At 59.0% G+C, this 57671-nt stretch carries 49 protein-coding genes (1 of these 49 cut by a window edge); 12 read left to right on the plus strand and 37 right to left on the minus strand.

Annotated features, from left to right (window positions below; translation table 11 throughout):
- Positions 1 to 119 carry the 5' portion of a DUF3617 domain-containing protein gene (locus ACZ0AZ_RS08755; RefSeq protein WP_129997997.1) on the minus strand. 400 nt of this gene lie to the left of the window's left edge, so the window shows 119 of its 519 coding nt (coding positions 1-119); its start codon is at positions 117 to 119; the stop codon falls past the left edge of the window.
- 131 nt (positions 120 to 250) lie between these two features.
- Here ACZ0AZ_RS08755 and cls point away from each other — a divergent pair, with 131 nt between their 5' ends.
- Positions 251 to 1690, plus strand: a complete 1440-nt coding sequence (gene cls / locus ACZ0AZ_RS08760) for a cardiolipin synthase (RefSeq protein WP_129997998.1) — start codon at positions 251 to 253, stop codon at positions 1688 to 1690.
- Between the two features lie 10 nt (positions 1691 to 1700).
- On the opposite strand, the gene cfaB is transcribed toward cls, so the two are convergent.
- From cfaB to hflK (ACZ0AZ_RS08785), 5 genes are all read right to left on the minus strand, one after another.
- Positions 1701 to 2888 (minus strand): C17 cyclopropane fatty acid synthase CfaB, encoded by a 1188-nt coding sequence (cfaB, locus tag ACZ0AZ_RS08765; RefSeq protein WP_463537220.1) that lies wholly within the window; start codon positions 2886 to 2888, stop codon positions 1701 to 1703.
- A 176-nt stretch (positions 2889 to 3064) separates the two neighbouring features.
- The gene (locus ACZ0AZ_RS08770; RefSeq protein ID WP_463537221.1) at positions 3065 to 4975 is read right to left on the minus strand and encodes a cation-translocating P-type ATPase; all 1911 of its coding nucleotides are present in this window, start codon (positions 4973 to 4975) and stop codon (positions 3065 to 3067) included.
- Positions 4972 to 6021 carry a protease modulator HflK gene (gene hflK / locus ACZ0AZ_RS08775; protein WP_463537222.1) on the minus strand — a complete coding sequence of 350 codons (1050 nt, stop codon included), beginning with the start codon at positions 6019 to 6021 and terminating at the stop codon, positions 4972 to 4974. The genes ACZ0AZ_RS08770 and hflK (ACZ0AZ_RS08775) overlap by 4 nt, the downstream gene beginning before the upstream one ends.
- The gene (gene hflC, locus ACZ0AZ_RS08780) at positions 6018 to 7061 is read right to left on the minus strand and encodes a protease modulator HflC (protein ID WP_463537223.1); all 1044 of its coding nucleotides are present in this window, start codon (positions 7059 to 7061) and stop codon (positions 6018 to 6020) included. The genes hflK (ACZ0AZ_RS08775) and hflC overlap by 4 nt, the downstream gene beginning before the upstream one ends.
- Complete coding sequence (gene hflK, locus ACZ0AZ_RS08785; RefSeq protein ID WP_463537224.1) at positions 7058 to 9016, minus strand: protease modulator HflK; 1959 nt, start codon at positions 9014 to 9016, stop codon at positions 7058 to 7060. Before hflK (ACZ0AZ_RS08785) ends, hflC begins: the two co-directional genes overlap by 4 nt.
- Positions 9017 to 9218: 202 nt before the next feature.
- Between hflK (ACZ0AZ_RS08785) and lpdA the strand changes: the two genes are divergently transcribed.
- Positions 9219 to 10619, plus strand: a complete 1401-nt coding sequence (gene lpdA / locus ACZ0AZ_RS08790) for a dihydrolipoyl dehydrogenase (RefSeq protein ID WP_463537225.1) — start codon at positions 9219 to 9221, stop codon at positions 10617 to 10619.
- Between the two features lie 100 nt (positions 10620 to 10719).
- On the opposite strand, the gene ACZ0AZ_RS08795 is transcribed toward lpdA, so the two are convergent.
- The gene (locus tag ACZ0AZ_RS08795; protein WP_122612807.1) at positions 10720 to 11193 is read right to left on the minus strand and encodes an Lrp/AsnC family transcriptional regulator; all 474 of its coding nucleotides are present in this window, start codon (positions 11191 to 11193) and stop codon (positions 10720 to 10722) included.
- A 144-nt stretch (positions 11194 to 11337) separates the two neighbouring features.
- Between ACZ0AZ_RS08795 and ACZ0AZ_RS08800 the strand changes: the two genes are divergently transcribed.
- Positions 11338 to 11967: a LysE family translocator gene (locus ACZ0AZ_RS08800; RefSeq protein WP_039757229.1), complete on the plus strand. Its 630-nt coding sequence runs from the start codon at positions 11338 to 11340 to the stop codon at positions 11965 to 11967.
- On the opposite strand, the gene ACZ0AZ_RS08805 is transcribed toward ACZ0AZ_RS08800, so the two are convergent.
- The 6 genes from ACZ0AZ_RS08805 to ACZ0AZ_RS08830 all read right to left on the minus strand — a co-directional run bounded on the left by ACZ0AZ_RS08805 (position 11964) and on the right by ACZ0AZ_RS08830 (position 20250).
- Complete coding sequence (locus ACZ0AZ_RS08805; RefSeq protein WP_463537226.1) at positions 11964 to 14099, minus strand: hypothetical protein; 2136 nt, start codon at positions 14097 to 14099, stop codon at positions 11964 to 11966. The two genes, ACZ0AZ_RS08800 and ACZ0AZ_RS08805, sit on opposite strands and share 4 nt — an antisense overlap.
- Entirely contained in the window at positions 14086 to 15270 is a 1185-nt protein-coding gene (locus ACZ0AZ_RS08810; protein ID WP_463537227.1) for a DUF3142 domain-containing protein, read from the minus strand. Before ACZ0AZ_RS08810 ends, ACZ0AZ_RS08805 begins: the two co-directional genes overlap by 14 nt.
- Before the next feature lie 135 nt (positions 15271 to 15405).
- Positions 15406 to 16233 carry a class I SAM-dependent methyltransferase gene (locus ACZ0AZ_RS08815; protein WP_039757225.1) on the minus strand — a complete coding sequence of 276 codons (828 nt, stop codon included), beginning with the start codon at positions 16231 to 16233 and terminating at the stop codon, positions 15406 to 15408.
- Positions 16227 to 17381 (minus strand): acyltransferase family protein, encoded by a 1155-nt coding sequence (locus ACZ0AZ_RS08820; RefSeq protein WP_129998009.1) that lies wholly within the window; start codon positions 17379 to 17381, stop codon positions 16227 to 16229. The genes ACZ0AZ_RS08815 and ACZ0AZ_RS08820 overlap by 7 nt, the downstream gene beginning before the upstream one ends.
- Positions 17378 to 18679, minus strand: a complete 1302-nt coding sequence (locus ACZ0AZ_RS08825) for a glycosyltransferase (protein WP_463537228.1) — start codon at positions 18677 to 18679, stop codon at positions 17378 to 17380. The genes ACZ0AZ_RS08820 and ACZ0AZ_RS08825 overlap by 4 nt, the downstream gene beginning before the upstream one ends.
- Positions 18673 to 20250, minus strand: coding sequence for a glycosyltransferase (locus tag ACZ0AZ_RS08830; protein WP_463537229.1), 1578 nt, complete (start codon positions 20248 to 20250; stop codon positions 18673 to 18675). Before ACZ0AZ_RS08830 ends, ACZ0AZ_RS08825 begins: the two co-directional genes overlap by 7 nt.
- A gap of 525 nt (positions 20251 to 20775) precedes the next feature.
- Here ACZ0AZ_RS08830 and ACZ0AZ_RS08835 point away from each other — a divergent pair.
- Entirely contained in the window at positions 20776 to 22212 is a 1437-nt protein-coding gene (locus ACZ0AZ_RS08835; RefSeq protein WP_129998011.1) for a glycosyltransferase family 4 protein, read from the plus strand.
- Here the strand turns inward: ACZ0AZ_RS08835 and ACZ0AZ_RS08840 are convergent.
- The 18 genes from ACZ0AZ_RS08840 to mnmG form a co-directional block, all read right to left on the minus strand.
- Positions 22195 to 22821, minus strand: a complete 627-nt coding sequence (locus tag ACZ0AZ_RS08840) for a glutathione S-transferase family protein (RefSeq protein ID WP_039757221.1) — start codon at positions 22819 to 22821, stop codon at positions 22195 to 22197. The two genes, ACZ0AZ_RS08835 and ACZ0AZ_RS08840, sit on opposite strands and share 18 nt — an antisense overlap.
- A 104-nt stretch (positions 22822 to 22925) precedes the next feature.
- Entirely contained in the window at positions 22926 to 23852 is a 927-nt protein-coding gene (locus tag ACZ0AZ_RS08845) for a LysR family transcriptional regulator (RefSeq protein ID WP_463537230.1), read from the minus strand.
- A 75-nt stretch (positions 23853 to 23927) separates the two neighbouring features.
- On the minus strand, positions 23928 to 25760 hold the full coding sequence (glmS, locus tag ACZ0AZ_RS08850) for a glutamine--fructose-6-phosphate transaminase (isomerizing) (protein ID WP_129998013.1): 1833 nt from the start codon (positions 25758 to 25760) through the stop codon (positions 23928 to 23930).
- Positions 25761 to 25762: 2 nt separating this feature from the next.
- Positions 25763 to 26539, minus strand: coding sequence for a DeoR/GlpR family DNA-binding transcription regulator (locus ACZ0AZ_RS08855; protein WP_129998014.1), 777 nt, complete (start codon positions 26537 to 26539; stop codon positions 25763 to 25765).
- A gap of 209 nt (positions 26540 to 26748) precedes the next feature.
- A complete protein-coding gene (gene glmU / locus ACZ0AZ_RS08860; protein ID WP_129998015.1) occupies positions 26749 to 28116 on the minus strand; it encodes a bifunctional UDP-N-acetylglucosamine diphosphorylase/glucosamine-1-phosphate N-acetyltransferase GlmU in 1368 nt (455 codons plus the stop codon).
- Between the two features lie 118 nt (positions 28117 to 28234).
- Entirely contained in the window at positions 28235 to 28660 is a 426-nt protein-coding gene (locus ACZ0AZ_RS08865; protein ID WP_016772407.1) for a F0F1 ATP synthase subunit epsilon, read from the minus strand.
- A gap of 45 nt (positions 28661 to 28705) precedes the next feature.
- Complete coding sequence (gene atpD, locus ACZ0AZ_RS08870; protein WP_039757213.1) at positions 28706 to 30085, minus strand: F0F1 ATP synthase subunit beta; 1380 nt, start codon at positions 30083 to 30085, stop codon at positions 28706 to 28708.
- Between the two features lie 27 nt (positions 30086 to 30112).
- A complete protein-coding gene (gene atpG / locus ACZ0AZ_RS08875; RefSeq protein ID WP_007911960.1) occupies positions 30113 to 30973 on the minus strand; it encodes a F0F1 ATP synthase subunit gamma in 861 nt (286 codons plus the stop codon).
- Between the two features lie 50 nt (positions 30974 to 31023).
- Positions 31024 to 32568 (minus strand): F0F1 ATP synthase subunit alpha, encoded by a 1545-nt coding sequence (atpA, locus tag ACZ0AZ_RS08880; RefSeq protein ID WP_016772405.1) that lies wholly within the window; start codon positions 32566 to 32568, stop codon positions 31024 to 31026.
- A gap of 21 nt (positions 32569 to 32589) precedes the next feature.
- A complete protein-coding gene (locus tag ACZ0AZ_RS08885) occupies positions 32590 to 33126 on the minus strand; it encodes a F0F1 ATP synthase subunit delta (protein WP_016772404.1) in 537 nt (178 codons plus the stop codon).
- 12 nt (positions 33127 to 33138) lie between these two features.
- On the minus strand, positions 33139 to 33609 hold the full coding sequence (locus ACZ0AZ_RS08890) for a F0F1 ATP synthase subunit B (RefSeq protein WP_016772403.1): 471 nt from the start codon (positions 33607 to 33609) through the stop codon (positions 33139 to 33141).
- A gap of 58 nt (positions 33610 to 33667) precedes the next feature.
- Positions 33668 to 33925: a F0F1 ATP synthase subunit C gene (atpE, locus tag ACZ0AZ_RS08895; protein ID WP_003097235.1), complete on the minus strand. Its 258-nt coding sequence runs from the start codon at positions 33923 to 33925 to the stop codon at positions 33668 to 33670.
- A gap of 133 nt (positions 33926 to 34058) precedes the next feature.
- On the minus strand, positions 34059 to 34928 hold the full coding sequence (gene atpB, locus ACZ0AZ_RS08900) for a F0F1 ATP synthase subunit A (RefSeq protein ID WP_016772402.1): 870 nt from the start codon (positions 34926 to 34928) through the stop codon (positions 34059 to 34061).
- A gap of 16 nt (positions 34929 to 34944) precedes the next feature.
- Positions 34945 to 35352, minus strand: coding sequence for a F0F1 ATP synthase subunit I (locus ACZ0AZ_RS08905; protein WP_008064605.1), 408 nt, complete (start codon positions 35350 to 35352; stop codon positions 34945 to 34947).
- A 148-nt stretch (positions 35353 to 35500) separates the two neighbouring features.
- A complete protein-coding gene (locus ACZ0AZ_RS08910; RefSeq protein WP_007960777.1) occupies positions 35501 to 36373 on the minus strand; it encodes a ParB/RepB/Spo0J family partition protein in 873 nt (290 codons plus the stop codon).
- Positions 36374 to 36382: 9 nt separating this feature from the next.
- Complete coding sequence (locus ACZ0AZ_RS08915) at positions 36383 to 37180, minus strand: ParA family protein (protein ID WP_016772400.1); 798 nt, start codon at positions 37178 to 37180, stop codon at positions 36383 to 36385.
- Between the two features lie 18 nt (positions 37181 to 37198).
- A complete protein-coding gene (rsmG, locus tag ACZ0AZ_RS08920; RefSeq protein ID WP_463537231.1) occupies positions 37199 to 37843 on the minus strand; it encodes a 16S rRNA (guanine(527)-N(7))-methyltransferase RsmG in 645 nt (214 codons plus the stop codon).
- On the minus strand, positions 37840 to 39738 hold the full coding sequence (mnmG, locus tag ACZ0AZ_RS08925) for a tRNA uridine-5-carboxymethylaminomethyl(34) synthesis enzyme MnmG (RefSeq protein WP_463537232.1): 1899 nt from the start codon (positions 39736 to 39738) through the stop codon (positions 37840 to 37842). Before mnmG ends, rsmG begins: the two co-directional genes overlap by 4 nt.
- Before the next feature lie 570 nt (positions 39739 to 40308).
- Between mnmG and ACZ0AZ_RS08930 the strand changes: the two genes are divergently transcribed.
- The 3 genes from ACZ0AZ_RS08930 (at position 40309) to ACZ0AZ_RS08940 (ending at position 44316) form a co-directional block, all read left to right on the plus strand.
- The gene (locus ACZ0AZ_RS08930) at positions 40309 to 40815 is read left to right on the plus strand and encodes a sigma-70 family RNA polymerase sigma factor (protein WP_463537233.1); all 507 of its coding nucleotides are present in this window, start codon (positions 40309 to 40311) and stop codon (positions 40813 to 40815) included.
- Positions 40815 to 41762, plus strand: a complete 948-nt coding sequence (locus ACZ0AZ_RS08935; RefSeq protein WP_463537234.1) for a FecR domain-containing protein — start codon at positions 40815 to 40817, stop codon at positions 41760 to 41762. Before ACZ0AZ_RS08930 ends, ACZ0AZ_RS08935 begins: the two co-directional genes overlap by 1 nt.
- A gap of 118 nt (positions 41763 to 41880) precedes the next feature.
- The gene (locus tag ACZ0AZ_RS08940; RefSeq protein ID WP_129998019.1) at positions 41881 to 44316 is read left to right on the plus strand and encodes a TonB-dependent siderophore receptor; all 2436 of its coding nucleotides are present in this window, start codon (positions 41881 to 41883) and stop codon (positions 44314 to 44316) included.
- A 40-nt stretch (positions 44317 to 44356) separates the two neighbouring features.
- On the opposite strand, the gene mnmE is transcribed toward ACZ0AZ_RS08940, so the two are convergent.
- The 5 genes from mnmE to rpmH all read right to left on the minus strand — a co-directional run bounded on the left by mnmE (position 44357) and on the right by rpmH (position 48281).
- Positions 44357 to 45724: a tRNA uridine-5-carboxymethylaminomethyl(34) synthesis GTPase MnmE gene (mnmE, locus tag ACZ0AZ_RS08945; RefSeq protein WP_463537235.1), complete on the minus strand. Its 1368-nt coding sequence runs from the start codon at positions 45722 to 45724 to the stop codon at positions 44357 to 44359.
- A gap of 81 nt (positions 45725 to 45805) precedes the next feature.
- A complete protein-coding gene (gene yidC / locus ACZ0AZ_RS08950; protein ID WP_129998021.1) occupies positions 45806 to 47488 on the minus strand; it encodes a membrane protein insertase YidC in 1683 nt (560 codons plus the stop codon).
- Between the two features lie 2 nt (positions 47489 to 47490).
- On the minus strand, positions 47491 to 47736 hold the full coding sequence (gene yidD, locus ACZ0AZ_RS08955) for a membrane protein insertion efficiency factor YidD (protein ID WP_027901580.1): 246 nt from the start codon (positions 47734 to 47736) through the stop codon (positions 47491 to 47493).
- Entirely contained in the window at positions 47729 to 48130 is a 402-nt protein-coding gene (gene rnpA, locus ACZ0AZ_RS08960) for a ribonuclease P protein component (RefSeq protein WP_039757776.1), read from the minus strand. Before rnpA ends, yidD begins: the two co-directional genes overlap by 8 nt.
- Positions 48131 to 48146: 16 nt before the next feature.
- Positions 48147 to 48281, minus strand: coding sequence for a 50S ribosomal protein L34 (rpmH, locus tag ACZ0AZ_RS08965; RefSeq protein ID WP_003213577.1), 135 nt, complete (start codon positions 48279 to 48281; stop codon positions 48147 to 48149).
- Positions 48282 to 48847: 566 nt separating this feature from the next.
- Here rpmH and dnaA point away from each other — a divergent pair.
- The 4 genes from dnaA to gyrB are packed head-to-tail and all read left to right on the plus strand — an operon-like array spanning position 48848 to position 55055.
- Positions 48848 to 50371, plus strand: a complete 1524-nt coding sequence (gene dnaA / locus ACZ0AZ_RS08970) for a chromosomal replication initiator protein DnaA (protein WP_310402825.1) — start codon at positions 48848 to 48850, stop codon at positions 50369 to 50371.
- A gap of 39 nt (positions 50372 to 50410) precedes the next feature.
- On the plus strand, positions 50411 to 51514 hold the full coding sequence (gene dnaN, locus ACZ0AZ_RS08975; protein ID WP_016772390.1) for a DNA polymerase III subunit beta: 1104 nt from the start codon (positions 50411 to 50413) through the stop codon (positions 51512 to 51514).
- Between the two features lie 14 nt (positions 51515 to 51528).
- Complete coding sequence (gene recF, locus ACZ0AZ_RS08980; protein ID WP_016772389.1) at positions 51529 to 52632, plus strand: DNA replication/repair protein RecF; 1104 nt, start codon at positions 51529 to 51531, stop codon at positions 52630 to 52632.
- Positions 52633 to 52637: 5 nt separating this feature from the next.
- Positions 52638 to 55055, plus strand: coding sequence for a DNA topoisomerase (ATP-hydrolyzing) subunit B (gyrB, locus tag ACZ0AZ_RS08985; protein WP_024014948.1), 2418 nt, complete (start codon positions 52638 to 52640; stop codon positions 55053 to 55055).
- A 101-nt stretch (positions 55056 to 55156) separates the two neighbouring features.
- On the opposite strand, the gene ACZ0AZ_RS08990 is transcribed toward gyrB, so the two are convergent.
- Entirely contained in the window at positions 55157 to 55876 is a 720-nt protein-coding gene (locus tag ACZ0AZ_RS08990) for a response regulator transcription factor (RefSeq protein WP_415760978.1), read from the minus strand.
- Between the two features lie 165 nt (positions 55877 to 56041).
- On the opposite strand from ACZ0AZ_RS08990, the gene ACZ0AZ_RS08995 reads away from it, so the two are divergent.
- Positions 56042 to 57577 carry a sensor histidine kinase gene (locus ACZ0AZ_RS08995; RefSeq protein ID WP_129998025.1) on the plus strand — a complete coding sequence of 512 codons (1536 nt, stop codon included), beginning with the start codon at positions 56042 to 56044 and terminating at the stop codon, positions 57575 to 57577.
- The last annotated feature ends 94 nt before the right edge of the window (positions 57578 to 57671 follow it).

Genomic DNA, 57671 nt, shown 5'->3' on the forward strand with positions numbered 1-57671 from the left:
TCGACCTTCAGATTGCTCGAAGACATTTCCCACAACCCCGGCTGCAGCATTTGTGCCTGTGCAACCACCGGCAAAGCCAAACCCATGCCCAGCGCCAAACCCAGCAGACGAACGTTCATCGAGAAACTCCTGATCAGTTGTGGCCGTTAGACGCCGGCCGGTTGCGTCGGTTCATGCACCGATTAAATAGAGACATTCGCCGCAGAACATGGTCTGTTAAGCATTGCATTTCGCGGAGCAAGGCTGCCCCATGGATTTTTTCGGACCGCACATTTTCGGTTACCTGATCGCCCTGTTGCACACACTCGGGTCGATCGCGGCGATCCATGCGGTGCTCACCGTGCGCACCGCGCAAGGCTCGATCGCCTGGGCATTGTCGCTGATCTTCATTCCTTACCTCACGCTTATTCCGTATCTGGTCTTTGGTCGCAGCACCTTCGATGGCTACATCAAGGCCCGCCGCCAGGCAAACGAGCAGATGCGCCTGGCCATCTCCGAACTGAACTGGCGCCCGTGGGTGGAAGAAGCCCTCGCCGCTCGCGCTTCGAGTGCCTACGCCTCACTGCGCGCGATGCCTAAACTGGGGCGCATGCCGTGCCTGGCGAACAACGAAGTGCAACTGCTGGTGAACGGCACCGCGACCTTCGATGCGATTTTCCAGGCGATCGCACAAGCGAAGGAAGCCGTGCTGATCCAGTTTTTCATCATCCACGACGATCGGCTCGGCCAGCGCTTGCGTGACTTGCTGTTGAAGAAGGCCGCCGAAGGCGTTTCCGTTCACTTACTCTACGACCGCATTGGCAGCCACGCCCTGCCCCATCATTACGTGCAAGCGCTGCGTGATGCCGGCGTCGAGGTCAAAGCCTTCGCCACACGCAGCGGCTGGCTCAACCGCTTTCAGGTCAACTTCCGCAACCACCGAAAAATCGTCGTGGTCGATGGCGTAGTCGGGTTTGTCGGCGGGCATAACGTCGGCGATGAATACATGGGTGAGAAGCCGCCATTGGCGCCGTGGCGTGACACCCACGTCAAAGTACGCGGGCCGGTGGTGGCCTGCATGCAGGAATCGTTTGCCGAAGACTGGTTCTGGGCTGCTCGAACATTGCCACCGTTGATCCTCCCGGATGCGTATCCGGAGGATGGCGTGCTTTGCCAATTGCTCGCCAGCGGTCCGGCGGATGCCTACGAAACCTGCTCGCTGTTTTTCGTCGAAGCCATTCATGCGGCAACGCAGCGGGTATGGATCACCAGCCCTTACTTCGTCCCGGACGAAGCGGTGTTCGCGGCATTGAGGCTGGCGGTGCTACGCGGGGTCGATGTTCGACTGCTGTTGCCGTCGCGGCCTGATCACCGCATCGTCTATGCCGCGTCCAGCCTGTATGCCTTTGAGGCGGTGCGTGCCGGCGTTCGGGTGTTCCGCTATCGACCGGGTTTTCTGCACCAGAAAGTGGTATTGATCGACAGCGAGATCAGCGCCATCGGCAGCGCCAATCTGGACAATCGCTCGTTCCGCCTGAATTTCGAAGTGATGTTGTTGACCGTTGACAGCGAGTTCGCCGCCTCCGTGGAACGCATGCTCAACGAGGATTTCGCCCAAGCCGATGAAGTGGCTAAAGAAGAAAGCCGGGAGATCCACCGCCTGCAACAGGTCGGCATGCGGATCGCCCGGCTGATTTCGCCGATACTCTGAGCGCCCCGTTTCAGGGGTGGTAGATGTCGTCGCGGGTCCACGGCAGTTCGTGGCTGCCATCCGCATGCGCTTTTACGGCGAGGATCTGATGCAGATTGATCCAGCCCCGCGCGAACGCATATGCGCAACCAGCCAGGTACAGGCGCCAGATACGTAACGCTTGCTCGGGTACCAGCTTCGCCGCGGCTTCGAGGTTGTCTTCCAGTCGCTCGCTCCAGTGATCAAGCGTGCGCGCGTAATGCAGGCGCAGGCTTTCGACATCGACGATTTCCAGCCCGGCTTCACTGATCTCGGCTGAGATCATCGACAGATGCGGCAACTCGCCGTTGGGGAAAACGTATTTTTCGATGAAGTCGCCAGCACCGCGTCCCACCGGACGGCCATCGGTGTGCTTGGCGGTGATCCCATGGTTCATCACCAGCCCGCCCTCCTTCACCGCGCCGAACAACGTCGCGCAATACTCGGCGAGATTGGCGTGGCCGACGTGTTCGAACATGCCGACGCTGACAACCTTGTCGAAGCGAGCGTCCTGCGGCAGATCGCGATAGTCGAGCAACTGCAGCTCGACCTGGTCTTCCAGCCCTTCGGCCTTGACCCGCTCCTGCGCCAGCGCCAATTGCTCCTTGCTCAAAGTAATACCGAAAACTTTCACACCGAATTCTCGCGCCGCGTACCGCGCCAGACCGCCCCAACCACAGCCGACATCCAGCAGATACTCGCCCGGCTGCAAACGCAGCTTGCGGCAGAGATGGCGGAATTTGGCTTGCTGCGCCTGCTCGAGGGTTTCGCTGCCGGTTTCGAAATAGGCACAGGAATACACCATGTCGCTGTCCAGCCACAGCTGGTAGAACGCATTCGACAGGTCGTAGTGGTAGGAAATGGCTTTGGCGTCAGTGTCTTTGTCGTGATGCGCACGCACTGGCTGGCTGCCTTCTTCCTCGTCGAGCAGCGCACTGCTCAATTCGTCGCAAACCCGGATGACCTCGCTGATCGAGCCCTCCAGTTCCAGCTTGCCTTCGACGAACGCCGCACCCAGCGCATCCAGGCTTGGGTGGGTAAATTGAGTGACCATCTGCGGGTCCTTGACGACGATGGTCACGCTGGGCGCCGGGCCCAGATTGAACTCATGGCCGTCCCAGAGTCGCAGGCGAAGCGGTAGCTGCAGGTTCTGCAAGGCCGGTGGAAGTTGCGCGAGCATGGAAAATCCCCCTTGTTTCAGACGTCTGATCTGAGGGTAGACCAACCTGAAAAAATAGCAGGCTATCGATTCGATTAGCCGTGTCTATCGTTACCAGCGCCTCGGCTGAACAGCAGATACCACGCGCCTTACGATAAATGACTGCCTGTTCAGCCCGCGGTTCGATGAATTTTCTTTCATTTCGCCTGAGCGTCGAGCTTGAGCAATGGCTCCTGAAAACGCAGCAAACGTCCGGCGTTGCCCAACACCAACAGGGTACTCAGGTTATGCAGCAGCGCTGCGATCATCGCCCCTGCGGCGCCAAGCCAACCGAAAGCCGCGAAGACCACGATGGCCAGCGTCCAGCCGAGACCGATGATTACATTGACCTGCAAGGTGCGCCGGCACTGACGGCTCAAGCGCACACAGGTACCGAGGCGACGCAGATCGCTGCCGATCAGGACAATGTCTGCCGACGCCAATGCAATGTCAGCGCCGCCAGCGCCCATCGCCACGCCGACGACCCCGGCCTTGAGCGCGAGTGAATCGTTGATGCCATCGCCAACCACCATCGGCCGGAAGCCGTGATCGATTTCCTTGAGCACTCGGTTTAGTTTGTCTTCCGGTAGCGCTTGCGCCTGGACTTCATTCAGCCCGACTTCCTGCGCCAGGCTTCGGGCGACACTCTGACGATCACCCGTCAGCAGCAGCTGCCGTCCCAGACCCAGTTCGCGCAATTCGTTCAAGGCAATGCGTGCTTCCGGTTTGACGCTGTCGGCGAGCAACAGCCAGGCGAGGAACTTGCCGTTCAAAGCCAAGCCGGCGATCGGGCCATCATGTTCGGGAACACGGGCTGTAGTGATGCCCAGTTGCGCGAACAACTCTGGACGACCGAGCGCAGCTTCGCCCTTCCCTGTCATCGCCACTACACCCAACCCTTGGCGCTCATGGATATCAGTTAGAGGCCAATAGGTCTCTTGATCGGCCATCCCCGCAAGTGCCCGGCTCACCGGATGACCGCTTGCCGCGCCAAGACTGGCGGCCAGTGTCTGCGCTTCGGCGGTGTCCGCGTTCAGGCTGTCGATCGCCTGCAAGCGCAACGTGCCGTAAGTCAGCGTGCCGGTCTTGTCGACCACCAGCGAGGTCAGATCGGCAAGCTCTTCAAGAAATGCCGAGCTGCGAATCAGAATCCCATGGCGCGCAGCAACGGCGACACCGGCAATTGCCGTGGCCGGCGCCGAGAGCACCAATGCACACGGACACGCTGCCACCAACACCGCGAGCATCGCCTGTGCATCGTTGGTGGCGAACCAGGTCACCGCTGCCAGCAGCAAGACCAGCACCATGTAACTGCCGGCATAGCGTTCGAGCAATCGCGTGATCGGCGGTTTCGAACGCTCGGCGTTCTGCATCAAAGCGATGACTTTGCCCAAAGTGGATTCGTCGCCGGTGCGAGTGACTTCGACACGCAGCAATCCATCGAGGTTGATCGCGCCGCCGAACACCAGCATGCCGACGCCCGCTTCCACCGGTACCGACTCACCGGTAATCGACGCCGTATCGAGACTCGCTTGGCCGGATAACACACGACCGTCCGCCGGCACCCGATCACCGGCCCGCACCTCGACAACATCGCCCGCGCTGAGCATGCCGTTGTCCACTTCGATGATCGAACCGTCCGCTTGAAGCTTGCGCGCATGGCTGCGGGTCAACTGGCCAAGCGCGTTGATTGCTTCCTGGGAACCGATGACGCTGCGCTCTTCAAGCACATGGCCGAAGATCATGATGATCGGCAACAACGCCGCGGTGAGCAGATCACCAGTCGCCCAGGCACCGAGCATGGCCAGCGCGATCAACTGATCGGTGATGCCGTGCAGGCTTGGATAACGCAGGCTGTACCACGCCGAACGCATCACCGGAACCGCTACCAATAGAGAGGCAAAACCGAGCAATAACTGACTCACGCCAATCTGCTCAGGGACTGTCCAGCGCCAGAGCAAACCCAGGCCCAGCAGTCCGAGCGCAAGCATCGCCAGGGTCAACTGACGCGCGGCGCGACGTTGTTCGGCCGAAGACAAGAGACTTGGAGCAACAGTGTTCGCGGTCATTGACTGGCTCCTTGAATGATCAACCGGGAATCGTCTTTCGGGTTCACGCTAGTGACCGAGCCGGCCTGACCGAGAATTTTCGGCATGCGCTCGCGATACAGACGCAGGAGCATTTGCGGATCGGCAGACGTGGCCAGACTTGAGACGGTAGCAGTATCGGCCGAGGATTTCGCGAGGCGCTCGCTCGCCTGCGCGTGAGCCACCTGCAGCGTGCGATCAGCCTGTTCGTTGGCAGATTGCGTAAGCTTTTCCGCCTCGGTTCGCGCATTGGCCACGGCTTTATCGGCCTGCTGACTGGCGGTGAGGACCGCATTGAAGGCACTGACCGCGGGCTCCGGCAGACTCGATTGCACATCGACCCGTGACACCTCGATACCGATGCCCTGACCGCTCGCCTTCAGCTCGGCGAGACGCGCGTTGATGCCTTGCACCAGATCACCGCGCAATCGCTCGCGCCGCTCGGCCGCCTGATTGTCGGCGCCCACCAATTCCGGGCGAGCGACCAGAATAGTGTCGAGATCTCGCGCGGCGGTCAGGGCCACGGCGCTACGCGTTACCAACCGATCGAGTGCCGGCAGTACATGTTCGCCCTGTAACACGAACGCATAGGGATCGGAGACTTGGTAAAACACTCGCACGTCCAATTGCACTACGCCGGCGTCACCGGTCAATAAATAACCAGACCCAGCGAGTGCATCGCTCAATGGCGTGGCGAAGGACGCTACCCGGTCTGCCTTCAGCGCCTCGTCACTGCGCAACAGATTTCCTACTCGACGCTCGATCACCCGATCCGCCGCCGGCAACAGAACCACCTGCTCAAACGGCTGCGGCCACGCCCATAACAGTCCGGCATTCTGAACGCGGTCCAGCGCACCGAAGTGCAGTACTACTGCGCGGTTTTGCGGATCAATCTGCCGGACATTCGAGACCCCCCATGCTAATGCGGCCAAAACAGTGATCACGTACAAGGCGATGAAGGTCAGACGACCGGCCTGAATCCACGGACTGTTCAACGCATGTGTTCCACGTGGAACTTCTTCGCTCATGGTTGCGATCCGGCTTTGTTGTCGAGCGCCGGTGGGCCGTCGACCAACACACGGAACGGCGCAGCATCGGTGCGCAGAATCAGTTTGGTTTCCGGTGTGACAATGGTGCCGAGGGTATCGAGCGAGCGCAGCAGGTTGTAAAGCTGCGGCGCGCTGGCGTAGGCGCGACCATAAATCTGCGCAGCCTCAACCCGTGACTGCGCTTCAATGTCAGCGGCTTTCACCGTTGCATCAGCCTGGACTATTCGCGCATCGCGCTCGGCGGCGGAGCGAATTTGCGCCGCTTCGCGTTTGCCAATGGCTGTACGTTCCGTAGCAATGGTTTCACGCTCGGCGCGCATGCGATCGACCGTTGCAATGAGCGTGACCGAGGGCAAAGTCAGCCGCTCGATACCCACCTGCACCACACGCACGCCATAAGTGGCGAGCAACTGTTGGTCGATCTGCTGACGCAACTGCGCTTCAAAATCACCGATGCGCACTTGTTTGGCATCAGTGTTGACCAGATTGGCCAGATCGAAACTGCTGGCCGTGGTCTCCAGTGCCGAGCCGACAAAGGTGCGAATCTGCCGCGCCGCCTCGTCCGGCTGATTCTGCACGGCACGCATGAAGCGCTGCACGTGTTCAGGATCACCCTGCACCTGCCACGCGACGTAGGCCTGAACGATGATGCGCAAACCGTCCTTGGTGCCTACGTCCTGCAAACCACTTGAGGTGGTACGTAGACGCAAGTCCACCGGAATCGCTGCTTCGAACGGCGCAGGCCAGCGCCAGCTCAATCCGGGATCGAGCAAGACCCTCGACGGATTACCGAAACGGGTGATGACTGTGGCTTCACCGGAGCGCACTTGCACCAGACTCGCGGCGGCAATGGCAAACGCCACCAGCAACGCAGCCCAAGCCATACGCCGCCATGGAAATGGACCGGCCTCTTGCGGATCGCCGTGATGATGGTGATGACCATGATGATGGTGATGCCCGCCGTGGCCATGGTCGTGGCCGCTGTGGTCGTGAACGTCATGAACAGGCGACTGGCTCAATGGGTGGCTCCTGGTTGAGCGGTGGTACGGGCGGGCGACGGATCAGCCGGCAGCGTGAAAGTGCGCAGATCGATGGTTGGCGCATTTGCGCTGCCGCCGAGTCGATGATCGAGCACCAGCAACCTGGCTTTCCTCAAGCCCTGACTGAGCTGGCTGAAATATTGCTCGAGCACGAAGGCCTGGCCAGCACTGGCGAAGGCTTTTTGCTCGGCGCTGAATTTAAGGTCTGCCGTTTGCGCAGCGGCGTTGATTTCCCGCGCATTGGCCGTTGCCTGATCCCGCGCCGTACTCGCCTGCAACTGCGCCTCGTTAGTGGCCTGCGCAGCCGCCCCGCGTTCGCGAGCGATCAACGCCCGCGCGCCGATCTGCGCCGCTTGCACACTGTGATAGGCATTCGCCGCGCCGGCCGGTGGATGAATCGCTTCGACGACTGTGGCGAGGATCTCCACGCCGCTGTTCAATCTGTTCAGATCACTTTGCACTGCGCGACCGATTTCCTCGGCCAGCCCTGCCCTGTCGTCGCCGAGCAGTCCGTCGAGAGTGCGCGAGGCAAAATCGTGAACCAGAATGCGGCTGGCGGTGCTGCGAATCAGCGTCGGTACATCGGCGCTGTTATAAGTCGCGGCGAGTGCCGCCTCGTCGTTCAAACCGATGCGATAGACGAAGCGCACGTCCATGTTGACGATTTGCAGGCCCTGCTGCGTGCCCCGGCTGCTGGCGATGACCTGGGACTTGTCATTAACGTGGCTGGCGTCCCACAAACGGTTGGCGGTCAGCGGCGCTGGGCCTTCAGCGGAGTCGGACGGCACGGTGATTGGCTTGTCGTTGACACTGGTCGCCAGTTCATGGACCACGCCGTTTTCAACGGAGATCACACGCCCCAATGGCCAAGGCAACCCGCTATGCAAACCCGGGCCGAAAACCTGTACCGGTTTACCGAAGCGCTCATAGATGCCGCGACCTTGCAGGGGAATTTCATGTACCCCTGTCAGCAGCCAACCGCTAAGGGCGACCACTGCCAACACCGGCAACAACGCCCGGCGCATGTAACTGAACGCCCAGATCTGGCGCAGATCAATGCCGAAACGGTTGTGCATTTCATGCTGTAACGCCAGCCACGGCTGCGGCGGCCAGCGCAGCATATCGGCGATAAAACTGCGCGCCAGCAGGGTCGGTTCGAGTTGTTCGCGGCGCGGGCTGAAGACCGACAGCGCCGCGCGCAACAACAGTTCAAGGGCAACCAGCATCGGCAAGATTGCGCTGAGCACTGCAACGCGAATCGGCCAGACGGCGTGCTCGCTGGCAAACAACAGACACAGTGCACCGATCAACAGGGTGATGATCACCACGCGGGTCAGTTGCGCCAGCGCAGCCGCTTCTGGCCACTGCGCTGGCGGCTCCTGCGCCAGTTGCCGCTCCAGCACCAGCAAGGCGAAGGCCAGCAACAACGTCAATGCTGCACCAACGTTTGCCGACAGGCCCAAGGCCGCCGCAGGTAAAGCGAGACTCCACACTTGCTCGGTGCTGAGCAGAACCAGCAATGCCCAGCCAGCGAGCCACAATGCCGGCGCGCCGATTTGTCCTAGCAAATACCGGCCGCGCAGACTCAATCGCTCCAGCAGCCTCTCGTACCAACCTTCGGCAGCGACGCCCTCCTCCACCCCCGGTTGCGCAGTTGGCGGATGCATCACCCGCGCGCGCCATTGCGCCACCCACCAGGCCGATTGCAGCCCGGCAACCAGCACCAGCAACGCTGCGCTCTGATTGACCAACAACGGCAACCACACGGATTGCGGCGCAAATAAGCCGATGAAAAACGCCAACAGCCAGCCCAGCCCGGCCAACCCGCCGAGTCCGCAAGCCAGCCAACGCAACCTGCGTCCCTGCTCGCCAGCTTGCTGAAAGCGCGGCAGGCCGGCTACTGGCGTAGCGTCCAACTCAAGATCGACTTGCATATCACCCCGGCTAAATTGGTCTTAGCGTTACGATATAACGGAAACTGTGAAATATTCGTACACATTTACCGCTATTCAAAAACGCCGCAGCTGTCGCTTGCCTGAAGCCTTGACCGAAATGTCCGGCAAAGCTCATATTACGTACATAATTTTTATCGCGACTAATCTTGGCTATCCCCAACGAGCAATGTGGAGCAAGCGCATGAGCAACTATGACGTAGTAATTCTGGGCGGCGGCCCCGGCGGTTATAACGCAGCGATCCGCGCCGGCCAGCTTGGCCTCAAAGCCGCTTGCGTCGAAGGACGTGCGACCCTCGGCGGCACCTGCCTCAACGTTGGTTGCATGCCGTCCAAAGCCTTGTTGCACGCCTCAGAGCTGTACGCCGCTGCAGTGGGCACCGAGTTCGCCAATCTCGGCATTGAGGTCAAACCAACACTGAACCTCGCGCAGATGATGAAGCAGAAGGACGAAAGCGTTGCTGGCCTGACCAAGGGCATTGAATTTCTGTTTCGCAAAAACAAAGTCGACTGGATCAAGGGCTGGGGCCACATCGACGGCCCCGGCAAAGTCTCGGTGACTGACGAACAGGGCAACAAGACCGAGCTCACCGCCAAGGACATCATCATTGCCACCGGCTCCGAACCCACTCCCCTGCCCGGCGTCGAGATCGACAACCAGCGCATCCTCGATTCCACTGGCGCGTTGTCGCTGAGTGAAGTGCCCAAGCACCTGGTAGTGATTGGCGCCGGGGTGATCGGCCTGGAGCTGGGTTCGGTGTGGCGGCGACTCGGCGCGCAGGTCACCGTGGTCGAATACCTTGATCGCATCTGCCCCGGCGTCGATGGCGAGGCCGGCAAGACCTTGCAGCGCGCGCTGAGCAAGCAAGGCATCGCCTTCAAATTGAGCTCCAAGGTCACCAGCGCCACCAGTTCAGCTACAGGCGTGCAGCTGAGCGTCGAGCCTGCCGCCGGTGGCACCGCTGAGCTGATCGAAGCCGACTATGTGCTGGTGGCTATCGGGCGCCGGCCATACACCCAGGGCCTAGGGCTGGAGAACGTCGGCCTGAGTACCGACAAGCGCGGCATGCTCGCCAACCAGCAACATCGCACCGAAGCCGCCGGGGTCTGGGTGATCGGCGACGTCACGTCCGGGCCGATGCTCGCGCACAAGGCTGAAGACGAGGCCATGGCCTGCGTCGAGCAGATCCACGGCAAGGCTGGCGAGGTCAATTACGCGCTGATCCCCAACGTCATCTACACCCAACCGGAACTGGCCAGCGTCGGCCAGACCGAAGAACAGCTCAAGGCCGAGGGCCGTGCCTACAAGGTCGGCAAGTTTCCCTTCACCGCCAACAGCCGGGCGAAGATCAATCACGAAACAGAAGGCTTTGCCAAAGTCCTCGCCGACGAGCGCACGGACGAAGTGCTCGGCGTGCATCTGGTCGGGCCGAGCGTGAGCGAGATGATCGGCGAGTTTTGTGTGGCGATGGAGTTCAGCGCCTCGGCCGAGGACATTGCCCTTACCTGCCATCCGCACCCGACGCGTTCGGAAGCGTTGCGTCAGGCAGCGATGAATGTCGAGGGGATGGCGACGCAGATGTAGTTTCCAAACCTTGCCGCCGTCTTCGCGAGCAGGCTTGCTCCCACTTTGGAATGCGTTCCCCCTGTGGGAGCGAGCCTGCTCGCGAATGGTGCCACCCGGTCTACACCGGCAGATGCCCCAACGGCAACGCCCCCGGCGCTTTCACCGTATGAATGGCAAAGTTGCTGCGAATATCGCTCACCCCCGGCAGTTTCAGGAGGTGCGCACTGACAAAGCGGTCATAAGCGCGCAAGTCAGGGACGACCACTTGCAAGAGGAAATCCGATTCGCCGGACACCAGAAATGCTGAGACCACCTCTGGCAGCGCAGTAACAGCGGCATAAAAAGCCTCGGCGCGTTCTTCGTTGTGCCGCTCGACCTTGACCCCGACAAACACCGTCAGCCCCAGCCCGACTTCATCGCGATCGAGATTGGCCTGGTAGCCTCGAATCACCCCCGCCTCTTCCAGCATGCGCACCCGGCGCAGACACGGCGAGGCCGACAGGCCGATTTCCTCGGCCAGCTCGACATTGCTCAAGCGGCCGTTGCGTTGCAGCGCGGCGAGAATCTTGCGGTCATAGGCGTCGAGTTTCATCTTTGGCAGATCCCGATAGTCTGGCGATTGAAACCAGCAGATTATGCCAAACCCGCCACGGTTTGAAGCCGACTACGCAAGCACCTGCCCTGCCCTCTCGCTCTAGACTGGCCCGAGTAAATCGACATCGAAAAGGGGTGTGATGTGGCAAGTCTGTGGCTGTTTATCCTGACGCTGGCTGTGGTTCTGCTACTGCCGGGACCGGACATGATCCTGCTGTTGCAAACCGGCGCGCGGCAAGGTCGCGGTGCAGCGCTGGCCACAGCGCTGGGCCTGGCCATCGCCCGCGCCTGTCATGTGGCCCTGGCGGCGTTGGGGCTGGCGGCGCTGTTCAAAACGGCACCGTGGACGTTTGACGTGGTGCGCATCGCGGGTGCGGCGTATCTGCTGTGGATCGGCATTCAATGCTTTCGCAGCTCACTGGTTCCCAACCTGCAAACAGGAGAACCGACACCTACCGAGTATCAGTGGCGCCAAGCGATCCGGCGCGGCCTGCTGACCAACCTGCTCAACCCCAAAGCTTTGCTGTTCTGCTCGGTGCTGTTGCCACAGTTTATCGTCAGCGACGGCGCGCCGGTGCTGACACAGTTCGCCGTGCTCGGCCTGGTGCTGGTCAGCGTCGGTCTGCTGTTCGACAGTATTGTCGCCATGACCGGCGCGGCACTGGGCCGTTGGCTGCAACACAGTCCGACCGCACAGCGCATTCAGCAATGGCTGTTCGGCAGCCTGTTGATTGGTTTTGCCGTGCGCCTGAGCTTCATTCAGCAGGCTTAAGCCTTGCGTACCTTGCGCTGACGACGGGTAATGAGCAGTAACGCGATGGCCGTGACCACGACGAAGACGCCAATCTGCACCGGCCACTTGTACGGCCGCAGCGTCGCACGTACAGCATCGGTCACCTGGGTGACGTAGCGCTTGTCAGCATTCTCGAAGTCCGGGTAAGGACATTGATTACCGAAGTCCACCGCCCACAGCACATAAGGACCTTCCTTGACGTAGCGCTGGTACAGCGCACTCTGGTCTTCAAGGCTGCTGTTCCAGCCGGCCGCGTTGCACAACACCGCCGCAAACGCCTGACTGGTGTGCGGCAGGTTATCGGCGGCGCGACTGGCCAATGCCGTAGCGACAAAACGATAGTGATAACGCTGATCCGGTTGCGCGGCGCTGGCCTGCTGGCGCTGCACTTCCGCTGTGGAAATCAGCGGGCCGACATCCAGCTTCGTGCTCTCCAGCGTGTAATTGCCGCCAAAGGTGGCGTAATCAGGCGCCATCTCATAACCGAGGATGTCCATGCCCCACTCCCGCGCCGTCCATGCGGCGTTGTACAACGCACTGGCGCGTTTGCTCGGCCACCACGCCGAGTCGGCCTTGAGCCGTTGCTCGCCATACAGCCTGGCCTTGTGCTGCAGATCGTCACTGGCGAAATAAGCGACCGCTTCCTCGTAACGCCCCTCACGCAGCAAGCGCCGACCGAGCAGATTGCGCAGATTGGCGGCCGCCGACAGCGGCACATAGTTGTCGCGCTCCTGTTGGGTCAATGGCGGCGGCGCCGGCACGTTCTCATCGACATAACGCTTGAGCTCATCGACCGTCAGCACGCGCTCGGCAACTGTCGCGGCATCGAACCAGTAAAGGCTATTGCTGCGATACAACCGCACAAAGGCTTGCAAATACTCGCCGCGTTGCAGCGCCAGGATCGCGCTTTCGCCCTCGACCCGACATTTTGGCTGCACCGTCTCAAACGCCCAGTCCGGCGTGCGGCGATAACCCCAGTCCTCGTTTTGCGGGAAGGCCTGGGCGGCTTTGGCGTAGGCGGCGGCAGCGGCAGTCGTATCGCCGTCACGCACTGCGAGTTTTGCCCGCAGCCACCAGGCCAGCCCGCCGTCGCCGGCGTTTACCAGAAAGGCCTTGGCGGACGCGTAGTCGCCCTGTTGATAACTCATCGCCGCCAGTCGATCGGCATTGTCGAGGCTGCCACGCGTGCTGTTCTGCAACAGCGTCACCAGTTTCTTCTCGTTTGGCGGCTGCTCACCAAATGACCAGCCCTGACGGCTGACCAGCGATGCCGTGACCAGTTGCTGCACCGCTGGCTGCTGCAGCAGCTTCGCCAGCTGAGATTCCGGCAATTCGGCCAGTTCGTTCATCAGTTGCTTGAGCGAGGTGTAACCGACGGCCGAACCGTGCAGGTTCTGTGCTTCGTACAGTTCGATGGCGCCGCTCCAGTCCCCGGCACTGCGCAGCACCCGCGCCTCCTCACCGAGGCTGGCAACGCCCAGTTCCAGCGAATCGCTGAAGCCGTCGATACTCAACTGCCGGGCCTGGCGAAAGGCATCACGCGCCTGTTCCAGCGCTTCGATACGATCGTGCGCCTCGTTGCTCAGGGCAAAAGCGATGCGCCCCAGGGAATACGCCGCCCAGGTGCTGCGCAACGGGCGCTGGTCTGCCGGCAGCGCCAGCACTTTGTTGAAATACTCTGTGGCCAATTGCTGATCGCCGGTGGCAAAGGCCACGGCGCCGGCGACGTACAAACGGATTTCCGCCGGCAGACTGGTGCCCTGCTCCTCGGCCTGATGCGCATCGCTGAGCCCGCGCAGGCGCTTGACCAAAGCTTGCTGCTCGGCGCTAAGGCCCACTTGTTCAGCCTGTTCGCGCGCCAGCTCAGCCGCGTTGTCTTCAGCGTAATCGTTAGGGTTATGGGTCGCGGCAGTGACATTTTTCAGCCCGGCAATGGTTTTACCGAGGCGACTGACCTCGAAGCTGAAACTGCCCTCGGGCAGATCGGCCAAGGTCTGTGCGCGATTGTCGAGCAGGCGCATCGGGAAGTCCGGGCCGCAGGCCAGCGCCGAACCCAGCGGCAGGCTGAGGCTCAGGCAGAGCAGATGGCGGGGCCAGTTACGGGTCAACATGCGAACCTCCTTGATCAATATGTGCACAACGCGCCCAACCGACAGCGCGCTGCCCGCCCGCCGGCAAGCGGCCGTCTCGCAGGCGGGTGAAGGTAAGCAGATTGGCGCTTTGTTGCAATGCATAACCGGCGAGCGCGTCGGCGCCTGCACAATCCTGCGCCTTGAGCGTGATTTGCGCGGGCCAAGGGCTGTCGAGATTGCCATGGTTTTCGAGCTGGATGTCATAGAGACCGCCCTGCTCTTTGAATGACAAGCGCAACTGACTGCTCAACACATCGCCACGAGCCACGGCACGCAAAGTGGTGAGGCTCCAGGCGCGCCGATCGTTGGCCAGCGGCAAGCGAAACCAGATCAGCCCGGCCAGATGCTCGGGTGGATCCTCGCGCAAGGTCTTGCCCAGTTGGCTGAGTTGCAGCGGATCGGCAAGCAGCTCCCGGCGCTGCCCGCCGCGCTCCAGTTGTACTTCACTCTCCACCACCGGCGCGCCACCGTCAGCGCTCAACAGCGCAACGCCATAAGCTGGCAGCGCCAGATAGAAGGGTTTGTCGCTGATACGGGCCCAGGCCTTGGCCCATTTCAACGCCTGCTCGGGATCGAACAGACCCAGTCGCGGATCGCTCACGGCGTGGACTTGCAGCACACTGCTGTCGACGCTGTGCAAAAGTGCTGGCAACTGCGCGCTATCGAGCCAGGCCGGAAGCGCGGTGATGCTCAAAGGTAGAGATGGCGGCAAAACCGCGCGCAAGTGTTTGAGGAATTCAGCGTACGCCGGCAGCCGTGCATTGCCGGCATCGTGGTCGATTTCGATACCGTTCAGCGTGAGGCCTCGCCCCTGCCAATCAGCGATGACCTGCAGAATCTGTGCGGTGACCTGCTCTTCATCCAGCGACTGCAGCTGGCCATCGAGGCGAATCACTGCGATCAATGGGCGGCCATCGGCTTTCAACAAGGCTGAATCAACCCGCGCCCGGCTCCACCGCTCGCCGGGAAAGGCCTGCAATGCCAGCACGCGCAATGTCGAGAAGCCATGGAGGCTGTCGCGCAACGCCGGTTCATGGGCAGGCGTCCATTGCCGCTGCCAGACATAGAGTTGCTGGTCCAGGGCAGGTGCGACGTGTTGCTCGCAACCCGCAAGCAAGACGCCAAGAAACAGACCCACGATAAACCGCATACCCTGAAAATCCCTGAGACCACAGGCCGCAAGGTTACACAAAAAACCCGTAGGAGCTGACGAGTGAAACGAGGCTGCGATCTTTTGATCTTGCTTCAAGACTCCAGGTCAAAAGATCGCAGCGTGCCGCAGCTCCTACACGGATGCCGCTGGTTTACGCGCGATGATCACTTGACTCTTCGCCACCACCGCATCCAGCGCCTGTTTGATCTGCGCCCCGCGCGGGGAGTCGAGTACCGCTTGCCACGTGTCGGCCCAGTGATTGAGCAGTGGGTGATCCGGGTTGCTGAATTCGACCTTGGCTTCCCAGAACAGCATCATCCACATCGACCAGTAAAAGCCGTATTGGCTATGGCTGATGATTTCCAGCCCGGCGTCGCTGACCATCGCCTTGAACTGCTCTTCGCTGATGATGCGTATGTGATTGGGTTTCTGGAAGTACTCGGGTGCGGCGATGTCCTTTTGCAGGTCTTCGGAGCTCGGGTGCGGCACACTGAGCAGGTACAACGCGCCAGGTTTTCCAACCCGTACCAGCTCAGCGAGAAACTGCGCAGGGTCGTCGACATGTTCGATCACTTCCGTCGAGACCACACGTGTCGCCGTGGCGTCGGCAATCGGCAGCGGATTGCAATCGGTGACGTGGCACTCAACATCGCGCGCCGGAGTATCGCTCAAGCGCTGGCGGGTGGCTTCAACCTTGGCCGCATCGATATCGGCAATGATGATCTTCGCCCCGCGCGTGCCGCAAAAATGCACGTTACCGCCATCGCCGCAGCCGACGTCGAGCAGCGTGTCGTCGGGGCTTACCGGAAACCCTGTGAACAGTTCGCCGGTTTGCTGATTGAACCAGCCGCTGAGCATCGCATCGTGCAGGCCGAGCATGTACGGGTCGGTCTTCTCGGCAACCGCCGCAACAGGCTGCGCCGGCGAGGCGTTCGTGAGTTTCTTCAAAAGGCTCAGCATGAGGTGGCTCCAGTGGATGGAAGGGCGGATCGGGGCGTGCCGAGGCGCTTGACCAACGCGGCGCCACGGTTGCGCATCGGCATTTCGATCAAGCGGTAGTTCAGTTCACTGAGCAACACGATAAGTGCGCACGCCAGCAACAGCGTGCACACCGGATGCCCGGCAGGACTCGGCAAACCGGCGCTCTGCAAACGGAAAATCACTTCACGCACCAGTTGATAGGCCGGGATATGGATCAGATAAATGCCATAGGAGCGGCTGCCGATCCACGCGAGTAACCGTTGCACCGCACCGGCAGGCACCAGGTAATCGCGGTTGTATGAAGCGATCCACACCAGCACGGCACTGAGCAGGGCGATTGAACCGATGCGATAAGGCGCGAAGGTGAAACGATCGGTGGCCATGAAGCTGAGCAGCAATGCGATGGCGATGAAGGCTGAAATCCTCGCCCACGGTGGAGCCAGCCAGGTTGGCTGCCAGCGCTGATAACCGGGCCGTGCGCTCCACATCGCCAACAGCACGCCAAGGGCCAGCGCGTCGGTGCGCACCACCATCAAAAACGGGGTGCGCACGGTCAGAATCTGCACCGCGACCAGCGCCAGCAGCGCCCAGACCAGGCGCTGGCGAAATAGCAGGATCAGCAGCGGAAACAGCAGATAAAACTGCTCCTCCAGCGCCAGGCTCCAGTAGACAAAACTGCTGCCGTATTCATATCGGAAGAAGCTGTCGGCAAAACGGAAATTGGCGTATTGCAACACGCCGGCCAGGGTCGCTTGCACGTTGGCATGCCAGGTACCGAAAGCGCCGGAGCGATTGAGGAACACACAGGCCAGCAGCATCAGCGCGAGCCATAGCCAAGCCGACGGCAGCAGGCGAAAGGCGCGGCGCAGCCAGAAGTTGCGCGTCTGCTGCCAACACTCCTGGCGACTGGTACAACCTTGCAACGCCGGAACCAGGCTGCGAGCGATGACAAAACCGGAGATGGCGAAAAACAGATCGACGCCCCACCACGTTTGCAGACTGCCGTGAATGCTTTCCAGCAAAGGCACCGGGTCCGCGAACAGACTGCCCTGCAGGTGATGGAACAATACTCCCAGTACGGCGACGGCGCGCAGCACTTCTATATCCATGATGCGCTTGCCGTTCATGCTTGGCAGGCTTCCCCTGCAGCGGCACGGTGTTCGAACAACTGTGCAAGAAATGCCCGCAGGCGCTGCTCTGCCACGGCCTGACTGCAAAAAGCCTGCAGGCTGTCGACCGCTTGTGCGGACATCGCGGCATAACGCTGCGGCTGATTTTTTGCAACGTCGTAACTGGCCCGGTAGGCCTCACATAATGATGCCCAGTTGGTCACGTACCGCAGCGTGCGAAATGCCTTGCGCGGATCGTGCGGCCAGGCTGTCAGTTCGTCGGTGGACTCGATCAGAAACGCGTTCTCAGCGCTCAGGTAATCGATCATTGCCGTGGTTCGAGGCGCTACTGCGGGCTTGCCGCAAGACATGAACTCCATCAGAGGCAGGCACTGGCCTTCCCCGTAGGACGTGTTCACGACATAACGAGTCGCCTGCACGAGTCGCTCGTAGTCCGGATCGGCGAGATAACCGTGAATCAACACGATACGGCACCGATAGGACTGGTTTTTGTACAAATGATGGAGGATGTCAGCCAGCGCCTCTTCAGCATCGAAGTGTGTCAGTTTCAGCACCAGGGTAGCGTCTTCGACTTCGCGAAAGCTCACACAGAACGCGCTGAGCATGTCCTCCCAGTTCTTGCGGCCATCGCCGGGATTGAACACTGACGTATACACCACGCCCTCAAGGGACAGGGTCTGCTCGGTCACCGGTGCGGCAAAATCAATGCCCTCGCCGCTGCGCAAATGCTCTGGGGCGAAGGCATTCAAGTCGAGCTGACGGCTGTCGGCCACCAGCCCTTTGATCGTCAAGCGCAGCGGCTCGGCAGCGCAATGATCCTGTGCTTGCATCCCGCGTGCGGCGAAGCGGTCCCAGACCGGCGCCGGGATGGCGCTGATCGGGTAGTCCGCGGACATGGCTTCGCGGACCGCAGCGACGGTATAACTGGAATGGGTGACAGCCGCTCCGCAGGCGTGCAAAACGCTGCGCCAGTCGTTGCGTGGCTCACCGGCGAACGGCTCGTTGGGGATCGTGCTGAATTCCCAGGCAAACACCGGCACGGTCGGACACGCCAGATCGACTGGAGTGCGGTGCGGTGGCGAAAACGAGAGGAATACACAAGGCTCGCCTCGCGCCAGGCATTCGCCATAGAGCGCGTCGACTTGCGTCAGCGGATCAGCCACTTCGATAACGCGCCCGATTCGTTCGAGAACCGGTCGATGTTCCTTGAGCACGAAGTAATAGCTGTACTCCGACCGCCCCAGATTTTGCGTAATGGTGTGCTGATTGGTTTCAGAATGAATGATGATCAGCATGAGGCGTTATCCAGAACAGGCTCGATATCAGCGGCCTTGGGAGCCAGCGCGAAAAAATCCGCCAGGCGTGTCTGCAATGGCGCGAACGCACAGTAATCGTGCATCCGCTCGATGGCGGCGGCCGACATCCGCTGGTAATCCTGCGGGTGCGCAGTGGCCATACGGTAACTGTTTTCGTAGGCGCTTTTCAGCGAACCCCAGTCCGGTCGGTAGCGCAGGGTGCGGTAAATAATCCGCGTGTCCTGGGGCCAGATCGTCAACTCTTCGCTGGACCTGACCACGAATGCCACCGACTCGTCGATGTAATCCTCCATGGCCGTATGGGCAGGCGCGATCACCGGTTTGCCGCTGGACATGAATTCCATCAACGGCAGGCACAAACCTTCGCAGCGCGAGGCATTGACGTAGAACGTCGCCGCCTTGTAGAGCTCGGCATACTGCGCGTCGTCAAGGTAGCCGTGCATCACCACAACGCGGCAAGCGAACGGGCTGAGCTGCGCGAGCAACGTCATCAATTCGCTGTAATACAAGGCCAGATCGTTCTGGGTGATCTTGACCACCAGGGTCGCGTCTGGCTGCTCGCGAAATGCCCAGCAAAACGCGGTAATCAGTTGATGCCAGTTCTTGCGGCCATCCTTGGGATTGAACACCGAAACGTACACCACACCGTCGACACGGGTTTCAACGATGCGGTCGGTGGCCGGCAGGTCCAGCGGCGGTGGTTCGCTGACCAGAATCGGTTGCGCGCCGCAAATGGCGGGCAGACGTTGCTCGAGCCAAGCGTGAAGGTTGTCGGGAACGCGATCACGAACCCCTTCCCAGTACCAGTTCTGCAGGTATTTTACCCTTGGGACCGGCTCTGCCAGGTCACGCCCGAGATCCAGTGCCCACAGGCGCAGATAGTGCCGGGCGATGACGAACCGGCGCTTGAGTGTCAGCGGCGGTGGACGCGCGGCTTCTATTTCAGCCGCCAGCGCAGCCTCTTCTTCAGGCGTCAACGGAGCGGGGATCAGCGCATCGGCCGACAAGTCGAGTTCGCGGCTATCGAAAATACAGCCTTTGATCGCCAAGGTTGCGCCCGCGTTGATCGATGTCGGGACATGCGCCTGACGAATATCGGAAAACTTTTCCCATAGCGCTGTCGGCAACACCAGCACCGGAAAATCCTCACCCATGGCTCGCCGGATCGCCCGGGCAGTGTGGCTCGATAAGGTGATAACCCGGCCCTGGCGCGCGAGCATTTGCGTCCAGTCCTGGCGTGGGTCGTTGTCCCACTGTTCGTCGGGAATCGAATCGAACTCCCACGCCACGACGCACATCGTCGGGCAATGAAGATCGGCCGGGGTTTTCTGCGGAGGGGCGAACGACAGGAATACGCTGTCTTCGCCAGCGGCGAGCAGTCGCCGATAGAGCGGGTCGACTTCTGCCACCGTGGAAACGACGTGCACACGACCGAGGCTTTCCAACAATGGACGATAAGCCTTGAGCACAAAGTAATAACTGTATTCGGGACGACCAAGACTCTGGCCGATGGAGTTGTCGTTGACGTCTGAGTAAAGAATGAAATTCATGGCATCCCACGATAAAGCAGCCATACCGGCAACTTCATGCTGTGACGACCAGATACTGGATCGGCCCGGTAGTACCGGCACGCGTCCTTCATCAGGCACGTCTTAGTTCTTGTTTTAGTGGTCAGTTTCACTCTGCGCCGCAACCCCCGAAACACCGTTCGGATTATCGCGACAAGGGGCATTCTAAACACATCCATCGAGGGTTCGGGAACCGTCCCGCGTGAATAAATCGGTCTACGCTATCCAGAACTGACCGGTCACGGTTTGGCCTGTTGAAATTGTCGTGCAATTGGCACAGATTGATCGCAGAACAAATACAACAACTGTTTCGCCTGTTGTCCTACCGGGTTTTTCTCTCGGTCTGACAGCCCCTTCTACACCGCGTGTAGGAAATGGCGAAAGATCAGCCCAAGGGGTCGTGGTTTTGAAAAATTGCCTGCTTGTCACGGGTCTCGCCAGTTTCGCGCATCACTCTCCGCGCCTAAGTTTGGTGTCCGCAGGAGCGGCGAACTCGGAGCGCGCGCTATGACTCGACTGTTGGTGGAGTGCACACACGTATTCAACCACCCGAAACTCAATTCGGGGATTCAGCGGGTGGTGCGCAATGTCATTAACAAACTGACCTCCAGTGTTGGTGATAGCGAGTGCATACCGGTGGTATTGCTCAATGGCCAGCTCTATCGGGTCTTGCGCCTGGCGCCCCTGAACACGCCGGTGTTCAACGCCCTCGCGACATTCGCTGATCGCCTGGAACGCCTCGCTCATCGCTTCTGGCAATGGCATCAACGCCGCGACGCCAAATGCCCGTCGAAGCTGACACGGAGGGCGCTGTATGTGGCGTATCGCCTGACCTCATTCGCCGTATTTGGTGTGCCGCTGCGATTGTTCACCCGCCTGCGGCATTTCCAGTTACTCAAGCGCTGTTCACCGTTGCAGCACCAGCCTGATGATCAACTGGTGTTGCTGGACTCGTCGTGGCATTCGGATTTCTTTCCCCATGTCGAACGGCTCAAGCGCGAAGGCGTCGCAATCATTGCGGTGATCTATGACCTCATTCCCCTGACGCATCCCCATTTCTACGAAGCCCGGCCCGCGCAGGTGTTCAGTGAGTGGTTTGACTGGGTGTGCCGCACTGCCGACGGTTACATGGCCATTTCCGCCACTGTGCGCGACGAGGTGCGCCATGAACTGCAGCGCCGACTCGGCCCCGCGCAGGCTGAAAAGCGCTGGTTCGACTACTTTCATTTGGGCTCCGAGCTGGACTTGCACAATTCGGCAGCAGCAGTGGAACCCGCTTTGCACCAAATGTTCGAGGCACCCGGCCCGGTTTTCCTGATGGTCAGCACGATCGAACCGCGCAAGAACCATGCGTATCTGCTCGATGCTTTCGAGCGTGCCTGGGCGGGCGGTTCCGGCGCCAGGCTATGCATCGCAGGGCGCATCGGCTGGAAGTGCGACGAGTTGCTATCGCGAATACGGCATCATCCCGAGCTCAACCGACGCCTGTTCATGTTCAACAACCTGAGCGACACCAGCCTCGAGCATGCTTATACGCGAGCCAGCTCATTGGTCTTTCCGTCATTTGTCGAAGGTTTCGGCCTGCCTCTGGTAGAAGCCATGCAACGAGGCTTGCCGGCCATGGGAAGTGACATCGCGGCCTTTCGTGAAATAGGCGGCGAGTTCATGGCCTATTTCGATCTGCAGGAGCCGCAAAGCCTGACCGACCTGATCAAGGCCTTCGAGGCCAGCGGCCAGTTCCCTGCCAGCAAGGATGTCAACGAATGGCGCTGGATTGACTGGCGCGAAGCAAGTCAGCAACTGGTCGAGCGCATTGCGCGACGCGTCCTTGCGGGACAGGCCACGCAAGCCGGCGTTACCCGCGAGAGCGCAAGTGAAGCGGTAGATGAGCCGCCGGGGCTTGGCGAATATCCGCGACTGCGTCCGTCAGGCAGTTTTCTGTAGCCCGGCCACCGTACGCGGCATCGCGACAAAACCCGGCAACGCTTCGATCCGCGCCAGCCAGGCGCGAACGTTGGCGTAGTCATCCAGCGAGACATTGCCCTCCGGCGCGTGGGCAATGTAGCTGTAGGCAGACACGTCAGCGATGGTCGGCTTTTCGCCCGCCAGATACGCTGTCTTGCCCAATTCCAGCTCCATGACCTTGAGCAGGTTGTGCGCACGGCCAATGACCTCCTCGGCATTCAGTTGCGCACCGAACACCGTGATCAGGCGCGCCGCCGCCGGGCCAAATGCGATCGGTCCCGCCGCCGCCGACAGCCAGCGCTGCACATGGGCTGCGCCCACCGGGTCGGTCGGCAGCCAGCGACCGTTGCCATACTTCTGCGCCAGATAAACCAGAATCGCGTTGGAATCGGCCAGCACCACGCCGTTGTCATCAATCGCCGGCACTTGGCCGAAGCTGTTGATCGCCAGGTACTGCGGCTGCTTGTGCTCACCCTTGGCCAGATCGACGAAGATCAGCTCGGTCGGCAGTTGCAGCAGCGACAGCATCAACTCGACGCGATGGGCATGGCCGGAACGTGGGAAGTTGTAGAGTTTGATCGCTTGCATGGTCGACTCCGCTGGAAAGTGACGTCGCTACGGGGATGAGCGCGCCGATAGCGTCATCATCCATGGGTTGCCGGAACAACAGAATAACCAGCCGCTGCAATCGATTATTTCATCTCGTGCAATAACGCCGCAGCGCTCAAGGCCGGATGCTCACGCAGCGCCTTCACGGCGAAGTCGACAAAACTGCGAATCCGCGCCGGCGCCTTGCGCCCGCCCTGATACACCACATGAATCGGCAACGGCGGCAACTCAAACTCGGCGAGGACGATTTCCAGCTCGCCCGCCGCCACCTTGTCCGCCACTTGATAGGACAGCACTCGCGTCAGGCCCAGGCCTTTGCGCGCGGCGGTGATCGCCGACTGATTGGCCGTGACGGTCAGGCGCGGTTCGGTGCGCACGCTGAAGGCTTCACCGCCGTCGAGAAACGGCCAGTTACGTTGCTGGCCTATCGCGGATGTCGCCACCACCGGCAGCGCGGCCAGGGCCTGGGGATGCTCCGGTCGGCCGTGTTCAGCCAGAAACGTCGGCGAAGCGCAAATCACCCGTCGCACTTCCCCGACACGAATCGCATGTTGATTGCTGTCCGGCAACTCACCGATGCGCACCGCAACATCGATGCCCTCCTCGACCATATTGACGACCCGATCCAGCAACAGCGCGTTGATCGACACATCGGGGTAACGACAGAGGTAATCGGCCATCACTGGCGTGACAAAAAGATCGCCAAACAACACCGGCGCAGTAATCGTCAATTGCCCACGGGGCAAGGCATGGCTGCCTGCCGCCGAATCCTCGGCCTCCTGCACTTCGGCGAGAATCCGCCGGCAGTCATCGCAGTATCGCTGCCCGGCTTCGGTGAGATGCACGGTGCGCGTAGTGCGCACCAGCAACTGCGTACCAATGTGCTGCTCCAGCGCCGCCACCGCCCGCGTGACACTTGCCGCCGACAGACCCAGACGCCGCGACGCCGCCGAAAAGCCTTGCTCCTGGGCAACGACAACGAAGATCTGCATTTCCTGAAAGCGGTCCATGGGATTCCTCGGTGGCGGATACGACAATCGCAGCCGAGGCTGCGATTGTGGGAGCGTAGATCAACGGTGGATAACTTATTCCACAGTGACCGATTTCGCCAGATTACGCGGTTGATCGACGTCGGTGCCCTTGAGCACGGCAACGTAATACGACAGCAGTTGCAGTGGGATCGTATAAAGGATCGGTGAAAGAATGTCGTGAATGTGTGGCATCTGCACTACGTGAGTGCCTTCGCCATTGGTCATCGCGGCCTTGACGTCGGCAAACACAATCAGCTCACCGCCACGGGCGCGGACTTCCTGCAAATTGGACTTGAGCTTCTCCAAAAGTTCGTTGTTCGGCGCGACGGTGACCACCGGCATGTCGTTATCCACAAGTGCCAGCGGGCCATGTTTTAGCTCGCCGGCCGGGTAGGCCTCGGCGTGGATGTAGGAGATTTCCTTGAGCTTCAAAGCACCTTCCATCGCCACCGGGAATTGCGCGCCACGGCCGAGAAACAGAGTGTGGTTTTTCTCGGCGAACAGCTCGGCGATTTTTTCCACGGTGCTGTCCATCGCCAGCGCTTCGCCGAGACGGGTCGGCAGGCGACGCAGTTCTTCGACGAGTGTGGCTTCGACGCCGTTGGCCAGAGTGCCGCGCACCTGACCCAGCGACAAAGTCAGCAGCAACAGGCCGACCAGTTGCGTAGTGAAGGCTTTGGTCGAGGCCACGCCGATTTCGCGACCGGCCTGGGTCAACAGGGTCAGGTCGGATTCACGAACCAGCGAGCTGATGCCGACGTTGCAGATGGCCAGGCTGGCGAGAAAGCCCAGCTCCTTGGCATTGCGCAGCGCCGCGAGGGTGTCAGCGGTTTCGCCGGATTGCGAGATGGTCACGAACAGCGTGTCCGGCTGCACCACTACTTTGCGATAACGGAATTCGCTGGCGACTTCGACCTGGCACGGGATGCCGGCCAGTTCCTCGAGCCAGTAGCGCGCGACCATGCCGGCGTGAAAACTGGTGCCGCAGGCGACGATCTGCACATTGCGCACTTTGGCGAACAGCTCGGCGGCTTGCGGACCGAAGGCCTCAACCAACACCTGATTGTTGCCCAGACGACCTTCGAGGGTGCGCTGGACCACGGTCGGTTGCTCGTGGATTTCCTTGAGCATGTAGTGGCGGAACTCGCCCTTGTCGGCGGCTTCGGCACCGTCGGTGTATTGCACGGTCTGGCGCTCGACGGCATTGCCGTTTATGTCCCAGATCTGCACATTGTCGCGACGGATTTCAGCGATATCGCCTTCTTCCAGGTACATGAAACGGTCAGTGACCTGACGCAGAGCGAGTTGGTCGGAAGCGAGGAAGTTTTCGCCCAGACCCAGGCCAATCACCAGAGGGCTGCCACTGCGCGCGGCGACCAGACGATCCGGTTGTCGGGCATTGATCACCGCCAGACCGTAAGCCCCGTGCAGCTCTTTGACGGTCGCTTTGAGCGCGGCCGTCAGGTCTGGTTGTTCCTTGAGCTTATGGGTCAGCAGGTGGGCGATGACTTCGGTGTCGGTGTCCGAGCTGAACGCATAACCCAACGCTTTGAGTTGCTCACGCAGGGCTTCATGGTTCTCGATGATGCCGTTGTGCACCACGGCAATGTCGCCGGAAAAATGCGGGTGAGCATTGCGCTCGCACGGCGCGCCATGGGTGGCCCAACGGGTGTGGGCGATACCGAGACGGCCGGTCAGCGGCTGTTCGGCCAGTGCGGTTTCCAGCTCGCTGACCTTGCCCGGACGACGCATGCGTTCCAGGGTCTGGTCGTTGGTATAGACCGCCACACCGGCGCTGTCATAGCCGCGGTACTCGAGGCGCTTCAGGCCTTCAAGAAGGATGGCGGTGATATTACGTTCAGCTACTGCACCGACAATGCCACACATGGTTATTTCTCCTGACTGACAGCCGCACAGATCAACGTGATCCCGCGGGCCTGAAGCTGATCGCGTGCCTCGACGGTCAGGCGATCATCGGTAATGAGGGTATGGATGCTGCTCCAGGGCAGCTCCAGGTTGGGAATCTTGCGGCCGATCTTATCGGCCTCGACCATGACGATGACTTCTCGCGCAACGTCGGCCATCACCCGGCTGAGGCCGAGCAGTTCATTGAATGTGGTAGTGCCGCGAACCAGATCGATGCCGTCGGCGCCGATGAACAGTTGATCGAAGTCGTAGGAGCGTAGTACCTGCTCGGCGACCTGGCCCTGAAAGGATTCCGAGTGTGGATCCCAAGTGCCGCCGGTCATCAGCAATACCGGCTCGTGTTCCAGTTCGCTCAAGGCATTGGCGACATGCAGCGAGTTGGTCATCACCACCAGGCCCGGTTGCTGGCCCAGTTCGGGAATCATCGCCGCAGTGGTGCTGCCGCTGTCGATGATGATGCGCGCGTGTTCGCGGATGCGTTTTACCGCCGCGCGGGCGATCGCCTGCTTGTACTTGGAAATACTCTGCGCCGCTTCTGCGACCAGTTCTTGCGGCATGGTGATCGCACCGCCGTAACGACGCAGCAACAGACCATGGGTTTCCAGCGCCGCGAGATCCTTGCGAATCGTAACTTCGGAAGTTTCGAAACGCTTGGCCAGCTCATCGACACTGACTTCGCCCTGCTCATTGAGCAAGGCGAGGATGTTATGACGACGCTGGGGAGTATTGCGCTTGGACATGGCGACCTAAGTTTCGTTTCGAAAGATAACGCAAGCAATGAAACGCTATCGAAAGGTTGCCGTCAAGACGCGGAGAGAAAAATTCAGAAAGATTGAAATGAGTGTGGGAGCGGGCTTGCTCGCGAAAGCGGTTGTTCATTCAACATTGATGTTGACTGAAACCACGCCTTCGCGAGCAGGCTCGCTCCCACAGGGGGATTGTGGATAAATCAGGATTTTTTGATTTTTTCCGGGCGCTTCCAGCCATCGATGTTCTTCTGACGGGCTCGGCCAACCGCCAGCTGAGCGTTATCCACATTTTGCGTGATGGTAGAGCCAGCCGCAGTGGTTGCACCATTGGAGATATCCACAGGGGCAACCAGCGAGTTGTTGGAACCGATGAACACATCCGCGCCCAAAACAGTTTTCCATTTGTTGGCGCCATCGTAGTTGCAGGTGATGGTGCCAGCGCCGATGTTGGTGCGCGCGCCGATTTCGGCATCGCCCAGGTAGGTCAGATGCCCAGCCTTGGCACCTTCGCCCATGTGCGCATTTTTGAGCTCAACGAAGTTACCCACATGGGCGCGCGCTTCGAGCACAGTGCCCGGGCGCAAACGCGCGAAGGGACCGGCGTCGCTGCCTTCACCGAGAATGGCACCTTCGATATGACTGTTGGCCTTGATAACCACGCCTTTGCGCAGGGTACTGTCCTTGATCACGCAGTTCGGGCCGATCTGTACGTCGTCTTCAATGATCACCTTGCCTTCAAGGATCACGTTGATATCGATCAGTACATCGCGGCCTACGCTGACTTCGCCACGCACATCGAAACGCGCCGGGTCGCGCAGGGTGACGCCTTGAGCCATCAGGCGACGGCCGGCGCGCAACTGGTAATGACGTTCCAGTTCAGAGAGCTGCTTGCGATCATTGGCGCCCTGCACTTCCATCGGGTCGTGCGGTTGTTCGGTAGCCACGACCAAACCATCGCTGACCGCCATTTCGATCACGTCGGTGAGGTAGTACTCGCCCTGCGCGTTGTTGTTCGACAGGCGACTCATCCAGTCAGCCAAGCGATCGGCCGGCACAGCGAGGATGCCGGTGTTGCCTTCGGTGATCGCACGTTGCGCTTCGCTGGCATCTTTGTGCTCGACGATTGCCGCGACCTTGCCGTCAGCATCACGCACGATGCGGCCGTAACCGGTCGGGTCATCCAGCTCAACAGTGAGCAAACCCATCTGCCCGGGCACGACATGCTTGAGCAGACGTCGCAGGGTTTCCACTTCAATCAGCGGCACATCGCCGTAGAGGATTAGCACGGTGCCCGCTTCGATGAACGGCACCGCTTGAGCGGTGGCATGGCCGGTGCCCAGTTGCTTGTCCTGCAACACGAAATTCAGGTCATCAGCTGCCAGACGCTCCCGCACCGCATCGGCACCGTGCCCGATCACCACGTGGATGCGTTGTGGATCAAGTTGTCGGGCGCTGTGGATAACATGACCAAGCATGGAGTTGCCGGCAATCGGGTGCAGCACCTTGGGCAGCGCCGAGCGCATGCGAGTGCCTTGACCGGCCGCGAGGATAACGATTTCGAGAGACATGACTGGCTACCAATCCTGGGTGGTCAGCGACTGCGACCGGTTTGTGGGAATTCGGAAAAGAAAAAAGGGTAGCCGAGGCTACCCTTTTTTATCAATCGCACAACAAGCGGCTGACGGATTAACCGCCAAACTTCTTGCGGATCTGCTGGACGGTGCGCAGCTGGGCTGCAGCCTCGGCCAGACGAGTGGCAGCGGCGCCGTAATCGAAGTCCGCGCCTTTTTCGTTCAGGGCATTCTCGGCAGCCTTGAGAGCTGCCTGAGCCTGAGCTTCATCCAGGTCGGCGGCACGTTGCACGGTATCGGCAAGTACCTTGACCATGTTCGGCTGAACCTCGAGGAAACCACCGGAGATGTAGAACACCTCGGCTTCCCCGCCTTGCTTGATCAGGCGGATCGGACCCGGCTTGAGATTAGTGATCAGCGGCGCGTGACCCAGAGCGATACCAAGATCACCCAGTGCACCGTGCGCAATCACCATCTCGACCAGGCCGGAAAAGATTTCCCCTTCCGCGCTGACGATATCGCAATGGACTGTCATAGCCATCTGATTGCCTCAACCTAAATTAGCGCCCGTTGCCGGGCGCCGGGATTACAGTTTCTTGGCTTTCTCGATCGCTTCTTCGATGCCGCCAACCATGTAGAACGCTTGTTCTGGCAGGTGGTCGTAGTCACCGTTGAGGATGCCTTTGAAGCCAGCAATGGTGTCTTTCAGGGAAACGTATTTACCCGAAGCACCGGTGAAGACTTCAGCCACGAAGAACGGCTGCGACAAGAAGCGCTGGATCTTACGAGCACGGTTAACCAACTGTTTGTCGGCTTCCGACAGCTCGTCCATACCCAGGATCGCGATGATGTCTTTCAGCTCTTTGTAACGCTGCAGAACATACTGAACGCCGCGAGCGGTGTCGTAGTGGTCCTGGCCAATCACGTTCGGGTCCAGCTGACGCGAAGTCGAATCCAGTGGATCTACCGCCGGGTAGATACCCAGGGAAGCGATGTCACGGGACAGAACGACGGTGGCGTCCAAGTGGGCGAAGGTGGTCGCTGGCGACGGGTCGGTCAAGTCGTCCGCAGGTACGTATACCGCCTGGATCGAGGTGATCGAACCTTCCTTGGTCGAAGTGATACGTTCCTGCAGAACGCCCATCTCTTCAGCCAGGGTCGGCTGGTAACCTACTGCCGAAGGCATACGGCCCAGCAGTGCGGATACTTCAGTACCGGCCAGGGTGTAACGATAGATGTTGTCGACGAACAGCAGAACGTCGTTACCTTCGTCACGGAACTTCTCGGCCATGGTCAGGCCGGTCAGTGCTACGCGCAGACGGTTTCCCGGCGGCTCGTTCATCTGACCGTAAACCAGTGCCACTTTGTCCAGAACGTTGGAGTCCTTCATCTCGTGGTAGAAGTCGTTACCCTCACGAGTACGCTCACCCACACCGGCGAACACGGAATAACCGCTGTGCTCGATGGCGATGTTACGGATCAGTTCCATCATGTTTACGGTTTTGCCTACACCGGCACCACCGAACAGACCGACTTTACCGCCCTTGGCGAACGGGCAAACCAGGTCGATAACCTTGATGCCGGTTTCCAGCAGGTCGTTGCCGCCTGCTTGCTCGGCGAACGAAGGTGCTGCGCGGTGAATGCCCCAGCGCTCTTCGGTGTCGATCGGGCCAGCTTCGTCGATCGGGTTACCGAGGACGTCCATGATCCGGCCCAGGGTCGCTTTACCGACCGGTACGGAGATGGCTGCGCCAGAGTCGCTGACTTCCAGACCGCGCTTCAAGCCCTCGGTGGAACCCATCGCAATGGTACGCACCACGCCGTCGCCCAGCTGCTGCTGAACTTCCAGGGTGGTTGCGGCCGCGCTTTGTACAGTCAGCGCGTTGTAGATGCTCGGTACGCTGTCGCGTGGAAATTCCACGTCGATAACGGCGCCGATGATTTGAACGATACGTCCGCTACTCATAGCTGGATCCTCTGAATATTTGAACCGTTAAACCGCGGCAGCGCCGCCGACGATTTCCGAGATCTCTTGGGTGATCGCAGCCTGACGCGCCTTGTTGTAGATCAGCTGCAAATCGCTGATCAAATCACCGGCGTTGTCGGTAGCGTTCTTCATCGCGATCATCCGCGCAGCCTGTTCAGCCGCGTTGTTCTCGACCACCGCCTGGTAGACCTGCGACTCGACGTAACGGACCATCAAGCCGTCAAGCAGCTCCTTGGCGTCCGGTTCGTAGAGATAGTCCCAGTGGTGCTTGAGATCCTGATCCGGGGTTGCCACCAGTGGAATCAACTGCTCCACGGTAGGCTGTTGCGTCATGGTGTTGATGAACTTGTTGGACACCACGGACAGGCGGTCGATACGGCCGTCCAGGTAGGCATCCAGCATCACCTTGACGCTGCCGATCAGATCATTGATCGACGGCTCTTCACCCAGGTGGCTGATAGCTGCAACGACGTTACCGCCGAAGTTGCGGAAAAAGGCCGCACCCTTGCTACCGACTACACACAGATCAATCTCGACGCCGTTTTCGCGGTTTACCGCCATGTCCTTGACCAGGGCCTTGAACAGGTTGGTGTTCAAGCCGCCGCACAGACCACGGTCACTGCTCACCACAACATAACCAACGCGCTTGATTTCGCGGTCGATCATGAACGGGTGGCGGTATTCCGGGTTGGCGTTGGCCAGATGCCCAATTACCTGGCGGATACGCTCCGCATAAGGACGGCTAGCAGCCATGCGCATTTGTGCCTTGCGCATTTTGCTGACCGCCACTTTTTCCATGGCGCTGGTAATCTTTTGCGTGCTTTTGATGCTCGCAATCTTACTGCGAATCTCTTTTGCGCCTGCCATGTAACACCTATCAGGTTAGCAAGCGGGAGCCTCGCGGCTCCCGCTGCGGCTTACCAGGTTTGGGTGGCCTTGAACTTCTCGATACCGGCTTTCATGCCAGCGTCGATTTCGTCATTGAAGTCACCTTTAACGTTGATCTTGGCCATCAAATCGGCGTGATCGCGGTTGAAGAAAGCAATCAGCGCTTGTTCGAAGCTGCCGACCTTGGCGATTTCAATGTCAGTCAGGAACCCACGCTCAGCGGCATACAGCGACAGCGCCATGTCAGCGATCGACATTGGTGCGTATTGCTTCTGCTTCATCAGCTCGGTAACGCGCTGACCATGCTCAAGTTGCTTGCGGGTCGCTTCGTCCAGGTCAGAAGCGAACTGGGCGAATGCCGCCAGTTCACGGTACTGAGCCAGAGCGGTACGGATACCACCGGAGAGCTTCTTAATGATCTTGGTCTGAGCGGCACCACCCACACGGGATACCGAAACACCGGCGTTCACTGCAGGACGGATGCCCGAGTTGAACATGGCCGATTCCAGGAAGATCTGACCGTCGGTGATGGAAATCACGTTGGTCGGAACAAACGCGGAAACGTCGCCAGCCTGGGTTTCGATGATCGGCAGTGCGGTCAGGGAACCGGTTTTGCCGGTCACTGCGCCATTGGTGAACTTCTCTACGTATTCTTCCGAAACGCGGGATGCGCGCTCCAGCAGACGGGAGTGGAGATAGAACACGTCGCCTGGGTAAGCTTCACGGCCTGGTGGACGGCGCAGCAGCAGGGAAATCTGGCGGTAAGCCACTGCCTGCTTGGACAGATCGTCATAAACGATCAGCGCGTCTTCACCGCGGTCGCGGAAGAATTCACCCATGGTGCAACCGGAGTACGGTGCCAGGAATTGCAGCGCAGGAGATTCCGAAGCACTGGCAGCCACGATGATCGTGTTGGCCAGGGCGCCGTTTTCTTCCAGCTTGCGAACCACGTTGGCGATGGTCGATTGCTTCTGACCGATAGCAACGTAGACGCAGAAAATGCCGCTGTCTTTCTGGTTGATGATCGCGTCGATCGCCAGAGCGGTTTTACCGATCTGACGGTCACCGATGATCAGCTCACGCTGGCCACGGCCGACAGGGATCATGGCATCGACAGCCTTGTAGCCAGTCTGTACAGGCTGGTCTACCGACTTACGCCAGATCACGCCTGGAGCAACTTTCTCGACCGCGTCGGTCTCGGTGTTGCCCAGTGGACCTTTGCCGTCAACAGGGTTACCCAGAGCATCGACTACGCGACCCAGCAATTCCTTACCAACAGGAACTTCGAGGATGCGGCCGGTGCACTTGGCGCTCATGCCTTCAGCCAGCGACTGGTAGGAGCCCAATACCACGGCACCTACGGAGTCCTGCTCCAGGTTGAGGGCCATACCGTAGACGCCGCCCGGAAACTCGATCATCTCGCCGTACATGACGTCGGCCAGACCGTGAATCCGCACGATGCCGTCAGATACGCTGACGACAGTGCCTTCGTTACGGGCTTGGGAGGTCACATCGAGCTTGTCGATGCGGCCCTTGATAATTTCACTTATTTCGGAAGGATTGAGTTGCTGCATTGCTCTGCTGCCCCTTCAAACTCAAGATTTCAATGCTTCGGCAAGTTTCGCGATTTTGCCGCGAATCGAGCCATCGATAACCAGGTCGCCGGCGCGGATCACGACACCACCAATCAAGGCAGCGTCCTCCGCAACTTGCAGGCGCACTTCCCGGTTGAGTCGTGCACTGAGAACCTTGGCGAGTTTGTCTTGCTGTTCTTGGTTCAATGCAAATGCACTGGTTACTTCAACGTCTACCGATTTCTCTTGTTCGGCCTTGTACAGGTCGAACAGAGCGGCGATCTCCGGCAGAAGCAGGAGACGGTCGTTCTCGGCAACGACGTTGATGAAATTGCGTGCCTTTTCATCAAACTTGTCGCCGCACACGTCAATGAACGTGGCGGCCTTTTCTGCGCTCGTCAGTCGCGGGGCCTTGAGCACGCGCTGCAGGGTGTCGTCTTGCGACACCGCTGCTGCCAGGCCGAGCATGGCTGACCAATTGGCCAGTTGCTGGTGGGCCTGAGCGTGCTCGAAGGCCGCCTTAGCGTAAGGTCGGGCCAACGTGGTCAGTTCTGCCATGATCGCCCTCGCTTAGATTTCAGCAGCCAGTTGGTTAACCAGCTCTGCGTGCGCGTTTTGATCGATTGTGGCACCCAGGATCTTCTCGGCGCCGCCAACAGCCAGCAAGCCCACTTGGGCACGCAGCTTGTCTTTGACGCTGTTCAGTTCCTGTTCGATCTCGGCTTGAGCCTGAACCTTCACACGGTCAGCGTCGATACGGGCTTTTTCAACAGCCTCTTCGACGATCTGGTTACCGCGTTTCTTGGCTTGCTCGATGATTTCAGCTGCCTGAGCTTTCGCTTCGCGCAGTTGCTGACCCGCTTTCTCTTGGGCCAACTCCAGGTCGCGAGCTGCACGGCTGGCAGCGTCCAGACCATCAGCGATCTTCTTTTGACGTTCGTGCAGAGCAGCGATGACCGGAGGCCATACATACTTCATGCAGAACAGTACAAAAATCAGGAACGCAACGGACTGGCCAATCAGGGTCGCATTAATGTTCACGCCAACACCTCGCAGTTACGTTGTCCATCACACCAAATTACCCGGAAGATCCGAGTAATCAGCCAGCGATCTGACCAACGAACGGGTTCGCAAAGGTGAAGAACAGAGCGATACCAACACCGATCATGGTTACGGCGTCGAGCAGACCGGCAACGATGAACATTTTTACTTGCAGCATTGGAACCATTTCTGGCTGACGCGCTGCGCCTTCCAGGAACTTGCCGCCCAGCAGGCCGAAACCAATTGCGGTACCCAGTGCGCCCAGGCCGATCAACAGTGCAACAGCGATAGCGGTTAGACCAACTACAGTTTCCATCTTTCCTCCCGACTTTTACGTCGTATGGTTTAGGTTTTTTAGATTAAAGCGGTAAAACAAATCGTTTCAGATGCCCCGCAAGGAGCCCCTTCCCGTTTTACCGGGAAGGACATCAGACTAGTCGAGACTGGTCTTAATGGTTTTCTTCGTGCGCCATCGACAGGTAGACGATGGTCAGCATCATGAAGATGAACGCCTGCAGGGTGATGATCAGGATGTGGAACACTGCCCACGCCCACTGCAGAACAACGCCCAGGCCGCTGAGCCAGAGCAGGCCGCTGCCGAACATCACAGCGATCAGAATGAACACCAGCTCGCCGGCATACATGTTGCCGAACAGACGCAGAGCCAGAGAGATCGGCTTGGCGATCAGGGTGACGAATTCCAGCAGGAAGTTCACCGGGATCAGCAGGGCCTGAACGAAGATATTCTTGCTGCCGAACGGGTGCAGGGTCAGTTCGCCGATGAAGCCGCCGATGCCCTTGACCTTGATGCTGTAGAAAATGATCAGTGCGAACACCGAGAACGCCATGCCCAGGGTCGCGTTCGGGTCGGTGGTCGACACGGCGCGGAACGGGATGTGGGCATCGCCGGAGATCAGGATGGCCAGCTGAGGAATCCAGTCGACCGGTACCAGGTCGACGGCGTTCATCAGGAACACCCAGACGAAGATGGTCAGTGCCAGCGGTGCAATCACCGGGCTACGGCCATGGAAGCTGTCTTTCACGCTGCCATCGACGAATTCGACCAATACTTCAACGAAGTTCTGCAAGGCACCCGGCTGACCCGAAGTCGCTTTCTTTGCCGCCATGCGGAAAAGAAGAACGAAGATCAGACCCAGCGCGACCGACCAGCCGAGGGTATCGACGTGGAAAGCCCAGAAGCCCATTTCCTTGGCTTCTGCTGCGGTGTGGGCAAAGCCCCAGCCGCCGTTGGGTAGCTGACCGAAAGTCAGGTTCTGCAAGTGGTGCTGGATATAGCCCGAAGCGGTTGTCTCTGCCATGGTTGCCTCAAACGCCCTAAGGTCTCGAAAGTCTTGTTCTCATCAGCAGGGGAGCGAACCAGCTGACCGACTGCGTCAGCACGAACACGCCGAATACTGCGATCGGCGCCAGTGGCTTCACACCTGCAAACACCAGTGCAAACAGCACTGCCGTCAAAATAAGTTTGCCTGCCTCGCCGGCATAAAAAGACCGGACGATGGACTGGGCTGCTCGGGCGCCGGAAAACCGAAATGCCCTGTGAGCGAAATAAACATTGGGCAGCAAGGCTATCAGGCCTCCGCAAAGTCCCGAGTATCCGGCAACGACTCCATGCCATTGCCAGAGCGCCAAAGCGGCAATGAGCAAAACGACAAATTGAGCCATCAACACCGGAAAAACCGCCAGGCGATGGAAAGGCAAGCGGTTTGGCGTGCGGGTTTCCATCACAGTTGCTCTCCAATGGTCGGCTGCCGAAATTCAATAACTTGGCATAATTTGTGCCGACAAAATGCGCGCAGAGTATAGGGGCGGTTCTGCCCCTATTCAACTGTCAGGTAGTGATTTCCGACTGCGCGCTACATGAGGAAATGTTTCAGCGGATGTGTGCGAGCACACCTTGAAGCTCATCGAGCGAGTTATACCCAATCACCAATTGGCCTTTGCCCTTCTTGCCATGGCGAATCTGCACCGCAGAGCCTAGGCGCTCGGCCAAACGCTGCTCGAGGCGAGCGATGTCCGGATCGGGTTTTGCGGCTTCAACCGGCTCCGGTTTGCCACTCAACCACTGACGAACCAGTGCCTCGGTTTGGCGCACGGTCAGTCCTCGTGCGACAACATGTCGCGCCCCTTCGACCTGCTGATTGTCCGGCAGACCGAGCAAGGCACGTGCGTGACCCATTTCCAGGTCACCGTGCGACAGCATGGTCTTGATCACTTCCGGAAGCGCAATAAGTCGCAACAGGTTAGCCACAGTCACACGTGACTTACCCACAGCCTCGGCAACCTGCTGCTGGGTCAGCTGGAATTCCTGCTGCAAGCGCTGCAAAGCCACTGCTTCTTCGATCGGATTGAGGTCTTCACGCTGGATATTCTCGATCAGCGCAATCGCAATGGCGGTTTCATCCGGCACATCGCGGACCATCGCCGGAATGGTTTCCTGCCCGGCCTGCTGACTGGCGCGCCAGCGGCGCTCACCGGCAATGATCTCAAAGCGACCGCCGCCAATCGGGCGTACCACGATCGGCTGCATCACGCCCTGAGCCTTGATCGACTGCGCCAGCTCTTCCAGGGCCTGCGGGTCCATGTCGCGGCGCGGCTGATATTTGCCACGCTGCAGCAGATCCAGCGGCAGGTGCTGCAATTCGCGTGTGTCAGCCTGCGCGGCTTGTTCTTCCAGCGCGCTGACCGTCGGACCACTCAGCAGTGCATCCAGTCCACGTCCGAGACCTCGTTTCTTGACGGCCATGGGGATTCCTTAAGTTGGCTGAGCGGCAGCAATGCGTGAATTTTTGCGTTGACGACGAACCATCTCGCCCGCCAGAGCCAGATAGGCCAGGGCACCACGCGATTGCTTGTCGTAAGCAAGCGCCGGCATGCCGTAGCTCGGTGCTTCGGCCAGGCGGATGTTGCGCGGGATCACCGTGTCGTACAACTGATCGCCGAAGTGTTCCTTGAGCTGCGCCGAAACATCGTTCATCAGGCTCAGGCGCGGGTCGTACATGGTGCGCAGCAAGCCTTCGACTTTCAGGTTCGGATTGAGCAGCTCGGCGATGCGCTTGATGTTATCCACAAGGTCGCTCAAACCTTCCAGAGCGAAGTATTCGCACTGCATGGGGATAATCACCCCGTCAGCGGCGACCAATGCGTTGAGCGTAAGCATCGACAGCGACGGCGGGCAGTCGATCAGAATGTAATCGTAGTTGTCACGGATCGGCGCCAGCGCGCTGCGCAGACGGCTTTCCTTCATCTGCATTTCCAGCAGCACGACTTCAGCTGCGGTGAGATCGCGGTTGGCCGGCAGCAGCTGATAACCGCCGTGCTCGGAGAAATGCATGGCCTGGCCCAGGTCGCATTCACCGATCAGCAGATCGTAGACCGAGTTTTCCAGACCATGTTTATCCACACCGCTACCCATGGTGGCGTTGCCCTGTGGATCGAGATCGATCAACAGCACCCGGCGCTTGGTCGCGACCAGGGATGCTGCGAGGTTGATGCAGGTGGTGGTTTTGCCCACACCACCCTTCTGGTTCGCTATCGCGAATACCTTAGCCATTCTTGCTTGTGTTCCCAATCATGCCGTGCGGCGCAGTATCAGCAGATGGCGTTGGCCTTGGCAACCGGGGACGGCCAGGGCGTGTTCGCTATCGAGTTTGAAATCTGCCGGCAATGCTACCAGCTCATCGGCCGGATGAACGCCCTTCATTGCCAGCCAGCGTGTATCGGCATCGCCCAAGTGGCGAGTCCAGTTGGTGAAGTTTTCCATGCTGCTGAAGGCCCGGGAAATGATCCCGTTGAATGGCTGCTCAGGCTGGAACGCTTCGACGCGACTGTGGATAACCTGCAAGTTATCCAGCTTCAGTTCGAGCTTGACCTGGGTCAGGAAGCGGGTTTTCTTGCCGTTGCTGTCCAGACAGGTCACTTGCGAGTCCGGATACAGGATCGCCAGCGGGATACCAGGCATGCCACCGCCACTGCCGACATCGAGCCAGCGACCGTTTTCGATGAACGACATCACGCTGAGACTATCGAGCAAGTGCCGCGAAACCATTTCGTCCGGATCGCGCACGGCGGTCAGGTTGTAAGCCTGATTCCATTTGATCAACAGGGCCAGATAACCCAGCAGCAATTCGTGCTGAGTTTCTGTGAGATTGACACCGAGCTCGCGGGCTCCTGTGGATAACTCTTCGGCGTGTTGCGAAGTGACCTTGGCACTCAAGCGCTTTGCTCCAACTGACGGCCCGCGCCGCGTTTTTTCAAATGAATCATCAACAGCGAAATCGCTGCCGGGGTAACGCCCGGAATGCGCGAGGCTTGGCCCAGGCTCTCGGGACGTGTGGCGCCGAGCTTGCTCTGGATCTCCTTGGAGAGACCGGAAATGTTGGTGTAATCGATATCCACAGGCAGTTTCGTGTCTTCGCTGGCGCGCAGACGGGCGATTTCGTCCTGTTGACGGTCGATGTAACCGGCGTACTTGGTCTTGATCTCAACCTGCTCGGCGACCTGTGGATCTTCGGCGCCCTGCCCGGTTACTTCGACCAGACCGGCGTAATCGATTTCCGGACGGCTCAACAGGTTGAGCAAATTGTATTCGTGGGTCAGCGGCGTGCCGAATTTCTCGGCAATCGCATCGCCCTGCTGGGTATTGGGGCGAACCCAGGTGCTTTTCAGGCGCTGTTCTTCGAGTTCAATGCTTTCGCGTTTCTTGCAGAAGGCCGCCCAGCGCGCGTCATCGACCAGACCAAGCTCGCGACCTTTTTCGGTCAGACGCAGGTCGGCGTTGTCCTCGCGCAGAATCAGGCGGTACTCGGCCCGCGACGTGAACATGCGGTACGGCTCTTGGGTACCGAGGGTGATCAGGTCGTCGACCAGAACGCCGATGTACGCTTCATCGCGGCGCGGACACCAGGCTTCTTTGCCCTTCGCGCGCAGTGCGGCGTTGGCCCCGGCGAGCAGACCTTGCGCACCCGCTTCTTCGTAGCCGGTGGTGCCGTTGATCTGCCCGGCGAAGAACAGACCGCCAATGACTTTGGTTTCCAGGCTGTACTTCAGATCGCGGGGATCGAAGTAGTCGTACTCGATCGCATAACCCGGACGCACGATGTGTGCGTTTTCCATGCCGCGGATCGATTGCACGATCTGCAATTGCACGTCGAACGGCAGGCTTGTAGATATCCCGTTCGGATACAGCTCATGGGTGGTCAAACCTTCCGGTTCGATGAACACCTGATGGCTTTCCTTGTCGGCAAAGCGGTGGATCTTGTCTTCGATCGATGGGCAATAACGCGGGCCGATGCCTTCGATTTCACCGGCAGCGGAATACATCGGCGAACGATCGAGGTTCGCCGCGATGATTTCGTGGGTGCGGGCATTGGTATGGGTGATCCAGCAGCTGACCTGACGCGGATGCTGTTCTTTGTTGCCCATGAACGACATCACCGGAATCGGCGTATCGCCCGGTTGCTCGGTCATTACCGAGAAATCCACAGATTTGCCATCAATGCGCGGCGGTGTACCGGTTTTCAAACGCCCGACACGCAATGGCAACTCACGCAGACGGTGGGCCAGAGCAATCGACGGTGGATCACCGGCGCGACCGCCGGAAAAATTCTGCAAACCGATGTGGATAAGTCCGCCGAGGAAGGTACCGGTGGTCAACACCACGGAATCGGCGAAGAAACGCAGACCCATCTGTGTAATCACACCACGGACTTGCTCCTGCTCGACGATCAGGTCGTCAGCAGCTTGTTGAAATATCCACAGGTTCGGCTGGTTTTCCAGGATTTCGCGGACAGCGGCTTTGTAAAGAATCCGGTCGGCTTGCGCACGGGTCGCCCGTACGGCCGGACCCTTGCGGCTGTTCAACACGCGAAACTGGATGCCGCCCTTATCGGTAGCCATGGCCATCGCGCCGCCGAGGGCGTCGATTTCCTTGACCAGGTGGCTTTTGCCGATGCCACCGATGGCCGGGTTACAACTCATGGCACCGAGGGTTTCCACGTTATGCGTCAGCAACAGGGTTTTTGCCCCCATGCGTGCTGACGCCAGTGCTGCCTCGGTACCGGCATGACCGCCGCCGATGACGATCACTTCAAAACGGGAAGGGAAATCCACCACGCACCTCGTGCCTGCTTAAGTAGGTCATTCAGGAAATAGTTGAGCTCAGGTTTCTGGACCTGGTCGGCAAGTATAGGGACTTCGCCCTTTCTAAAGAACCCTTTGCACAAAATTTAACCAGCTGTGGAGAACTCGAGGTTAAAAGAATAAAAAAGAGAGAAATTTATAAAACCTTTGTTTTTATGTTTATTCTTAGTGAGCACCGTTTCTGTGGATAGATCGCCACAAGCCTTATTTAACAAGCTGTACAGAGGTTTAAAACTCTGTGCTCATGTGGCAATGAGGTCCTTGGATAACCGCTGTAAGCCTGTGGATGAAAGGGTAGGTTATCCACAGAGGGGTTTATATCCAGTTTTCAAGCCCGTTTATCAACTGACCTCATTGGCAGTTATTCACAGGGCTTAACCCACAGAAAATCGCCAACATGGTTTTCCCGGACACAAGAAAAGCGCCAGCGAAGGGATCGGTGACGGTTGGCAAGCCAAGGGCAGAAAATGAAAAGGCTATTGTGAGAGGACGTTACAGAGGCTAATAATAGCCATTATCATTAACTCGCCAGTTTCTCCCATGCCCCTACCCGCCCACACAGCTGCGATCGAGCAAATCTACGAGCAACATCATTCGTGGCTATATGGCTGGCTCAAGGGCAAACTGCACAACGCCTGCGATGCAGCCGATGTGGCGCATGACACGTTTTTGCGAGTTCTGGCGGCGCGCAATGCAGCTCATATTCGTGAGCCAAGGGATTACCTGACGACCATTGCGCGCGGCTTGGTCATCGATCGTTATATGCGGAGGGCGATTGAAAGCGCTTATCTGCAAGCCCTCGCAGCTCGGCCGCAAGCGACAATCGTCAGCGAAGAAGACAGAGCGCTGATCATTGAAACCCTGGTTGCTGTGGATAAAGCGTTGACCGGGCTGGGCACGCGGACACGGCAGATCTTCATGCTTTCGCAAGTCGACGGACTGACTTATCAACAGATCGCCGTGCAATTGAGGGTCTCGCTGACCACTGTGAAAAAACACATGATCCGCGCCCTGACTGAATGCGCCCTGATCATGGCGCAACCATGATGGCCGCCGCTGCAGACCGTCAGGTATTCGAGACTGCCGCCAGTTGGTACGTGCAGTTTCAATCCCAGCCACCGAGCCTTGCCGAACAAAAGGCCTGGCAGCTGTGGATAGACAGCGATCCGGCGCATCTGGCGGCGTGGAACCAGATGGAACAATTGCAGCGCCACCTCGGTACGCTGCCGCAGGATCTGAAACGACGTGCGCTCAATAGCGGCCAACAACGACGCCAGGTACTCAAACTGCTACTGCTTGCAGCGGGAACAGGTTTCGTTGGCTGGAACGTTCAACGACACATATCCCTCGGCAACGTCTGGGCCGACTATAAAACCGGTGTAGGCCAACGTCGCACCATCAGCCTGGCCGATGGTAGCCAGATCCAGCTCAACACCAACTCGGCCATTGATGTCTCTTTCGACGCAGCACAACGCCTGATCCAACTGCGTGCCGGTGAAATCCTCGTCCAAACCGGCAAGCTTGGCGATCAGCGGCCGTTCTATGTGCAAACCCGTGACGGGCGGATACAAGCATTGGGCACCCGGTTCTCGGTGCATCAGATGCCGAACTCAACCCGGGTCGGCGTGCTGGAGGATCGAGTCAGTGTCCAACCTGCGCACTCATCCACCGCTGCGCAAATCCTGAAAGCAGGCGAAGGCGCGGATTTCGACAGTCGGCATATCGGCCTCAGTCGTCCCTTCCAGTCATCAGAAGTGGCCTGGATCAACGGCCAATTGATCGTCCTGAATGCGCGCTTGGGCGATGTCATCGCAGAATTGGGTCGCTATCGCAGCGGTGTATTGCACTGTGATCGACGCGCTCGGGATCTGCGGGTCTCCGGGACTTTCCGGCTCGATTCGACCGACGCAGTGCTGGCCAACCTTAAGGCTTCGTTGCCGATCAATGTCCGCTATTTCAGTCGTTACTGGGTGTCGATCAGCCACAGCGTTTGATCAAAAAAAGCCTGGGGAAAAATAATCGCACAGAGGGTTATCTTTTTTCGCCCTGACCCGGCCCTACAGGTAATCGCGATCAACGCGGCTCTTCGCCACCTTCAGGGTTAACCCACACATGCGTCTTCCCACGTTCCGTCAGCGCTTTTCTCCACACTGCATTGCATACAGCTTATTAATGGCCAGCGCTGCGTCTTGTCTGGTGATCAGCAACAGCGCCTTCGCGGCGTCGACATCCCAGCGCTTCGCCATTGCCGCCGGCCCGCTGGATAGTGCCTTGAGCCAGTTCGCCGCTGCCGCGAATGTAATTCTGTCGTTCTCGCCGCAGCAGACCAGCCGCTTGCGCAGTGCCGGGCTGAACGGCGACTTCAGCGTCGAACAAGGTTTCGCTCGATTGCTGCAAGGCTCGGGTTTACAGGCAGTGCCACAAGCACCCGGCAGTTTCATTCTGCAGAACGTGCCCAACGGTGACTCCCTGGAACTGGCGCCGACCAACATCAACGCGCAGTTGGCCAATCCAATGGATCTGGATTACGCCGCCGACGTCGGTTACAAGGCGCAAAACAGCCGGATCGGTACGAAAACCAGTACCCCGCTGTCGGAAACACCGCGTTCGGTGTCAGTGGTAACCGGGCAACGCATCAAGGATCAGAAATCCCAGACACTCACCGACGTCCTCGGCTATGTACCGGGGATCTTCGCCCCACCGTTCGCCGCCGGCGACAGTCTGGCGGGGGACTTGTTCTATATCCGCGGCTTCAACGCCACCGATTACGGCTACGGTCTGCTCCGAGATGGACTGCGCGTGCAGGGCAATCGCTATGACACCAGCACCGAGCCGTACGGACTTGAACGGGTCGAGGTATTCCGTGGCCCTTCTTCGCTGCTGTATGGTGAAAATGCGCCGGGCGGTCTGGTCAATCTGGTCAGTAAGCGTCCGACTGCCGCGCCTCAGGGCGAAGTGCAGCTGGGCTATGGCTCGAACAATCGCCGGCAAATCGGCGTCGACGTCTCCGGCCCGCTCAATGACAGCGGCAACGTTCTCGGACGCGTGGTGATGCTGGGGCGCAAATCCGATACCCAGACCGATCACGTGCCTGACGACCGCATTTATATCGCCCCTTCGCTGTCCCTGAATTTCGACGACTTCAATACGCTGACACTGCTGGCCAACTACCAGAAAGACCACACCAACATGGAGCTCGGTCTGCCGGCCGCCGGCACGTTGCTGAGCAATCCCAACGGGAAATTGTCCAAAGGCACCATGCTCGGCGACCCGGACTGGAATACTTTCGAACGGGAAACCTGGAGCACCGGTTACGAGTTCAGCCACTCGTTCAACGATGACTGGCAGTTCCGCCAGAACTCGCGCTACATGCAGTCGCGCATCACCCGCCACGAAACCTGGCCGGGCAATCTGAACAATGCCGGCTTCGGCACGCGGTTGAACATGACCGCCTATGATCGCTTCAACAAATCCATGGTGTATTCGCTGGATAACCAGCTCGAAGGCAAGTTCCAGGCGGGCGAGCTGGAAAACACCGTGCTGTTTGGCGCCAGCTACGATCGCACCTCGTTCAACCAGGACTGGAATGCCGGCATTGTCGGGCCAATCGACATCTACAACCCGGTCTACCTGCGTGATCCGACGACGCCAATTGCTGTGCAGAACACGTTGCTCGAGCAGCAGATGAAAGGCGTTTATGCACAGATCCAGAGCAAATACGACCATTGGCTATTCCTGCTCGGCGGACGTCAAGACTGGGTCGACAGCGACTTCCGCGACAAAGTGGCGCGAGGCAGCAACATCAGCTCCGAGGACAGGAAGTTTACCTATCAGGGCGGCGTGATGTATCAGTTCGACAACGGCATGACGCCGTATGTCAGCTATTCCACGGCGTTCGTGCCGGTGCAGCAGATTTCCAATGCTGGCGCACCGCTTGATCCGATTACCAGCAGCCAGTACGAAGTGGGCTTGAAGTACGAACCGATCGGCTGGGACACCGCGTTCACCGCTTCGGTGTATGACCTGCGCAAGAAGGACGACACCTATTTCGACGCAACCACGTCGACCTATCGCCAAGTGGGTGAAAGCCGCGCCAAGGGTGTGGAGTTGGAACTCAACAGCAATCTGACGCAGAACCTCAATGTCACGGCGGCCTATACCTACACCGACGCGAAGATCACCAAGGATGCAGCGACATCGCTGGTTAAAGGCCATCAAATGACCGGCGTGCCACGTAATCAGGCCTCGGTCTGGGCGAAATATCGCTTCCTCGACAGTGATCTGAAAGGCTTGTATGTGGCCGGTGGCGTACGCTATTTCGACAGTGCGTTTGCCTACACCTCGCCTTCTCTGTACGGAAAGCTGGATGCTGGCGACGTCACATTGATCGACGCGGCTGTTGGATATCAGATCGATACACACTGGAGTGTCGATCTGAATGCGAAGAACCTGTTCGACAAGGAATATGTATCGGGCTGCAACGACGCAGGCCGCTGCTATTGGGGCGAGGATCGTACTTTGCTCGGTACGGTGTCCTATAACTGGTGAATAAAAAAAGGGCTGTGGATGAATTATCCACAGCCCTTTTCTATTTGCCGATGCAGAAGCTGGAGAAAATCCTTCCGAGCAAATCATCAGAGCTGAACGCCCCGGTAATTTCACCCAGGGAATGCTGAGCCTGGCGCAAATCCTCGGCGAGCAACTCGCCAGCCCCGGCCAGGGTGAGTTGCGCGCGGCCATGTTCCAGTGCCGCGCTGGCTTGGCGCAGTGCTTCCAGGTGCCGGCGACGTGCGCTGAAACTGCTCTCCGACGTCTGCTCGTAACCCATGCACGCCTTGAGGTGATCACGCAGCAGGTCGAGGCCTTCGGCAGACTTGGCGCTGAGACTGATGGTCACGTGGCCGTCGTCACTGGTTTCCAGAGCAATCGCTTCGCCGGACAGATCGGCTTTGTTGCGGATCAGGGTGACTTTCGTCGGATCCGGCCGAGACTCGAGGAATTCCGGCCACAAGGCAAAAGGATCCAGTGCCTCTGGTGCGGTCGCATCGACTACCAATAGAACCCGATCCGCTTCACCGATGGCTTTCAAGGCCCGTTCCACACCGATCTTTTCCACATGATCATCGGTGTCACGCAGTCCCGCAGTATCGACGACGTGCAACGGCATGCCGTCGATGTGTATATGTTCGCGCAGGATATCCCGCGTGGTGCCAGCAATCTCGGTAACGATGGCGGCCTCACGACCGGCCAAAGCATTCAACAGGCTGGATTTTCCGGCATTCGGCCGACCAGCGATGACGACGGTCATGCCATCACGCAATAACGCACCCTGTCCCGCTTCGCGGAGCACTGTGGATAACTCATCGCGTACTTTGTCGAGCATGCTTAATACGTGGCCGTCGGCGAGAAAATCGATTTCCTCTTCCGGGAAGTCGATGGCGGCTTCGACGTAGATACGCAAGCCGATCAGTTGCTCGGTCAGGTTATGCACACGCTGGGAAAACGCACCCTGCAATGAACGCAGCGCATTGCGCGCAGCCTGGGCAGAACTGGCTTCGATCAAGTCGGCGATTGCCTCGGCCTGGGCCAGATCGAGTTTGTCATTGAGGAAGGCGCGCTCGCTGAATTCACCCGGACGGGCAAGACGGCAGCCCAGTTCCAGACAGCGTTTGAGCAACATGTCCAGCACGATCGGGCCGCCGTGGCCTTGGAGTTCCAGCACGTCTTCGCCTGTGAAAGAGTTCGGCCCCGGAAAATACAAAGCCAGACCTTCATCCAGCACCTGCCGGTCGTCACTGAAAAACGGCCCGTAATGGGCGTAACGCGGTTTCAGTTCTCGGCCGCTGATGGCTTTTGCCGCCACGCTGGCCAACGGCCCCGAAATACGGACGATGCCCACACCGCCGCGCCCTTGAGCGGTGGCGACGGCGGCGATGGTTTCACGGGGTGTGCTCATAAAGCGGCATCCAGACAAAAGTGGCAGATAGCAAAACGCCCCACTAGGGGGCGTTTTGAGTGGTGTTATCCACAGTGCAAGTTACGCCTCGGCTTTTTTCGTTGCCGCTTCGATCTTACGCGTGATGTACCACTGTTGTGCAATCGACAGACAGTTGTTCACAACCCAGTACAGTACCAGACCCGCCGGGAACCACAGGAAGAAGAAGGTGAAAATGATTGGCATCATTTTCATGACCTTCGCCTGCATCGGATCCGGAGGCGTCGGGTTCAGCTGCTGCTGGATGAACATGGTTGCACCCATGATGATCGGCAGAATGAAGAACGGATCCTTGATCGACAGGTCAGTGATCCACAGCATGAACGGCGCCTGACGCATTTCCACGCTTTCCAGCAGAACCCAGTACAGCGACAGGAAGACCGGCATCTGCACGAGGATCGGCAAGCAGCCGCCCAGTGGATTGATCTTCTCTTTCTTGTACAGCTCCATCATGGCCTGCGACATTTTCTGCCGGTCATCGCCATGTTGCTCTTTCAGCGCAGCCAGTTTCGGTGCCACGGCACGCATGCGCGCCATCGATTTGTAGCTGGCTGCCGACAGCGGGAAGAAGATCCCTTTGATCAGCATGGTCAGGAAAATGATCGACCAGCCCCAGTTACCGACGATGGCGTGGATATGTTGCAGCAGCCAGAAGATCGGCTGGGCAATGAACCACAGAATGCCGTAGTCGACGGTCAGTTCCAGACCTGGGGACAACTCTTTCAGTACAGCCTGGCTTTTCGGACCGGCGTACAGCACAGCGCTGGTTTCAACTTTTGCACCTGGAGCAGCGGTCAGAGTAGGACCGGTGTAACCGATGATGTAGTTGCCTTTGCTGTCCTTACGGGTCTGGACGATGTTGTTTTCGCCCTTGGCCGGGATCCACGCGGTCACGAAGTAGTGCTGCAGCCAGGCTACCCAGCCACCGGTGACAGTTTCCTTGAGCTGCGCCTTGTCCATGTCCTTCATCGACACTTTCTTGTACGGCTCGGAACTTGTCCACAGGGCAGCGCCCAGGTAAGTCGCGGTGCCAGTAGCCGTGGTCGACGACGGATCAGCACTGGCGTCTCGCTTCAACTGGGCAAACATTGCGCCGTTCCAGGGCTGAGCGCTCTGGTTATCCACAATGTAGGAGACGGCAACGTCATACAGGCCACGTTTCACGGTGAAACGCTTGATGTAATTCACGCCGTCCTTGCTGAATTTCAGGTCAACGACGAGTTGATCCTGACCGTCAGCCAGTTGGTAAACCTTCTTCTCCGAGGAATAAACCGGACGACCGGCCGGGTTTGCGTCCGGACCGTTGGTACCGATCAGACCGCTTTGCGCCAGATACACACGTTCGCCGCCGTTATCGAACAGCTGGAACGGAACGTCAGGACGGTCCTGACGGCGTGGATACAGAGGCAGAGTCAGTTGCGCAACGTCGCCACCTTGTGGATCGATCGCCAGATCGAGCACATCGGTCTTGACCTGAATCAGGTCCTTGCTGGCAGCAACCGGCGTTTCCGCTGGTGCACTGGTATCGCTGGCGGCGCGCGGAATATCGTCACTGGCGGCAGTATTTGTGCCAGTGGCGGTGTCCGGCAAACCGGATGTAGTCGTACTGGAAGCAACATTCTGAGTCGGCAGGGCAGCCTGGCCATAATCCTGGTTCCATTTAAGAACCATGACGTAGGACACGATTGCCAGGGCGACGATCAGGATCGTGCGTTTGATATCCATGATTACTCGGCCATCGAAGAAGAACGGGAGGTAGGGACAGGTGGAACCGGGTCATAACCACCGGGATTCCACGGATGACAGCGACCTAAACGACGAAAGGTCAGCCAGCCACCGCGCAGAAGGCCATGATTTTCAATGGCTTCATACGCGTAGCAGGAACAACTGGGGTAGAAGCGACAGTGGCTGGCCATTAGAGGACTAATGGCATAGCGATAAAACTGGATCGGAACGAGGGCCAGTTTACGCATCGGTACTGTCTACCCCTACAGTTTCGGTTTTGACTGCCGGAACGGGCTTGTTGCGTGCCAGACGCTTCCAGAGCTTGCCGAAATGCTGAATCAATTCGGGGTTTTCTACATCACCCAAACCTTTGCGCGCGACGATAACGATGTCCCAGCCGACCAGTGAATCCTGGTGCAGACGGAACGATTCGCGCATCAGACGTTTGAGGCGATTGCGTTCAACGGAGAGCTTTACACTCTTTTTCCCGATAACCAGCCCTAGACGGGGGTGATCAAGATCGTTGTCGCGTGCAAGGAGCAGGAGGTTTTTCCCCGGAACCTTGCCGGTAGGGGAGTCAAAGACTGCCTTGAAATGCCGGGGGGTAAGCAGACGCTTTTCCCGACTGAAGTCCTGACTCACCTCCAGTACCGGATTATCAAACTGCCAGACGCGCACGACCTTTGGCGCGACGACGCGACAGGACTGCGCGGCCGTTCTTGGTAGCCATGCGAGCACGGAAACCGTGGGTACGAGCGCGTTTGATAGTGCTTGGTTGGAAAGTACGTTTCATGTCGTGTTACCTGGTTCGTCCACAACGGGCCGGAATGGCCCCCGTTTTAAGAGACCGGGGATTCTAGAGAAAGCAAGCCCTCAGGTCAATTTCCAACCAGCGTTTCCTTATAAATAGATCGAGGCAGGGTTTGCGCTCGAAGGCCTGTCAGCCAGATATAAAAATAAAGAAGGGAATTATTTAAAGCTTTTCTGTAAAGCTTGTAAAAGCTAGACACACGGTCTTCTGTGGATAACTGCTATCAGGCCTTATTCTGTGCGGTGTACAGAGAATGACAACTACAGTGGAAAACCGTGTTCAGCCTGTGCTGTACTGTCGGATAAGCTGTGCGTGGAATGGGTTGTTATCCACAGGCTGGTTATCCACCGAGTTTAGCCCCTACTTGTCCAGTGCCCTCATAGGTGTTTATCCACAGGGCTTATTCACATGCCGTTGGTCGCCTTTTAATGCTTTAACGCATTGATAAATGATGGTGAGGGACCTACCTGCATGTGGATAAGTGAACCGCTCGCCGCTACAATGGCCGCTTGTTTTTGCCTCACCGGCTTTCAACTTAGGGGATATCCGTGTCAGTGGAACTTTGGCAGCAGTGCGTAGAGCTTTTGCGCGAAGAGCTGCCTGCCCAACAATTCAACACCTGGATCCGTCCACTACAGGTCGAAGCCGAAGGCGACGAGTTGCGCGTCTACGCACCCAATCGTTTCGTGCTGGACTGGGTCAACGAAAAGTATCTGGGCCGCGTCCTCGAATTGCTCGATGAACATGGCAATGGCTCGACGCCGTCGCTGTCCTTGTTAATAGGCAGCAAACGCAGCTCGGCACCTCGTGCCGCACCCAATGCACCACTGGCGGCCGCGCAGGTTGCTCAGGCGCAGGCCAACAACGCGCCGTCAAGCAACCCGGCACCAGCACCCGCGCCTGCTCCGGCCAAGCGTTCCACGCAGAAAACCGCTGAAGTCAGTGAAGAGCCTTCCCGCGACAGCTTCGACCCGATGGCCGGTGCCGCCTCGCAGCAGGCGCCGGTTCGCGCCGAACAGCGCACCGTGCAGGTAGAAGGTGCGCTCAAGCACACCAGCTATCTCAACCGCACGTTCACCTTCGAGAATTTTGTTGAAGGTAAATCCAACCAGCTCGCCCGTGCGGCGGCCTGGCAGGTGGCGGACAATCCCAAGCACGGTTACAACCCGCTCTTCCTTTATGGTGGCGTCGGCTTGGGTAAAACCCACTTGATGCACGCAGTGGGCAACCATCTATTAAAGAAGAATCCGAATGCCAAGGTCGTGTACCTGCATTCCGAGCGTTTCGTGGCCGACATGGTCAAGGCGCTGCAACTGAACGCGATCAATGAATTCAAGCGTTTCTATCGTTCGGTGGACGCCTTGCTGATCGACGATATTCAGTTCTTCGCCCGCAAGGAGCGCTCCCAGGAAGAGTTTTTCCACACCTTCAACGCTCTGCTTGAAGGTGGCCAGCAGGTCATTCTCACCAGTGACCGCTACCCGAAAGAAATCGAAGGCCTTGAAGAACGCCTCAAATCCCGCTTCGGCTGGGGCTTGACCGTTGCCGTCGAGCCGCCTGAGCTGGAAACCCGTGTGGCGATTCTGATGAAGAAGGCCGATCAGGCCAAAGTCGAGCTGCCCCATGACGCCGCGTTCTTCATTGCCCAGCGCATCCGCTCGAACGTCCGCGAACTGGAAGGCGCGCTGAAACGCGTGATCGCCCACTCGCACTTCATGGGCCGCGACATCACCATCGAGCTGATTCGCGAATCCCTGAAAGACTTGTTGGCGTTGCAGGACAAACTGGTCTCTGTGGATAACATTCAGCGAACTGTCGCCGAATACTACAAGATCAAGATCTCCGATCTGCTGTCCAAGCGCCGTTCGCGCTCGGTAGCACGTCCGCGTCAGGTGGCCATGGCGTTGTCCAAGGAACTTACCAACCACAGCCTGCCGGAAATCGGCGATGTGTTTGGCGGCCGCGACCACACTACGGTGCTGCACGCTTGCCGCAAGATCAATGAACTTAAGGAATCCGACGCGGACATCCGCGAGGACTACAAGAACCTGCTGCGTACACTGACCACTTGATGAACACCAGCGCAGCTTATTAAGGCAAGGGACTAGACCATGCATTTCACCATTCAACGCGAAGCCCTGTTGAAACCCCTGCAACTGGTCGCAGGCGTCGTCGAGCGCCGACAGACCTTGCCGGTACTGTCCAACGTGCTGTTGGTCGTCGAAGGCCAGCAACTGTCGTTGACCGGTACCGACCTTGAGGTCGAGCTGGTCGGTCGCGTGCAACTTGAGGAGCCGGCTGAAACAGGTTCCATCACCGTGCCGGCGCGCAAGCTGATGGACATCTGCAAGAGCCTGCCCAACGATGCGCTGATCGACATCAAGGTCGACGAGCAGAAGCTGGTAGTGAAGGCCGGTCGTAGCCGCTTCACCCTGTCGACCCTGCCGGCCAACGATTTCCCGACCGTCGAAGAAGGCCCGGGCTCGCTGACCTGCAGCCTGGAGCAGAGCAAACTGCGTCGTCTGATCGAACGCACCAGCTTCGCCATGGCCCAGCAGGACGTGCGTTACTACCTCAACGGCATGCTGCTGGAAGTTTCCGCTGGTGTGATCCGCGCCGTGGCCACCGACGGTCACCGTCTGGCGATGTGCTCGATGCAGGCCGATATCGGTCAGCCGGATCGCCATCAGGTGATCGTGCCGCGCAAAGGTATCCTCGAACTGGCGCGTCTGCTCACTGAGCCGGATGGCAATGTCAGCATCGTCCTCGGTCAGCATCACATCCGCGCCACCACGGGCGAGTTCACCTTCACCTCGAAACTGGTTGACGGTAAATTCCCGGATTACGAACGCGTACTGCCCAAAGGTGGTGACAAGCTGGTACTCGGCGATCGTCAGGCGTTGCGTGAAGCGTTCAGTCGTACCGCGATTCTGTCCAACGAGAAATACCGCGGTATCCGTCTGCAACTGGCCAGCGGTCAGTTGAAGATCCAGGCCAACAACCCGGAGCAGGAAGAAGCGGAAGAAGAAGTGGGCGTTGAATACAACGGCGGCTCGCTGGAAATCGGCTTCAACGTCAGCTACCTGCTCGACGTGCTGGGCGTGATGACCACCGAGCAGGTTCGCCTGATCCTGTCCGACTCCAACAGCAGTGCGCTGGTGCAAGAGTCCGACAATGACGACTCGGCTTACGTTGTCATGCCGATGCGTCTGTAATCAGCTGATCCTGAATGTCGTTAAGTCGTGTTTCGGTCACCGCGGTGCGCAATCTGCACCCGGTGACCTTCTCCCCCTCCCCCCGCATCAACATTCTTTACGGCGCCAACGGCAGCGGCAAAACCAGTGTTCTGGAAGCCATTCATCTGCTGGGGCTCGCCCGTTCGTTTCGCAGCACGCGGCTTTTGCCGGTGATTCAGTACGAACAGCTCGCCTGTACCGTGTTCGGTCAGGTTGAACTGGCTGAAGGCGGCCACAGTGCCTTGGGAATTTCTCGCGACCGTCAGGGCGAGTTCCAGATTCGCATCGATGGCCAGAACGCCCGTAGCGCTGCCCAGTTGGCGGAGATCCTGCCATTGCAGTTGATCAACCCGGACAGCTTCCGTCTGCTGGAAGGCGCGCCGAAGATTCGCCGGCAGTTTCTCGACTGGGGTGTGTTCCACGTTGAACCGCGTTTCATGGCCACCTGGCAGCGTTTGCAGAAGGCGCTGCGCCAGAGAAACTCCTGGCTGCGGCATGGTACACTTGACGCCGTTTCGCAAGCGGTATGGGACAGGGAACTGTGCCAGGCCAGCGCTGAAATTGATGAATACCGCCGCGCTTACATCACAGCCTTGAAACCGGTCTTCGAACAGACCTTGAGCGAACTGGTTGAGCTTGAGGGTTTGACGCTCAGCTATTACCGAGGCTGGGACAAGGACCGCGAATTGAGCGCCGTACTCGCCGGTTCCGTGCAACGGGACCAGCAGATGGGGCACACCCAGGCCGGACCGCAACGCGCTGATTTGCGTCTTAGATTGGGCGCACACAATGCCGCAGACATCCTGTCCCGGGGTCAGCAGAAATTGGTGGTCTGTGCGCTACGGATTGCCCAAGGGCATCTGGTCAGCCAGGCCCGTCGCGGACAGTGTATTTATCTGGTGGATGACTTGCCGTCCGAGCTGGACGAGAGCCACCGTCGCGCGCTGTGCCGCTTGCTGGAAGACTTACGCTGCCAGGTGTTCATCACCTGTGTAGATCACGAATTACTGAGGGAAGGCTGGCAGACGGAAACGCCAGTCGCTTTGTTCCACGTGGAACAGGGCCGTATCACCCAGACCCACGACCATCGGGAGTGAAGGCATTGAGCGAAGAAAATACGTACGACTCAACGAGCATTAAAGTGCTGAAAGGCCTGGATGCCGTACGCAAACGTCCCGGTATGTACATTGGTGACACCGACGATGGCAGCGGTCTGCACCACATGGTGTTCGAGGTGGTCGACAACTCGATCGACGAAGCCCTCGCCGGCCATTGCGACGACATCAGCATCATCATCCACCCGGACGAATCCATCACCGTTAAAGACAACGGTCGTGGCATCCCGGTAGACGTGCATAAAGAGGAAGGTGTTTCCGCCGCCGAGGTCATCATGACCGTCCTCCACGCTGGCGGTAAGTTCGACGACAACTCCTACAAGGTATCCGGCGGTCTGCACGGTGTAGGTGTTTCGGTAGTGAACGCACTATCCGAAGAACTGGTCCTGACTGTTCGCCGCAGTGGCAAGATCTGGGAACAGACCTACGTCCACGGTGTGCCTCAGGCACCGATGGCCATCGTTGGCGACAGCGAAACCACCGGCACCCAGATCCACTTCAAGGCTTCCAGCGAAACCTTCAAGAACATTCACTTCAGCTGGGACATCCTCGCCAAGCGCATTCGTGAACTGTCCTTCCTCAACTCCGGTGTCGGCATCGTCCTCAAGGACGAGCGCAGCGGCAAGGAAGAGCTGTTCAAGTACGAAGGCGGCCTGCGTGCGTTCGTTGAATACCTGAACACCAACAAGACTGCGGTCAACCAGGTGTTTCACTTCAACATCCAGCGCGAAGACGGCATCGGCGTGGAAATCGCCCTGCAGTGGAACGACAGCTTCAACGAGAACCTGTTGTGCTTTACCAACAACATTCCGCAGCGCGACGGCGGCACCCACCTGGTGGGCTTCCGTTCGGCACTGACGCGCAACCTGAACAACTACATCGAGCAGGAAGGACTGGCGAAGAAGCACAAAGTCGCCACCACCGGTGACGATGCCCGTGAAGGCCTGACCGCCATCATCTCGGTGAAGGTGCCGGATCCCAAGTTCAGCTCGCAGACCAAAGACAAGCTGGTGTCTTCCGAAGTGAAAACCGCGGTTGAACAGGAGATGGGCAAGTACTTCTCCGACTTCCTGCTGGAGAACCCGAACGAAGCCAAGCTGGTGGTCGGCAAGATGATCGACGCCGCCCGTGCCCGTGAAGCTGCGCGCAAGGCCCGTGAGATGACCCGCCGCAAAGGCGCGCTGGACATCGCCGGCCTGCCGGGCAAACTCGCTGACTGCCAGGAAAAAGACCCGGCGCTGTCCGAACTGTACCTGGTGGAGGGTGACTCCGCGGGCGGCTCTGCCAAGCAAGGACGTAACCGCAAGACCCAGGCGATCCTGCCGTTGAAGGGCAAGATCCTCAACGTCGAGAAAGCCCGTTTCGACAAGATGATCTCGTCCCAGGAAGTGGGCACGCTGATCACCGCGCTGGGTTGCGGCATCGGTCGCGAAGAGTACAACATCGACAAGTTGCGCTATCACAACATCATCATCATGACCGATGCTGACGTCGACGGTTCGCACATCCGCACCCTGCTGCTGACCTTCTTCTTCCGTCAGCTGCCGGAGCTGATCGAGCGTGGCTACATCTACATTGCCCAGCCACCGCTGTACAAGGTCAAGAAAGGCAAGCAAGAGCAATACATCAAAGACGACGACGCCATGGAAGAGTACATGACGCAGTCGGCCCTGGAAGATGCAAGCCTGCACCTGAACGAAGAAGCCCCGGGCATTTCCGGTGAAGCGCTGGAACGTCTGGTCAACGACTTCCGCATGGTCATGAAGACGCTCAAGCGCCTGTCGCGCCTGTACCCACAGGAGCTGACCGAGCACTTCATCTATCTGCCGGCCGTCAGCCTCGAAACTCTGGGCGACCACGCAGCGATGCAAGAGTGGCTGGCCCAGTATGAAGTTCGCCTGCGCACCAACGAGAAGTCCGGCCTGGTCTACAAGGCCAGCCTGCGCGAAGACCGTGAACGTGGCGTCTGGCTGCCGGAGGTAGAACTGATCTCCCACGGCCTGTCGAACTACGTCACCTTCAACCGCGACTTCTTCGGCAGTAACGACTACAAAACCGTGGTCACCCTGGGCGCGCAACTGAGCACCCTGCTCGACGAAGGCGCGTACATCCAGCGTGGCGAGCGCAAGAAAGCCGTCACCGAGTTCAAGGAAGCCCTCGACTGGCTGATGGCCGAAAGCACCAAGCGCCACACCATCCAGCGCTACAAAGGTCTGGGCGAAATGAACCCTGATCAGCTGTGGGAAACCACCATGGACCCAAGCGTGCGACGCATGCTTAAGGTCACCATCGAAGACGCCATCGGCGCAGACCAGATCTTCAACACCCTGATGGGTGATGCGGTCGAACCTCGCCGGGACTTCATCGAGAGTAACGCGCTGGCGGTTTCGAACCTGGATTTCTGATCCAGGTTGTCGTCAACGAAAAAGGCCAACGCATCGCGTTGGCCTTTTTTATTTCGGGGTCTGTCCTTCCAAGCCAGTCCGGGCATTTTGCTTGGGATGGGCTACTCGACCGCAGTTGCGACACTTTCGAGACGATAGCCATACCCATAGATCGTCAGTAACTGCCAACCCCGATCTGCCGTCAGCCCGAGCTTGTTGCGCAATCGGTAGATATGCGTATCCAGCGGCCGCGAGGAAGTTGTTTCCTCGTTCGGCCAGAAGCGCTCGTACAGATAATCCCGCGACAATGGCCGCCCCAGGTTGCTGAACAGACACCGCGCCAGTCGGTATTCGCGCTCAGTCATGAGGATCGGTTTGCCTTCGCGGGTTACGGTCAATTCGGCGTCGTCGAAAGTCAGGTCGTGAAACGTTTGTACTTCACCTGCCGCACTGCGCGGTTGGCTATGCCGGCGCAATACCGCCGCTACCCTCGCCTTCAACTCGTTGGGGCGAAACGGCTTGCTGACATAATCATCGGCCCCGGCATTCAAGGCTTGAACGATATCGCTTTCGCCGTCGCGACTGGTCAGCATGATCGCGGCCGGTGGCGCGTCCATGTGTTCACGGGTCCAGCGCAGTAGTGCCAGACCCGTGAGGTCGGGAAGTTGCCAGTCGAGGATCAGCAGGTCGAACGTTTCCCGGCGTAACTGGCGCAACAAGTCTTCGCCACGCTCGAAGCTGTGCAGTGACCACGGCTGTTCCCCAACTTCGGCCATTTGCTCCAGGGTTTGCTCGACCCGGCGCAGTTCGGCGGGTTCGTCGTCCAGAATGGCAACGCGCATCGGCGGTGTTCCTTGTCGCTGGGGCTGGGATGTCGACAATAGCGACTCCCCGGCCGCGATGAAAGAAGCAGCCCGTCGGTAGTCGACGTCCGCTATGATTCTTCGGGTCTACGCCTCAGACCTGAGACCTATGAACACATCCCACATCGCTTTGCCGTTTGCGCCATGAATAAACCTCAACGCCGACTTGAAAGTCGGGAGCCGAGCCAGGTCCAGCGTCTGTTCCGGCGGTTGGTGCGCGAGTGGTTGTGGATAAGTCTAGTGCTGTTACCGCTGACTGGCCTGTTGTCTTATCGCGCTCAGGTCAATCTGCACAATCCGTCGCCGGCGCTTGGCGCGCTGCTGTCGGTGACGATGGTCGCGTGTGTGCTGGGATTGTTGCTGTGGCGACCGCGTTGGGCGCTGTGGGTAACCTTGATCGGCATGGCCGGTGCGCTGATCAGCAGTGCCCTGCTCGCCGAGATCCGCCACTGGTGGTCGCCGACATCTGCGGCGCTGGGCATGTTGTTTGGTTACCTGATCTGGAACTGGCGGCGCCTGAGTGTGGTGCTCACCTATTTCGGCTGGGAGCTGGCGCGTCTGGACAGTGAACCGAAAGTCTTCCCGGAACGACGCCGGACTCGTTTCACCGGAACGGATCAACTGCAAGGCCAGATCATGGCGCTCGAACAAGCCATGAGCCGCACCCGCGATACCCGGCGCTTCATTGCCGATGGCCTGGAATACCTGCCAGTGGCGACGCTGATCAGTGATCCGCAGGGCAAGATTCTGCTGGGCAATCGCAAAGCGCGTGAGCTGTTCGAAGATCCATTGGTAGGCGATGAAGTACTCGAGCAACTGGCTCGGCTCGGCTATCCGGATTTATCCACAGCACCGCGACCGGCGCTGGCCACGCTGGCGCTACTGGAGTTTCGCGATCACAAGGAGCGCAGCCTGCGCCTGGAAAGAGCGGCGTTGCTACCGGTCGATGGCGATACACCGATCGGTTGGCTGCTCAGCCTGACGGATTTGAGCGCCGAGCGCGCCGCCGAGGAGCAACGCGGCGTCCTCCTGCGCTTTCTTTCCCACGACCTGCGCGCGCCGCATTCGGCGATCCTCGCCCTGCTCGATGTGCATCGCCATCAAGCGGGCGCTGATGCACCGTTGTTCGAGCAAATTGAGCGTCAGGTGCGCCGCGCGCTGGATCTGACCGATGGTTTCGTCTTGTTGGCGCGAGCTGAGTCCGAGACCTACCAGTTTCGCCCGACGTTGTTCGCGATGCTGGTATTGGACGTGCTTGATCAGGCCCTGCCCATCGCACAGCAAAAACGCATCGAGCTACTCAACGAAGTTGATGAGGAATGCCAGGAGCGGCTGATTCTCGCCGATCAGGGATTGCTGACGCGCGCCCTGTTCAATCTCCTAGAAAACGCCATCAAGTACAGTCCGGCAAACAGCACCGTGCAACTGAAGGTCAGCTGTTGTGGGTCATGGCTGCGCTGCGAATTGACCGATCAGGGCAAAGGGATTGCTGCTGATGAATTGCCTGACCTGTTCAGCCAGTATCGGCGTTTCTCCTCAGCCCAAGGCATCGACGGCGTGGGCCTGGGTCTGTCGATGGTCAAAGCTGTGATTGATCATCATGGCGGTACGATCGAGTGTCACAGCGTGGTCGATGCGGGAACCACATTCCGCATCGAGTTGCCGCTGATTGCCGAATGAACAAGCACAAAAAAACCGGCTATAAGGACCGGTTTTTTTACATCGGAATAAAACTTATGCACGGATTTCGTTCAATTTGTCCATACAGAAATAT

Source organism: Pseudomonas sp. AC239 (genome assembly GCF_979258545.1).

Coding starts and splice junctions, on each gene's coding strand:
- ACZ0AZ_RS08995 (WP_129998025.1), top strand. CDS start 56,042: ATGAATAAACCTCAACGCCGACTTGAAAGTCGGGAGCCGAGCCAGGTC.
- ACZ0AZ_RS08865 (WP_016772407.1), bottom strand. CDS start 28,660: ATGGCTATGACAGTCCATTGCGATATCGTCAGCGCGGAAGGGGAAATC.
- ACZ0AZ_RS08825 (WP_463537228.1), bottom strand. CDS start 18,679: ATGCTGATCATCATTCATTCTGAAACCAATCAGCACACCATTACGCAA.
- ACZ0AZ_RS08910 (WP_007960777.1), bottom strand. CDS start 36,373: ATGGCCGTCAAGAAACGAGGTCTCGGACGTGGACTGGATGCACTGCTG.
- ACZ0AZ_RS08930 (WP_463537233.1), top strand. CDS start 40,309: ATGCCCCTACCCGCCCACACAGCTGCGATCGAGCAAATCTACGAGCAA.
- ACZ0AZ_RS08915 (WP_016772400.1), bottom strand. CDS start 37,180: ATGGCTAAGGTATTCGCGATAGCGAACCAGAAGGGTGGTGTGGGCAAA.
- recF (WP_016772389.1), top strand. CDS start 51,529: ATGTCGTTAAGTCGTGTTTCGGTCACCGCGGTGCGCAATCTGCACCCG.
- ACZ0AZ_RS08820 (WP_129998009.1), bottom strand. CDS start 17,381: ATGAACGGCAAGCGCATCATGGATATAGAAGTGCTGCGCGCCGTCGCC.
- mnmE (WP_463537235.1), bottom strand. CDS start 45,724: ATGAGCACACCCCGTGAAACCATCGCCGCCGTCGCCACCGCTCAAGGG.
- ACZ0AZ_RS08905 (WP_008064605.1), bottom strand. CDS start 35,352: ATGGAAACCCGCACGCCAAACCGCTTGCCTTTCCATCGCCTGGCGGTT.
- ACZ0AZ_RS08770 (WP_463537221.1), bottom strand. CDS start 4,975: ATGACCGCGAACACTGTTGCTCCAAGTCTCTTGTCTTCGGCCGAACAA.
- ACZ0AZ_RS08815 (WP_039757225.1), bottom strand. CDS start 16,233: ATGCTGAGCCTTTTGAAGAAACTCACGAACGCCTCGCCGGCGCAGCCT.
- yidC (WP_129998021.1), bottom strand. CDS start 47,488: ATGGATATCAAACGCACGATCCTGATCGTCGCCCTGGCAATCGTGTCC.
- hflK (WP_463537224.1), bottom strand. CDS start 9,016: ATGCAAGTCGATCTTGAGTTGGACGCTACGCCAGTAGCCGGCCTGCCG.
- hflK (WP_463537222.1), bottom strand. CDS start 6,021: ATGAGCGAAGAAGTTCCACGTGGAACACATGCGTTGAACAGTCCGTGG.
- atpA (WP_016772405.1), bottom strand. CDS start 32,568: ATGCAGCAACTCAATCCTTCCGAAATAAGTGAAATTATCAAGGGCCGC.
- ACZ0AZ_RS08935 (WP_463537234.1), top strand. CDS start 40,815: ATGGCCGCCGCTGCAGACCGTCAGGTATTCGAGACTGCCGCCAGTTGG.
- yidD (WP_027901580.1), bottom strand. CDS start 47,736: ATGCGTAAACTGGCCCTCGTTCCGATCCAGTTTTATCGCTATGCCATT.
- ACZ0AZ_RS08835 (WP_129998011.1), top strand. CDS start 20,776: ATGACTCGACTGTTGGTGGAGTGCACACACGTATTCAACCACCCGAAA.
- dnaN (WP_016772390.1), top strand. CDS start 50,411: ATGCATTTCACCATTCAACGCGAAGCCCTGTTGAAACCCCTGCAACTG.
- atpB (WP_016772402.1), bottom strand. CDS start 34,928: ATGGCAGAGACAACCGCTTCGGGCTATATCCAGCACCACTTGCAGAAC.
- ACZ0AZ_RS08940 (WP_129998019.1), top strand. CDS start 41,881: ATGCGTCTTCCCACGTTCCGTCAGCGCTTTTCTCCACACTGCATTGCA.
- ACZ0AZ_RS08805 (WP_463537226.1), bottom strand. CDS start 14,099: ATGTTGACCCGTAACTGGCCCCGCCATCTGCTCTGCCTGAGCCTCAGC.
- ACZ0AZ_RS08795 (WP_122612807.1), bottom strand. CDS start 11,193: ATGAAACTCGACGCCTATGACCGCAAGATTCTCGCCGCGCTGCAACGC.
- ACZ0AZ_RS08840 (WP_039757221.1), bottom strand. CDS start 22,821: ATGCAAGCGATCAAACTCTACAACTTCCCACGTTCCGGCCATGCCCAT.
- glmS (WP_129998013.1), bottom strand. CDS start 25,760: ATGTGTGGCATTGTCGGTGCAGTAGCTGAACGTAATATCACCGCCATC.
- cfaB (WP_463537220.1), bottom strand. CDS start 2,888: ATGCTCGCGCAACTTCCACCGGCCTTGCAGAACCTGCAGCTACCGCTT.
- ACZ0AZ_RS08855 (WP_129998014.1), bottom strand. CDS start 26,539: ATGTCCAAGCGCAATACTCCCCAGCGTCGTCATAACATCCTCGCCTTG.
- rpmH (WP_003213577.1), bottom strand. CDS start 48,281: ATGAAACGTACTTTCCAACCAAGCACTATCAAACGCGCTCGTACCCAC.
- atpE (WP_003097235.1), bottom strand. CDS start 33,925: ATGGAAACTGTAGTTGGTCTAACCGCTATCGCTGTTGCACTGTTGATC.
- atpG (WP_007911960.1), bottom strand. CDS start 30,973: ATGGCAGGCGCAAAAGAGATTCGCAGTAAGATTGCGAGCATCAAAAGC.
- cls (WP_129997998.1), top strand. CDS start 251: ATGGATTTTTTCGGACCGCACATTTTCGGTTACCTGATCGCCCTGTTG.
- atpD (WP_039757213.1), bottom strand. CDS start 30,085: ATGAGTAGCGGACGTATCGTTCAAATCATCGGCGCCGTTATCGACGTG.
- ACZ0AZ_RS08990 (WP_415760978.1), bottom strand. CDS start 55,876: ATGCGCGTTGCCATTCTGGACGACGAACCCGCCGAACTGCGCCGGGTC.
- ACZ0AZ_RS08845 (WP_463537230.1), bottom strand. CDS start 23,852: ATGGACCGCTTTCAGGAAATGCAGATCTTCGTTGTCGTTGCCCAGGAG.
- lpdA (WP_463537225.1), top strand. CDS start 9,219: ATGAGCAACTATGACGTAGTAATTCTGGGCGGCGGCCCCGGCGGTTAT.
- ACZ0AZ_RS08830 (WP_463537229.1), bottom strand. CDS start 20,250: ATGAATTTCATTCTTTACTCAGACGTCAACGACAACTCCATCGGCCAG.
- ACZ0AZ_RS08885 (WP_016772404.1), bottom strand. CDS start 33,126: ATGGCAGAACTGACCACGTTGGCCCGACCTTACGCTAAGGCGGCCTTC.
- glmU (WP_129998015.1), bottom strand. CDS start 28,116: ATGTCTCTCGAAATCGTTATCCTCGCGGCCGGTCAAGGCACTCGCATG.
- ACZ0AZ_RS08810 (WP_463537227.1), bottom strand. CDS start 15,270: ATGCGGTTTATCGTGGGTCTGTTTCTTGGCGTCTTGCTTGCGGGTTGC.